Origin of the sequence: Veillonella sp. S13053-19, from assembly GCF_002959835.1 — a bacterium.
In the GTDB taxonomy this organism is placed as follows: domain Bacteria; phylum Bacillota; class Negativicutes; order Veillonellales; family Veillonellaceae; genus Veillonella; species Veillonella rogosae.
In genome coordinates, this window is record NZ_PPDA01000010.1 from 57,672 (window position 1) to 115,342 (window position 57,671).

58 protein-coding genes and 1 tRNA gene (2 of these 59 cut by a window edge) are annotated in these 57,671 nt (G+C 39.3%); 2 read left to right on the forward strand and 57 right to left on the reverse strand.

All coding sequences use genetic code 11. From position 1 onward, the window contains the following. The 21 genes from VEHSUH06_RS06770 to recG form a co-directional block, all read right to left on the reverse strand. On the reverse strand, window positions 1-1,173 hold the 5' portion of the coding sequence (locus tag VEHSUH06_RS06770; RefSeq protein ID WP_105098275.1) for a sensor histidine kinase. It extends 216 nt beyond the left edge of the window; the window shows 1,173 of its 1,389 coding nt (coding positions 1-1,173); it begins with the start codon at window positions 1,171-1,173; its stop codon lies off the left edge, out of view. Between the two features lie 2 nt (window positions 1,174-1,175). After that, a complete protein-coding gene (tsaD, locus tag VEHSUH06_RS06775; protein ID WP_009351338.1) occupies window positions 1,176-2,207 on the reverse strand; it encodes a tRNA (adenosine(37)-N6)-threonylcarbamoyltransferase complex transferase subunit TsaD in 1,032 nt (343 codons plus the stop codon). Further along, complete coding sequence (gene rimI / locus VEHSUH06_RS06780; protein ID WP_105098337.1) at window positions 2,204-2,653, reverse strand: ribosomal protein S18-alanine N-acetyltransferase; 450 nt, start codon at window positions 2,651-2,653, stop codon at window positions 2,204-2,206. Before rimI ends, tsaD begins: the two co-directional genes overlap by 4 nt. Next, window positions 2,653-3,411 carry a tRNA (adenosine(37)-N6)-threonylcarbamoyltransferase complex dimerization subunit type 1 TsaB gene (gene tsaB, locus VEHSUH06_RS06785; RefSeq protein ID WP_105098276.1) on the reverse strand — a complete coding sequence of 253 codons (759 nt, stop codon included), beginning with the start codon at window positions 3,409-3,411 and terminating at the stop codon, window positions 2,653-2,655. Before tsaB ends, rimI begins: the two co-directional genes overlap by 1 nt. Then, window positions 3,395-3,889, reverse strand: a complete 495-nt coding sequence (gene tsaE, locus VEHSUH06_RS06790) for a tRNA (adenosine(37)-N6)-threonylcarbamoyltransferase complex ATPase subunit type 1 TsaE (RefSeq protein ID WP_105098277.1) — start codon at window positions 3,887-3,889, stop codon at window positions 3,395-3,397. The genes tsaB and tsaE overlap by 17 nt, the downstream gene beginning before the upstream one ends. Continuing rightward, a complete protein-coding gene (gene thiL, locus VEHSUH06_RS06795; RefSeq protein WP_105098278.1) occupies window positions 3,879-4,859 on the reverse strand; it encodes a thiamine-phosphate kinase in 981 nt (326 codons plus the stop codon). The genes tsaE and thiL overlap by 11 nt, the downstream gene beginning before the upstream one ends. Before the next feature lie 114 nt (window positions 4,860-4,973). Beyond that, on the reverse strand, window positions 4,974-5,534 hold the full coding sequence (locus tag VEHSUH06_RS06800; protein ID WP_105098279.1) for a GerMN domain-containing protein: 561 nt from the start codon (window positions 5,532-5,534) through the stop codon (window positions 4,974-4,976). A 3-nt stretch (window positions 5,535-5,537) separates the two neighbouring features. Continuing rightward, window positions 5,538-6,635, reverse strand: a complete 1,098-nt coding sequence (locus tag VEHSUH06_RS06805; protein WP_105082044.1) for an N-acetylmuramoyl-L-alanine amidase — start codon at window positions 6,633-6,635, stop codon at window positions 5,538-5,540. A 245-nt stretch (window positions 6,636-6,880) separates the two neighbouring features. Continuing rightward, window positions 6,881-7,825: a ComEC/Rec2 family competence protein gene (locus tag VEHSUH06_RS06810; protein ID WP_105098280.1), complete on the reverse strand. Its 945-nt coding sequence runs from the start codon at window positions 7,823-7,825 to the stop codon at window positions 6,881-6,883. 2 nt (window positions 7,826-7,827) lie between these two features. Then, window positions 7,828-9,399, reverse strand: a complete 1,572-nt coding sequence (locus VEHSUH06_RS06815; RefSeq protein ID WP_105098281.1) for an NAD(P)H-hydrate dehydratase — start codon at window positions 9,397-9,399, stop codon at window positions 7,828-7,830. A 1-nt stretch (window position 9,400) separates the two neighbouring features. Then, window positions 9,401-9,772, reverse strand: a complete 372-nt coding sequence (acpS, locus tag VEHSUH06_RS06820) for a holo-ACP synthase (RefSeq protein ID WP_009351374.1) — start codon at window positions 9,770-9,772, stop codon at window positions 9,401-9,403. 68 nt (window positions 9,773-9,840) lie between these two features. After that, on the reverse strand, window positions 9,841-10,632 hold the full coding sequence (locus VEHSUH06_RS06825; protein WP_105098282.1) for a hypothetical protein: 792 nt from the start codon (window positions 10,630-10,632) through the stop codon (window positions 9,841-9,843). Window positions 10,633-10,726: 94 nt separating this feature from the next. Beyond that, a tRNA-Leu gene (locus tag VEHSUH06_RS06830) sits at window positions 10,727-10,810 on the reverse strand. 54 nt (window positions 10,811-10,864) lie between these two features. Then, window positions 10,865-11,626: a 5'/3'-nucleotidase SurE gene (gene surE, locus VEHSUH06_RS06835; protein WP_105098283.1), complete on the reverse strand. Its 762-nt coding sequence runs from the start codon at window positions 11,624-11,626 to the stop codon at window positions 10,865-10,867. Between the two features lie 17 nt (window positions 11,627-11,643). After that, a complete protein-coding gene (locus tag VEHSUH06_RS06840) occupies window positions 11,644-12,906 on the reverse strand; it encodes a glycosyltransferase family 2 protein (RefSeq protein ID WP_105098284.1) in 1,263 nt (420 codons plus the stop codon). Window positions 12,907-12,925: 19 nt separating this feature from the next. Further along, a complete protein-coding gene (pssA, locus tag VEHSUH06_RS06845; protein ID WP_105098285.1) occupies window positions 12,926-13,597 on the reverse strand; it encodes a CDP-diacylglycerol--serine O-phosphatidyltransferase in 672 nt (223 codons plus the stop codon). Continuing rightward, the gene (locus VEHSUH06_RS06850) at window positions 13,590-14,231 is read right to left on the reverse strand and encodes a phosphatidylserine decarboxylase family protein (RefSeq protein ID WP_105098286.1); all 642 of its coding nucleotides are present in this window, start codon (window positions 14,229-14,231) and stop codon (window positions 13,590-13,592) included. The genes pssA and VEHSUH06_RS06850 overlap by 8 nt, the downstream gene beginning before the upstream one ends. 13 nt (window positions 14,232-14,244) lie before the next feature. Continuing rightward, a complete protein-coding gene (locus tag VEHSUH06_RS06855) occupies window positions 14,245-14,967 on the reverse strand; it encodes a WecB/TagA/CpsF family glycosyltransferase (protein ID WP_105098287.1) in 723 nt (240 codons plus the stop codon). 15 nt (window positions 14,968-14,982) lie between these two features. After that, the gene (guaB, locus tag VEHSUH06_RS06860) at window positions 14,983-16,437 is read right to left on the reverse strand and encodes an IMP dehydrogenase (protein WP_105098288.1); all 1,455 of its coding nucleotides are present in this window, start codon (window positions 16,435-16,437) and stop codon (window positions 14,983-14,985) included. 76 nt (window positions 16,438-16,513) lie between these two features. Further along, on the reverse strand, window positions 16,514-16,699 hold the full coding sequence (locus VEHSUH06_RS06865) for a 4-oxalocrotonate tautomerase (RefSeq protein ID WP_004696087.1): 186 nt from the start codon (window positions 16,697-16,699) through the stop codon (window positions 16,514-16,516). A 132-nt stretch (window positions 16,700-16,831) separates the two neighbouring features. Next, complete coding sequence (recG, locus tag VEHSUH06_RS06870; protein WP_105098289.1) at window positions 16,832-18,874, reverse strand: ATP-dependent DNA helicase RecG; 2,043 nt, start codon at window positions 18,872-18,874, stop codon at window positions 16,832-16,834. 223 nt (window positions 18,875-19,097) lie between these two features. On the opposite strand from recG, the gene rpmB reads away from it, so the two are divergent. Continuing rightward, the gene (rpmB, locus tag VEHSUH06_RS06875; RefSeq protein WP_005386334.1) at window positions 19,098-19,286 is read left to right on the forward strand and encodes a 50S ribosomal protein L28; all 189 of its coding nucleotides are present in this window, start codon (window positions 19,098-19,100) and stop codon (window positions 19,284-19,286) included. A gap of 84 nt (window positions 19,287-19,370) precedes the next feature. Here rpmB and VEHSUH06_RS06880 read toward each other — a convergent pair whose 3' ends face one another. The 9 genes from VEHSUH06_RS06880 to tyrS form a co-directional block, all read right to left on the reverse strand. Continuing rightward, window positions 19,371-20,360, reverse strand: a complete 990-nt coding sequence (locus tag VEHSUH06_RS06880; protein WP_105098290.1) for a deoxyguanosinetriphosphate triphosphohydrolase — start codon at window positions 20,358-20,360, stop codon at window positions 19,371-19,373. Next, on the reverse strand, window positions 20,357-21,178 hold the full coding sequence (locus VEHSUH06_RS06885; protein ID WP_105098291.1) for a pyruvate, water dikinase regulatory protein: 822 nt from the start codon (window positions 21,176-21,178) through the stop codon (window positions 20,357-20,359). Before VEHSUH06_RS06885 ends, VEHSUH06_RS06880 begins: the two co-directional genes overlap by 4 nt. Before the next feature lie 10 nt (window positions 21,179-21,188). Beyond that, window positions 21,189-21,818, reverse strand: a complete 630-nt coding sequence (locus VEHSUH06_RS06890) for a helix-turn-helix transcriptional regulator (protein ID WP_009351664.1) — start codon at window positions 21,816-21,818, stop codon at window positions 21,189-21,191. A gap of 97 nt (window positions 21,819-21,915) precedes the next feature. Beyond that, a complete protein-coding gene (gene ppsA, locus VEHSUH06_RS06895) occupies window positions 21,916-24,297 on the reverse strand; it encodes a phosphoenolpyruvate synthase (RefSeq protein WP_105098292.1) in 2,382 nt (793 codons plus the stop codon). Between the two features lie 250 nt (window positions 24,298-24,547). Then, a complete protein-coding gene (gene tnpA, locus VEHSUH06_RS06900; RefSeq protein ID WP_105098338.1) occupies window positions 24,548-25,012 on the reverse strand; it encodes an IS200/IS605 family transposase in 465 nt (154 codons plus the stop codon). 200 nt (window positions 25,013-25,212) lie between these two features. Then, a complete protein-coding gene (locus VEHSUH06_RS06905; RefSeq protein WP_105098293.1) occupies window positions 25,213-25,659 on the reverse strand; it encodes a hypothetical protein in 447 nt (148 codons plus the stop codon). Between the two features lie 3 nt (window positions 25,660-25,662). Beyond that, complete coding sequence (locus tag VEHSUH06_RS06910) at window positions 25,663-25,905, reverse strand: Zn-dependent protease with chaperone function (protein WP_105098294.1); 243 nt, start codon at window positions 25,903-25,905, stop codon at window positions 25,663-25,665. After that, window positions 25,902-26,519, reverse strand: a complete 618-nt coding sequence (locus VEHSUH06_RS06915) for a CoA pyrophosphatase (RefSeq protein WP_105098295.1) — start codon at window positions 26,517-26,519, stop codon at window positions 25,902-25,904. Before VEHSUH06_RS06915 ends, VEHSUH06_RS06910 begins: the two co-directional genes overlap by 4 nt. 240 nt (window positions 26,520-26,759) lie before the next feature. Next, on the reverse strand, window positions 26,760-27,968 hold the full coding sequence (gene tyrS / locus VEHSUH06_RS06920) for a tyrosine--tRNA ligase (RefSeq protein WP_105098296.1): 1,209 nt from the start codon (window positions 27,966-27,968) through the stop codon (window positions 26,760-26,762). 159 nt (window positions 27,969-28,127) lie between these two features. Between tyrS and VEHSUH06_RS06925 the strand changes: the two genes are divergently transcribed. After that, window positions 28,128-30,218, forward strand: a complete 2,091-nt coding sequence (locus VEHSUH06_RS06925; protein WP_105098297.1) for a transglycosylase domain-containing protein — start codon at window positions 28,128-28,130, stop codon at window positions 30,216-30,218. A 160-nt stretch (window positions 30,219-30,378) separates the two neighbouring features. On the opposite strand, the gene VEHSUH06_RS06930 is transcribed toward VEHSUH06_RS06925, so the two are convergent. The 27 genes from VEHSUH06_RS06930 to gap form a co-directional block, all read right to left on the reverse strand. After that, window positions 30,379-32,757, reverse strand: coding sequence for an endonuclease MutS2 (locus VEHSUH06_RS06930; RefSeq protein ID WP_105098339.1), 2,379 nt, complete (start codon window positions 32,755-32,757; stop codon window positions 30,379-30,381). Window positions 32,758-32,770: 13 nt separating this feature from the next. After that, window positions 32,771-35,194 (reverse strand): DUF3656 domain-containing protein, encoded by a 2,424-nt coding sequence (locus VEHSUH06_RS06935; RefSeq protein ID WP_105098298.1) that lies wholly within the window; start codon window positions 35,192-35,194, stop codon window positions 32,771-32,773. A gap of 88 nt (window positions 35,195-35,282) precedes the next feature. Next, window positions 35,283-37,727 carry a phenylalanine--tRNA ligase subunit beta gene (gene pheT / locus VEHSUH06_RS06940; protein WP_105098299.1) on the reverse strand — a complete coding sequence of 815 codons (2,445 nt, stop codon included), beginning with the start codon at window positions 37,725-37,727 and terminating at the stop codon, window positions 35,283-35,285. A gap of 9 nt (window positions 37,728-37,736) precedes the next feature. After that, a complete protein-coding gene (gene pheS, locus VEHSUH06_RS06945; RefSeq protein WP_105098300.1) occupies window positions 37,737-38,759 on the reverse strand; it encodes a phenylalanine--tRNA ligase subunit alpha in 1,023 nt (340 codons plus the stop codon). 36 nt (window positions 38,760-38,795) lie between these two features. Continuing rightward, on the reverse strand, window positions 38,796-39,260 hold the full coding sequence (locus tag VEHSUH06_RS06950; protein ID WP_105098301.1) for a PaaI family thioesterase: 465 nt from the start codon (window positions 39,258-39,260) through the stop codon (window positions 38,796-38,798). A gap of 224 nt (window positions 39,261-39,484) precedes the next feature. Then, on the reverse strand, window positions 39,485-40,696 hold the full coding sequence (locus tag VEHSUH06_RS06955; protein WP_105098302.1) for an ABC transporter permease: 1,212 nt from the start codon (window positions 40,694-40,696) through the stop codon (window positions 39,485-39,487). After that, window positions 40,689-41,411, reverse strand: a complete 723-nt coding sequence (locus VEHSUH06_RS06960) for an ABC transporter ATP-binding protein (RefSeq protein WP_105098303.1) — start codon at window positions 41,409-41,411, stop codon at window positions 40,689-40,691. Before VEHSUH06_RS06960 ends, VEHSUH06_RS06955 begins: the two co-directional genes overlap by 8 nt. A gap of 12 nt (window positions 41,412-41,423) precedes the next feature. Next, window positions 41,424-42,506, reverse strand: coding sequence for an efflux RND transporter periplasmic adaptor subunit (locus tag VEHSUH06_RS06965; RefSeq protein ID WP_105098304.1), 1,083 nt, complete (start codon window positions 42,504-42,506; stop codon window positions 41,424-41,426). A 176-nt stretch (window positions 42,507-42,682) separates the two neighbouring features. Then, a complete protein-coding gene (locus VEHSUH06_RS06970) occupies window positions 42,683-43,597 on the reverse strand; it encodes an ATP-dependent 6-phosphofructokinase (protein ID WP_233187906.1) in 915 nt (304 codons plus the stop codon). Beyond that, window positions 43,569-44,456: a shikimate kinase gene (locus tag VEHSUH06_RS06975; protein ID WP_105098306.1), complete on the reverse strand. Its 888-nt coding sequence runs from the start codon at window positions 44,454-44,456 to the stop codon at window positions 43,569-43,571. The genes VEHSUH06_RS06970 and VEHSUH06_RS06975 overlap by 29 nt, the downstream gene beginning before the upstream one ends. A 125-nt stretch (window positions 44,457-44,581) precedes the next feature. Next, window positions 44,582-45,001, reverse strand: a complete 420-nt coding sequence (locus VEHSUH06_RS06980) for a hypothetical protein (RefSeq protein WP_105098307.1) — start codon at window positions 44,999-45,001, stop codon at window positions 44,582-44,584. Then, window positions 44,970-45,323: a hypothetical protein gene (locus VEHSUH06_RS10850; protein ID WP_233187901.1), complete on the reverse strand. Its 354-nt coding sequence runs from the start codon at window positions 45,321-45,323 to the stop codon at window positions 44,970-44,972. The genes VEHSUH06_RS06980 and VEHSUH06_RS10850 overlap by 32 nt, the downstream gene beginning before the upstream one ends. A 226-nt stretch (window positions 45,324-45,549) precedes the next feature. Then, window positions 45,550-46,404, reverse strand: a complete 855-nt coding sequence (locus VEHSUH06_RS06990; protein WP_009351622.1) for a hypothetical protein — start codon at window positions 46,402-46,404, stop codon at window positions 45,550-45,552. A 9-nt stretch (window positions 46,405-46,413) separates the two neighbouring features. Further along, complete coding sequence (locus VEHSUH06_RS06995) at window positions 46,414-46,821, reverse strand: hypothetical protein (protein ID WP_105098309.1); 408 nt, start codon at window positions 46,819-46,821, stop codon at window positions 46,414-46,416. Then, window positions 46,802-47,377: a hypothetical protein gene (locus tag VEHSUH06_RS07000; protein WP_105098310.1), complete on the reverse strand. Its 576-nt coding sequence runs from the start codon at window positions 47,375-47,377 to the stop codon at window positions 46,802-46,804. The genes VEHSUH06_RS06995 and VEHSUH06_RS07000 overlap by 20 nt, the downstream gene beginning before the upstream one ends. Next, entirely contained in the window at window positions 47,374-47,688 is a 315-nt protein-coding gene (locus VEHSUH06_RS07005) for a hypothetical protein (protein WP_233187902.1), read from the reverse strand. The genes VEHSUH06_RS07000 and VEHSUH06_RS07005 overlap by 4 nt, the downstream gene beginning before the upstream one ends. 49 nt (window positions 47,689-47,737) lie before the next feature. Next, entirely contained in the window at window positions 47,738-48,199 is a 462-nt protein-coding gene (locus tag VEHSUH06_RS07010; RefSeq protein ID WP_105098312.1) for a hypothetical protein, read from the reverse strand. Next, window positions 48,178-48,735 (reverse strand): A24 family peptidase, encoded by a 558-nt coding sequence (locus tag VEHSUH06_RS07015; protein WP_233187903.1) that lies wholly within the window; start codon window positions 48,733-48,735, stop codon window positions 48,178-48,180. The genes VEHSUH06_RS07010 and VEHSUH06_RS07015 overlap by 22 nt, the downstream gene beginning before the upstream one ends. Window positions 48,736-48,892: 157 nt before the next feature. Continuing rightward, window positions 48,893-49,339, reverse strand: coding sequence for a competence type IV pilus major pilin ComGC (locus tag VEHSUH06_RS07020; protein WP_009351675.1), 447 nt, complete (start codon window positions 49,337-49,339; stop codon window positions 48,893-48,895). A gap of 62 nt (window positions 49,340-49,401) precedes the next feature. Then, a complete protein-coding gene (locus VEHSUH06_RS07025; RefSeq protein ID WP_105098314.1) occupies window positions 49,402-50,577 on the reverse strand; it encodes a type II secretion system F family protein in 1,176 nt (391 codons plus the stop codon). A gap of 8 nt (window positions 50,578-50,585) precedes the next feature. Next, window positions 50,586-51,605, reverse strand: coding sequence for a type IV pilus twitching motility protein PilT (locus tag VEHSUH06_RS07030; RefSeq protein ID WP_105098315.1), 1,020 nt, complete (start codon window positions 51,603-51,605; stop codon window positions 50,586-50,588). Further along, window positions 51,589-52,599 carry a GspE/PulE family protein gene (locus tag VEHSUH06_RS07035; protein WP_105098316.1) on the reverse strand — a complete coding sequence of 337 codons (1,011 nt, stop codon included), beginning with the start codon at window positions 52,597-52,599 and terminating at the stop codon, window positions 51,589-51,591. The genes VEHSUH06_RS07030 and VEHSUH06_RS07035 overlap by 17 nt, the downstream gene beginning before the upstream one ends. 188 nt (window positions 52,600-52,787) lie before the next feature. Continuing rightward, complete coding sequence (gene eno / locus VEHSUH06_RS07040; protein WP_054748599.1) at window positions 52,788-54,071, reverse strand: phosphopyruvate hydratase; 1,284 nt, start codon at window positions 54,069-54,071, stop codon at window positions 52,788-52,790. A gap of 94 nt (window positions 54,072-54,165) precedes the next feature. Beyond that, window positions 54,166-55,692 carry a 2,3-bisphosphoglycerate-independent phosphoglycerate mutase gene (gene gpmI, locus VEHSUH06_RS07045; protein ID WP_105098317.1) on the reverse strand — a complete coding sequence of 509 codons (1,527 nt, stop codon included), beginning with the start codon at window positions 55,690-55,692 and terminating at the stop codon, window positions 54,166-54,168. A gap of 13 nt (window positions 55,693-55,705) precedes the next feature. Next, a complete protein-coding gene (tpiA, locus tag VEHSUH06_RS07050) occupies window positions 55,706-56,476 on the reverse strand; it encodes a triose-phosphate isomerase (RefSeq protein WP_105098318.1) in 771 nt (256 codons plus the stop codon). Between the two features lies 1 nt (window position 56,477). After that, window positions 56,478-57,656: a phosphoglycerate kinase gene (gene pgk, locus VEHSUH06_RS07055; RefSeq protein ID WP_105098319.1), complete on the reverse strand. Its 1,179-nt coding sequence runs from the start codon at window positions 57,654-57,656 to the stop codon at window positions 56,478-56,480. Between the two features lie 13 nt (window positions 57,657-57,669). Beyond that, on the reverse strand, window positions 57,670-57,671 hold a 2-nt sliver of the coding sequence (gap, locus tag VEHSUH06_RS07060; RefSeq protein WP_009351659.1) for a type I glyceraldehyde-3-phosphate dehydrogenase. The gene runs 1,009 nt beyond the window's last position; just 2 of its 1,011 coding nucleotides fall inside the window; the start codon falls outside the window, past its right edge — the gene reads right to left on this strand; its stop codon straddles the right edge of the window (only 2 of its three bases are visible, at window positions 57,670-57,671).

Sequence of the window (57,671 nt, forward strand, 5' to 3'; positions counted from 1 at the left end):
TTCTCCATGCTCCCCTTCTAGACCATGTTCTAAGCTATTAGTAATTAATTCATTAATGATAAGAGATACATAACTTGCCATATGAGAAGAAATCAAGATATCTTCCCCACTATAAGTAAAGGTAACCTCTTGATCTTGTCTGACCATACTCATACGTAATAATCTACATAGCTCATCATAAATGGATCGTATACCAATATAATCCTCATCATAATGAGACACTATATCGTGAACTAGTGCCATACTTTCAATGCGATTAATACCCTCTTGAAGAGCCTGTTTTACCTCTGGTAAGCTTGAACGTCTCGCCTCCATACGCAATAGACCCGCTACAGTTTGTAAGTTGTTTTTTACGCGGTGATGGACCTCTTTGATAATTGAGTTTTTCACCAACAATTCTTGTTGTTGCTTACTTTCACGAGTACAATCATGTAACACTAAAAAACATCTCGTTTCATTACGGCCCATAGCAATAGGAATCATATGCTGACGAATCACCATATCTTGATATATTTCTTCACTAGTATATATAGTTCTATCTGCCAAGACTTGTTGGATAGCCGATATTTTTAAAGTACTGCTATAAATAGATGAACCTACTAAACGTCGATCAAAGCCTAATAAATCTACCAATTGTAATGCAGCATCATTGCCGTATAGAATTTTATGAGAATCATCAAAGATAATTAAACCATCAAAATAAGAGATAGGTTCGTAAGATTGGATTTGTTCATCCGTAGCAGTCAGCATGAGACGTTGCATCGTATCAGATAAAGTATATTCTTGTTCATATTGCTCTACCTTGATAGATGGGGACAGTGTAAAGGAAATACCACCAATAATACGTCCTCCATTGTCTACTACAGGAAAAACATGCTGCCTAAACTCATGATCGCCCCCAATGAGTGGCTGCCCATTTTCCATCATCACATGCCAAGTATGATTACCTTTTACGTAACGTGTAACGATTCCAGCTTCACTGCGTTCTATACATAACATATCAGCACGCTGTTGTACATCACCATGTGATTTCTTCAGTAGGGGCGTAAAAATCTGTATCCTTTGACGGGTCAAAGACTCGCCAAAGGATATAAGTTTACTAATATGCTCAAGTAATGAGGTTTGTAATGGTCCTAATGGTGTTGTATTTAAAATATCTTGACCAATATCCACAATTAATCCTCTTTCCAAGATACATGACCAATTTCTACGCTTGGTTTTGCATTCAATGTTAAATCGCCAAATTTACCAGCTTGCGCCATATAATAAGCTCGACAACCAATCATGGCCGCATTGTCCGTAGACAAAATTTTATGAGGCTTGTAATAAGTAAATCCTTCTTCTTGGCACATAGCTTCTAATGCTTGTTGTAACCCCTTGTTAGCAGATACACCACCAGCAATAGTAATACGTGTTTCACCTAATGTGTGAGCTGCATCTTTTGTTTTTTCTACAAGCACATCAACGATAGCCTTTTGGAAGGACGCTGCCACATCGGCTTGATTGATGGGCTCATTCTTTTGTTGTTTGCTATTTAAATAGTTTAATACTGCTGATTTCAAGCCACTAAAACTGAATTCAAAATTACCAGGTTCGCTCAAAGCCTTTGGAAACTCGATAGCATCAGCATCACCTTCCGCAGCAAGAGCATCAATATGAGGACCACCTGGGTATGGGAAGCCCATGACACGAGCAATTTTATCAAAAGCTTCACCAGCTGCATCATCTCGTGTTTGGCCAAGAATATCAAATTCTTCGTACCCTTTTACATGAACTAGCATTGTATGACCACCAGATACGACGAGGCTCAAAAATGGAGGCTCTAATTCTGGATTAGCTAAGAAATTAGCAAAAATATGACCTTCCATATGGTGAACTGGCACCAAAGGGATGCCTGTAGCAAAGGATAAACCCTTTGCTGCTGCTACACCTACCAACAGTGCACCAACAAGGCCGGGACCATAGGTAACGCCAATGTGGTCGATATCTTGTAAGGTCACATTCGCATCTCGTAGCGCTTGATCTATAACAGGTATAACTTGTTCTATATGGTGACGCGATGCGATTTCAGGCACAACGCCACCAAATTTTCTATGAATCGGCACTTGGCTAGAAATAACATTAGATAAAACAGTTCGTCCATCCTTTAAGACAGAGGCTGATGTTTCATCACAGCTACTTTCCAAGGCTAATGTGTATATACTCATTCTATTTCCTCTGAAACGAGAGACATAATGTACGCATCTTCCGTAGGCTCTGAATAATAATCTTTACGAATTCCTTTTACAGAAAAACCTAAATTTCTATACATAGCCAATGCGGCTAAATTAGATATGCGCACCTCTAAAAAGATTTCGTGCATGCCTCGCGAAAAACATTCATTAATTAATTGCTTTGTAAGTTTTGATCCGTATCCTTTACCACGGGCAGAAGGCAAAACGGCAATATTCGTAATTTGACCTTCATCGTATACAAGCCAAGCACCTGCATATCCTACAATGTGGTTCTCCTCACAAATTACCATATATAGTTTATTTTCTGCACCTTCCAGCTCAGCGAGAACAGATTCTAACCTCCAAGGAACAGAAAAGGACTGCTGTTCGATCTCATAAATAGCGTGAGCATCCTCAATAGTGGCTAAACGTATCTCCATCATTCTGCACCTGCTGCCTCTGTCACTACTACGGTAGGATTTTGGCTCAACATGGCAGGATTATCCTTATGGCGTTCTTCCCATAATACTTCCGCTTCTGAGCGGCGAATATAATACGGTACCATATCCATAGGATCAGATACTTCATTTGTATCTATTAACTTACGACCAGCTAGCAGTAACGAACTAGCCTTCGGAATACGTTGTGATATATCTAGAATCGTTAAATTAGTATCCTTTTCCTCTAACAGTTTTTCAATACGTTTAATGCCATCCCCAAGGAATAATACTTTATCATCATTTGCTCTAAAGCGGTCTAACAAATCACTTGCAGCTATAACAAATGGCTCTTCCTTGCACACTAGTTCGTGACCTACGTATTGATAAATACCCGCATAGACATGTTTCTTCTGTGCATCAATAACGGTACAAATTGTACGATCTGTATAGGATACATTCCGGGCTAAGCTATCCATAGTCATGACACCATATAAAGGAATTTGTAGGGCGTAAGCCATTGCCTTTGCTGTCCCCATGCCAATGCGTAAGCCCGTAAAGGAACCAGGCCCAATACTAACTACGATTCCTTTTAATTCATTTCTATCAACTTGAGAGGCACGTAACAACATATCGATATGAGGTACTAATTGCTCGGAATGAGTCAATCCAGCTTGTATGGTCAATTCCCCTATAAGGTTATGTTCGTCCATCAAGGCCACACTCGATACGAGTGAGCTCGTCTCAATTCCCAACCACATATGGGCCTCCTATTTCTACTAAATCTTCCGCTGTAAGGTAATCACTACCTAAAATAATAGATCGGCTTGTATCACCAATGGGCTTTAAATAAATCCACATTGTTTCATCAGGCAATTCATCAGGGAATTTATCCGCCCATTCCACAATGGATACACAATCTTCTGTATATTCGTAAAACCCAATATTTTCCAGTTCACTAATATCATCCAAGCGATACACATCAAAATGATATAAATGCGTTCGATTCACATCATAGGTATTCATAATGGCAAAGGTAGGACTCGTAATCTCCTCTGTTACGCCAAAGCCTTTAGCTATGCCCTGGGATAAATGAGTTTTACCCGTCCCTAAATCACCAATTAAGGCAATACATAAAGGATCTCCATTCTGTTGTACCCATTTACCGAGTATCTGTCCAAATTGTTGTGTATCTTCTACTGTATGTGTCTCTAATTGGACCTGTGCCTTATGATTCATGAAAATGATTATATCCTTTCGCTTCTATGGTCTTAATCGTTCTATCATGTGTTACCATCTCAACCTTTGGAGGTCCAGTTACAACCTCTCCAATCAATGTAATACCTGCTAGATTTTCTAATTTTGGAACTAATGACTTAGGGGCCGTAAATACTAGTTGAAAGTCTTCTCCACCATATAGAGCATAATCTACTGGCTTAGTTTGTAAATGCTTTGCTAATGCGTAGGTTTCTTCATGCAGTGGAATAGCTGATTCCTCTACAAGGATAGAAATATTGCTAGCAGATGCAATTTCATTTAATTCACTACCAAGACCATCGCTAATATCATTCATACTATGAACACCTAACTGTCTCAATTGTTCCCCTAATTCAATTTGAGGATCTGGACGTTGATGACCTATCTTGGTCATATCATAGCCTTCTAGATTGTATGAAAGTGCACCTAACCCAGTAGCAGCATAGCCTACATAATTAGTAATGCCGACAACATCGCCTACTTGAGCACCACTGCGCATAACCGCAGTTCCTTTAGGTACCTCACCAATAATCGTTACGGTCCACACCATAGGTCCTTCCGTGCGCACTGTGTCACCACCTAATATATTTAGCTTATATCGTTGGCATTGAGCTTTAATACCTCTATATATTTCATCTAAAATTTCTGTATCTATCTGTTGTGGAGCTGCAACAGATAAGACGATTTGTTTTGGGGTCCCACCCATAGCCGCTATATCGCTTAAATTTGCCGTCATAAGCCGATGTCCTACATCATAAGGCATCATATAGTGAAAGCTAAAATGAACCCCTTCTACCATCGTATCCGTACTAATGAGTTGATCCATATCTGGTGCGGCACTATATACTGCACAATCGTCACCAATACCATACACTACGGTACTAGAGTCATATATTGTATTATCTTGAATTTGGCGAATGAAATTAAATTCCCCTACATCTTTTAATTGCATCTGATCACCTAGTTTCTGATTATTATACTCATTGTATTGTAACATATATAAAAGACAACAAAAATAGCAGATAGTTGATATATCAACTATCTGCTATCAATGTTCCTAAGGGAATTATTTTTTAATTAAGTTCGTCATCCGTTTAACTGGATCTTTAGTATCAAAGGAGCCTACTGTAGAAACCTTTTTACCATCGCTGACGAAGAGAACACCATTAATGTTATCAAAGGATGTCAATGTATTGACAATGGCAGCCATTTGTAATTTAACAGTTAAGTCCCCACCATTACCTTTTACGAAGGCATTGTTTACTTCAACAGAAGCAATACCGTCCTTTACAGTAACAGATGTAATCTCAATATCCTTAGTGAATATTGGATATTTTTGAGCTCTGTCAGCTTTTAACATCGCTAGAAGAGCTGCTTTCGGCGTTACTTTATTCGCCTCCATCTCAACGGTCTGTTGTTTTACCCCAGAACCATCCTCTGTTGGTACAAAGAATACCATCTTAACCTTTTCTTGAGATACTTTTGTAGTTTCTGCATCCTTATTGACTTTCGCCTCTTGCACAGGCTCGCTTTTACCTGTTGTAGGAGCTTGTTCAGGTGTACAACCTGCTGCAAATGCTAGCATGCCTACACAGAGGATCGAAAGAACTTGTTTACGTAATTTCATCGATTAACCTCCAAAGTAATTAGCAATACCATTTGCAATGCGATTAGCAAAGTCTTCTTGTGTTTGAGCAGACTGTAATGCTCGCTCCTCGTTAGGATTGGAGATAAAGCCAAGCTCTACGAGAATTGCAGGCATATTAGAATGTCTCAACACGTATAAGTTCCCCTCTTGAATGCCACGGTCACCATTGAAACCAGGTGTATTAGCAATTTGAGTTTGAACCTTTTGTGCCAATCTAGCATCATTACCTGATTTACTGTAGTAGTATGTTGCAATACCACCCACGCTTGGGTTAGTGAAAGCATTGATATGAACACTTACAAGAACATCAGAATTGTTTCGGTTCGCAATATTAACGCGAGCACCTAATTCTTCAACACCACTTGCATTAGGGCCATATACGTCTACGTCTGTAGTACGTGTCATAACTACTTTAGCACCACGGCTTTCCAAAGCGGATTTCAAATACTTAGAAATTGGTAATGTTACATTTTTCTCTTGTAAGCCATGTGGTCCTATGGCACCGGAGTCGCTACCACCATGACCAGGATCGATAGTGATTGTTTTACCAGATAAACCACCGCTACTTGAGTATTTACCGGATCCAGCCGGTACATTTTTCGCAGGATGTGCAGAAGGAGATGGGCGTTTACCATAGTAAGCAGGTTTAGGTGTTACACCTTTTTTCTGAACATCTACAACGATGCGATATGGTTTCTTATTAACCGTATCTTTTTTCAGGGAAAATACCTTTACATCACTCGTATCGATAGATGAAGGTGTCTTGATTGTAACCTTAACATCTCTGCCGTCTTCTGAGAGTTTAGCAGAACTAGCTATGCTTGAGTCCATTGTAATGTTCTCTTTAGCAGTCTTTAGCTTCGTGTTTTTCAAGGTAACAGTCGTCGTTTTCCCATCTTTGCTAATCGATGCGGACGCTTTCACCGGCGCTGACAAATCCATAACCATACGAACATATGGTACAGGTGCATCTGTTCTAGTCACCCATCGTGCATCTTCAAGATTAGCGGCCTTCGCTTGAGTCAATAATAAAGGTATCGCCATCAAGACTGCAAGGCACATAAAAAATAGTTTACGCAATACATTCACTCCAATCTAACTGACATACATAGTGTCCAAACCATAGAGATGAGTCGATGATATCTTTGTCTATCAAAATCTCATCGTTCCAATCTATCCATAAACTAATGTTAGATTATAGATAGATTATTTCATACAAACATGAAGATAAGTATGCCGATTATACATATTACTATATAAAGTCTTTATATCAAAGACACAATAAACAGTTGCTTAAAATTATTTTTTATGCTATACAATCGACACTATCGTTCAGTTGTAATCTGCCATTCATTCCCATCCGTACTAATGTGAATACGTCCCATCGTATCCGTACGGTAAATGGCAATATTGTTTTCCTGTAAACGACGTAATGTTACATCGTGAGGATGACCATACTTATTATACATGCCATTTGAAATTAATGCACTTTCTGGTCTAATAGATTTCAAAAAATCTTCAGAGCTACTTGTACGAGAACCGTGATGACCTACCTTAAGAACGCGAGCAAACAGTTTAGAGTTCTGCTCTTTTACCAGTTTTTTCTCTTCTTGTAATTCTGCATCTCCCGTAAAGAGCATTGAGAATTTACCAAAGATTAACTTACCTACAATAGAGTTATTGTTGAGATCTGGTTCGCCTTTTTTATCAGTTAAGACCTCTGTCCAAGGAGCATAAACAACAAATACGGCACCATGACCAAAATCAACTACATCACCACTTCTCAAAGTAGAACGTTTAATTTTATTTTTTTCAATCCACTTTTCATAGGTTTTGAACATATTGTTATCAACAGAAATACCATCATCATATACATTTTCAATAGGCATTGCTTTGGCAATGGCATAGAAACCACCCATGTGATCTGCATGAGGATGCGTAATTATAATATTTTTTAACTTTGTAACACCCATGGCTTTAAGTTGAGCTACAATATTCTCTCGATGTTCAATATCGCCAGTATCGATCATGCTATATTCATCGCCCACCTTAAGCAATATAGCATCTCCTTGGCCAATATCTAGCATATATACATCTAGCTTACCTTCAGGTGTAGTTGTCTTAGTATCAATAGAGTAAGCCCCTTTAGCACTAGAGGTCGCTTGATTAGCAGCATTAGCTACATCTTTATTTGTACAACCTACAATGGCAAAGATAGGAATACATAATACTAGCAAAAAAGCTATAAAGCGTTGCATTTTATTTGTCATTCTTATTCTCCCAACAGTTCACTAATTACACATCCTAGTGAAGTGCTTACATCACTAGGTGTATACCCCCAAGCCTTAGTGTCGTTCAAAATATCAGCACTACGACTATGCACATATACGCCGAGAACTGCACTATCTTGTAAAGAATAACCTTGGCTAATGAATCCAGCGATTACACCGGTTAGTACATCCCCCATACCGCCAGTACCCATACCAGCGTTACCAATCGTATTAACATATACAGTTCCATCTGGCAATGCTACAACAGAAGGAATCCCTTTTAACACTAAAACAACTTGGTGTTCCTTAGCAAATTCCCTTGCTAACGTAATGTAATGACGCTCAATCCATTTGATAGGCAAGTCAATGAGCCTACTAAACTCACCTAAGTGAGGTGTCATAACACAGTAAGGTAGCTCTCGTTCCACCGCGTATATAGACTCAATCTCACCATCGCGCAAGGCATCTTTATCAACAGAACCTACATGACCCAATGCATAAAGAGCATCTGCATCAAGAACCAATGGACCTTCGTAGCTATCTAAAATAGAATCTACAAAATCAGGAATATCACTAGTGCGTCCTAGGCCTGGTCCCATAGCAACCACTTGGCGCCCTTCTAACATAGCTTTATGAGCCTCTGTAGAGGTAACCATTACTTCCGGTATAATGCGACCTTGTACGACTGGTTTAATCACTTCTGGTACACCTAAAGTAACCTTACCAGCACCACTATGAACTGCAGCCTCTGCAGCTAAAATAGGAGCCCCTATCATATCATTAGACCCACCAATAATCAAGGCATTACCATTAACACCTTTGTGTGCCATAGGAATCCGATAGTTAATAAGCTTTTCCGCCAAATCAGAATCAATTGTTACAGTTATATCACAATCTCCTAGCACTTGCTGCCAAGGTGCTCCTAACGGAGCAACAACAGCTATACCCCCTACAGCCTTGCCAGGATATAGTAATAATCCTTGTTTAATGGCACCAAAGGTAACTGTGTAATCATAGGCCAATGTACCTTCAGCTATTTGACCTGTTGTAGCATCTAAGCCAGCAGGTACATCAATGGCCCACAAATCAAAATTATATTGACTGCGCATAGTATCAATATCATGGAGTACATCCACAGTTAAATCTCTCAACTTTCCAGTTAAGCCTGTTCCCATAATACCTTCCACAGCAACAGCTACATTAGACCAATCATTAAATTCATCATACATATCGATGATACAACCCATGGCCTCACAACGTTCTAATTGCAATGCAAAAAGATCACTACATTTGCTAGTATCTCCTACTAGTACAATTTGTACAGGTACGCCTTGTTCCATTAAATGGCGAGCCGCTACAAGACCATCTGCCCCATTATTCCCTGTACCGCAGATAAATAGAACAAAACTATTGATAGAACGGGCGTTATCTAAGGAAAACAAATCATATTGTCCCCATAAAGCATCAACAATGCCTCGTCCTGCATTTTCCATAAGAATTTCTAAAGAGACACCTAATTGCTTAGGAACCTCTCGATCTATAAATCGAGCATCTTCAGTTGTTAAAATATTCATCTTATGCTCCTTCAAGTATAACCGTACTCATTGCGTATTCCTTGCAATGACTAATTGATACGTGAATATTAGTATAACCTAAGGTTTCATAGATATTTTTGAAAGTATCTTGTAAACGGATCAAAGGCGCCCCTAATTCATCGTGATATATTTCTATATCTTGCCAAGATCCGTGCCGCATCCCCGTTCCTAGCGCTTTAATAAACGCCTCTTTTGCGGCATAAATTCCTGCGAAGGATTCATAACGCCCTTTATTACGACTTTCACAATAATCTATCTCATGAGGCGTATACACACGTTCCACAAATGAACTAGACCGCTCTATAGCTTGGCGGATACGTTCAATTTCTATAATATCGTTCCCTAATTTCATAATAGCTCCTAAAATACCCTAACACTATTATTATACACTCTTAAAAGGGATTAAAACATAAATAATATCTAGGCATTTACAGAGAATGGTAAACTAGGCAAGCCGTAAATTTCAACTTTCCCCTTACGATTTACAGCCATATACATTTGACCATTCCGATAATCCATATCCTCAACCTCCATACCAGATGTATAAGGACTAATATTTTTCACAACCCCTTCTTCATCGACAAAAACAAAGGTTGTTAAGGTTGTAAAAATAGCATTACCATTGCCAGCATAAGCACCATTATTGTTTAAATCTGTATGCTCTGCGTCAATCTTATAAGTCTTAATCTTATTAAAATTAGAGTCATAATAATTAATTGTACGATGAGAATTTGTTAACGGCACAATAGATACGTATTCATTACGGTCTTTATCAAAGGCAAAGTTAAATACCTTTTCTTTTAATCTAATAGGTGCTTCTACAATCATACTATCCGCCTCTATAGGCGTAACAATATAACCATCTACAACGGCATTTGTCGTATAGTAGCGATTATTGTTAGGATTATAAGTTAAGGTATTCATGTGGCCTAACAGCTTTTTATGACTATATTCATATTTTGCAACTATCTTAAAGGTTGTAGGATTAATTTCGTAAATAATTTGCTTTGTATTTTCAGAGTTAATACAAGCTAAAACAAAAACATCTTTTTTAGAGTTATAACAAAATCCTTGGCATTGATTTACGCCCGCATCTAATGGGATTTCTGCTAAACGAGATAAAGGCAATGGCATTTGAACAGCACTTACATGTTGTGTTAGCTTTGGAATATCAAAGACATTAGCAATATAGTCAATTACACCTTGATCCATAATGTCACCTCAAAAAAGGAAAATGTATATTAAGTATATAAATTCAATAAATATAAAAAATAGGCGGTAAGACAAAAGTCTTACCGCCTAAAGTTGGTGCCGGAGGTGGGACTTGAACCCACACGGTGTTACCCGCTTGATTTTGAGTCAAGTGCGTCTGCCATTCCGCCACTCCGGCGTCTCGGAACATTTGTTATTATACAGACATCCCTACACAATGTCAACCTGTTTTTTATATTTTCCCTAAAATATTTTTAACAGCTTCCATATCGGAATCACATTGCTGTTTCCACGTAAGTGCTACCCCTGTAATATATCCCTTACGAGCATATTCTACATCAGTAGGCACACTTTCAGCACCATAATCTAATTCACCTGCTAGCCAATAGTAGTCCTGCCCTCTCGAGTTGATACGAGCATCGATAATATTACTATAAGTTTGCAAGCCTTGGCTCACCATTTTAAAATGATCCCAGTCACAAATGCCTCGCAACGGGAAGTTCACATTAAGTAAACCACTAAACTGGCCCTTAACATAAATTTTATCGATCAATTCATGAATAAAGGGATGTATTTCATCGCCTCGTTCAGTAGAATAGCGTTCAACAGACAAAGCTAATCCAGGAATACCGTAAAAACAACTTTCCATAGCAGCTGATACAGTACCAGAATACAATACATCAGAGCCTAAGTTAAAACCATGATTAATACCAGAGATTACAAGGTCAGGCATATCATCGGTCAATAAATAACTAAGGCCAAACTTCATACAATCAGACGGTGTTCCCGTTAGAGCATAAAGGCGAGGATTTTCATCCTCGCCATTGTACGCATCTAGTTTTAATGGAACCTCAGTCGTCAATGCATGGGATTTAGCACTTTGTTCATTCGCAGGTGCTACAACGGTAATTCGATAATATTGACTTAAGTACGATGCAAGATGGCGTAAACCATCTGCCAAAATACCATCATCATTACACATTAAAATATGCATAGTCACTCCTACAGATTCTATTTTTGATTCTTATTCATATTACCCATACGCGTTAATTTTACGTCACCTAAGCCAACGGCTCTCGTATGAACTGTGTGAGACCATACTTTGTTATGACGACGGAACCAACCTAAAATATTTACTGGAATCCAAGAATATACAAATAATGGATATAGTAAATAGTAGAACCAAATCTTTGGTGGTACCTTAATTTTCAATAATACGATTAATGGGAATAAATATTGGCCAACACCGATAATAGTCCAAACAGACATTGGCAGGATTTGATACAAAATATTTGTATAAATCGGTGTATACGCATTGATGTAAGACAACACCAAGTATACAGTAGTCAACAATAAGAAATACGGTTGACTTACTTGGAAAATACCATCCAAAATCATAATATTCCCTGTTTTAATGCCTGTAGCAAACAATTTAGGAATATATCGACCTGCACAGTCAAATTGACCTTGAGCCCAACGCAAACGCTGTTTACAGGAGGCCTTCATGGTCGTTACCTTTTCATCGTATACGATGGCATCATGGCCCCAACACGTACGGATACCATGAGTTAATAACTTCATAGAGAATTCCATATCCTCAGTCAAGCTATTACAATCCCAACCGTACTCGCGAATGATGGATGTACGGATACACATACCTGTGCCACCCAAAGCTGTAGACAAACCAATGCGATATTTTGCTAAGTGCCACATATGGTTTACCATCCAGAACGCGATGGAGAACGTCCCTGCTACCCAAGAATCCGTTGGGTTTTTAGAGTTGAGGTAACCTTGAATTACTGACTCGCCTTTTTCAAGGTGATCATTCATTTCTAACATAAATTGGGGATGTACTAAATTATCGGCATCAAAGATAAGAAAGGCATCGTATTTCCTTTCCATTTTCTCTACTCGATCAAACATCCACCCCATAGCATAACCTTTACCTACTTCTTGTTTGTTTTCGCGCACATGCACATTAGCACCAGCAGCACTTGCTACTTCAGCTGTCTTATCTGTACAGTTATCTGCTACCACAAAGATATCGTACAGCTCATCAGGATAATCTAAGCCACGTAAGTTTTTTATTAACTCACCAACTACAGCTTCCTCATTATGAGCACATACAACGATGGCAAAGGAGTTTTTAGGGGTATAGTTCTTATGTACTCGCGACCGCCACATACCAACAACGGCGAGTATAAAATAATAAACCGTATAGATTACGATTATTACCTGCATAGGGATCAGTACTAGATCCAGTAGGTAATTCATACTATTTTCCTCCACACACCTATTTACGTACTATATTTAAAGCCCCGTTGATGAGCCCAAACATTACATAGCCTGCAAAAATCATAACAGCCCAAGTATGCCAATCATACACGAGACATGCTATCACGAAAATTGCTGTAAGCACATAAGAAAGCTTATTAATATAAATTTCGCTCTTACCTTTAAAGTCAGGATATTTTACTTCACTAACCATAAGGATGCCTACACCAATCATGCAAACTACCAACACAAATTGAGGCACAGGTACGCCACACAATACGTACGTTGCCGCCAAACAGCCTGCCGCTGGAATTGGTAATCCTTCAAAGTAACCATGTACTTCATCGGTTTTAATGTTAAAACGAGCAAGGCGGAATGCACCAAGGACAGCAAAAACTAATAGTGGTACATAAGCTACCCAGCCTAAACCATAAAGTTCTTTCATATAAAGCATGTAAGCCGGCGCTACACCAAAGCCCACTACATCAGACAAAGAGTCTAGTTCACGCCCCATAGGACCTGCTACACCTAGCGCTCTTGCAACACGACCATCTAATCCATCCGCTACGAGAGATAATAATACGCAAATAGCAGCATAGAAAGTATTGCCTGTAGCAGATAAGGTGATACCTAGCACACCAAAGGCTAAATTAGCACTAGTAAATAAATTTGGAATTATAGATTTATTCATGACGTAACCTCCCGATAACAGTGTCACCACCAGTAATATGTTGACCTTTTTCCACGAATAACTCTACATTCTTATCCATATAGAGCTCAGTACAGGAGCCGAACTTAATCATTCCGTACAATTGACCGCGTTCAAGCACGCTATCTAGGTCTGTCCAAGATACGATACGTCTTGCCAAAAGGCCTGCGATTTGTGTTACTAAAACGGAGGTACGATCATTCTCAATGCAAATCGTATGACGTTCATTTTCAAAGCCTACATCATCTTTGAAGGCAGGCAAGAAACTGCCCATCGTATAGTGACGGTACGTAATTTTACCATCTATAGGCGCACGATTAGCATGTACGTCAAAAACAGATAGGAAGATAGTCACCTTTTTACATTCTTTATGTAAGTAAATATCTTCATATACATCAGAAATATCCATGATTTTCCCATCTGCAGGGGACAAAATCAATTCTGGATCTTGAGGGATTACACGTTTAGGATTTCTAAAGAAATTGACGAAAAATAATGCCAAAATAAATGAAATAATCGCAATTACATAATGTCCTAAAAATCCTAATACCACTGTGATAACGAGCATAGCCCCTATCAGTGGAAACCCTTCCTTAATAATTGGTCCTGTAGGCACGATTCAACACTCCCTATTTATTTCTAATAACGGTCCACATAAACTTTGGAATAGCCAACATGCGGCCAATCCGTTGAGGTTCTAAATATAATCGATACAACCATTCAAGTCGATTCCGTTGCATCCATTCTGGAGCCCGAGGAATATTACCTGCCAAGACATCAAAGGAACCACCAATACCGATAGCTACTACGCCATCAAGGTGACTTAACTTTTCTGCGATCCATTGCTCTTGCTTTGGTACACCTAAGGCAACAAATACTAATTTCGCCTTAGATTCACCAATAGTATTAATGATTTCTTGTTCCTCTGCGCTATCGAAGAATCCATCATGAATTCCTGCTATATTTAACTCACCCACTTGAGCCGCTAAATTATCAACTGCACGCTGAGCAACACCAGGTGCTGCCCCTAAGCAGTATACAGGAATTTGATGGGTAGCCGCAACTTTGAACAACTCCTTAGTTACGTCTACACCTGTTACACGTTCAGGCACATGTTCACCTTGACGTTCTGCAGCCCACAAAATGCCAGCCCCGTCAGGCACGACGAGACTAGCATCATTCAATATGGTGTGCAATGTAGGATTTTCATTAGCCAACATAACCATTTCTGCATTAGCCGTGGCTACTAAGTGTAGCCCCGGCTGTTCAGTCATTTGTAAAATTCGTTGGACTGCCTCATCCATTGTTACACAATCGATAGGCACAGATAAAACAGAAATACGTTTATTCAATGTAATACTCCATTATCAACCACTATAATTTGGTGCCTCAACGGTAATGCTTACATCATGCGGATGACTTTCTTTCAAACCAGCCGCTGTAATTTGAATGAATTGAGTATTTTCAATCATTTCTTGGATGTTATGACATCCGCAATACCCCATACTTGCACGCAAACCACCAACCATTTGGAAAATTGTATCGGCCAACATACCTTTATACGGTACGCGACCTTCTATACCTTCAGGAACTAATTTCTTAGCTTCTGTTTGGAAATATCGATCTTTACTACCAAGTTTCATAGCCCCTAAGCTACCCATGCCACGGTATACTTTATAGGAACGACCTTGATAAATTACTTGTTCCCCCGGGCTTTCATCAGTACCAGCTAAAATATTGCCCATCATAACTACATTAGCACCAGCTGCAATAGCTTTAGCAATATCGCCAGAATATTTTATGCCCCCATCAGCGATGATAGGAATTCCATAGCGACGACCTACTTGAGCAGCCTCATAGACCGCTGTAATTTGAGGCACCCCAATACCAGCAATAACGCGAGTTGTACAAATAGAGCCAGGTCCAATACCAACCTTAACAGCATCAGCACCCGCTTCAATAAGGGCCTCAGTACCTGCTGCAGTAGCCACATTACCAGCAATTACTGGAATATGAGGATAAGCTTGTTTTATGTCCTTCAATGTACGTAGTACACCTGCAGAATGACCATGAGCAGTATCGACGATAATTACGTCTGCTTTAGCAGATACAAGGGCATCAAGACGATCATACATATCTTGAGATACACCTACTGCGGCACCGACTAATAATCGACCACTAGCATCTTTAGCTGCATTTGGATATTTTGTCGCTTTTTCAATATCTTTTATAGTAATTAAACCTTTTAAGTTACCACCGCCATCTACGAGAGGTAATTTTTCAATACGATGTTCACTTAAAATAGCTTTCGCCTCTTCTAGAGACGTACCTTCCGGTGCAGTGACAAGGGTGTCCTTTGTCATGCAGTCTCCAATTTGGCGAGTTAAATCAGTTTCAAAACGCATATCGCGATTTGTTATGATCCCTACTAGTTTACCATGTTCTGTGATAGGTACACCAGAAATTTTATATTTTTCCATAATTTCTGCTACATCAGATAGTAAATTTTGAGGGCTTAAGAAAATAGGATCAACGATAACACCATGTTCAGAGCGCTTTACCTTGTCAACTTCATGGGCCTGTTCTTCAATAGACATATTCTTATGGATAACGCCAAGGCCACCTTCACGAGCCATAGCAATAGCCATACGAGATTCAGTAACCGTATCCATCCCAGAACTAATCATAGGAATATTTAACGTTATGTCGCGAGTTAGTTGAGTTTTTAACTCCACTTGATTGGGCAGCACATCAGAAGCCGCTGGTACTAGTAATACATCATCAAAAGTGAGTCCACGCATACCAAATTTATCGTCTCTCATTATTTATTTCCTTTCCGTATAATAAAACAAAACTACGACCCGCCTAGTCCCTATGGACTAGGCGGTCAGTCGTAGCTTAGCGTTCAGACCGCAAAATGCCGCCTTCCATATAATCATCTTTTTTCATATCTACGAAGATAACTTTTACTGCATCAGCAGGAACATTTACGATATCAACCGCAGCTTTAGTGATAGCTTCACCTAATTGTTTCTTTTGTTCTTTTGTGCGCCCTTCAACGAGCTCTACGTGGATAATTGGCATATTGACCTCCATAGATGAAAAAATGAAATAAATTGTTTGTTCTATTATACGGTATGAGGAACATATACACAAGGGAAAAAGCCAGATAAAATCTAATATTATCGATACTTATGTACTTATAATTCCTACCTCTTAATTATACAATATTCTTAGGAATTTTTCACCAAATCTTTTTTCTAATTCTTCTTTCATTACAGATTCTAATGTTTCCATTCCGAATTGACTTGCAAAGTCTAGTACATCCTTGCGAGCCTCCACTAGAATTTCAATATCTTTGATAATGTTAGCCACCCGCAAATCAGGTAAGCCCGATTGAGCTAATCCGAATAATTGACCTGATCCGCGCAACAATAGATCTTGCTCTGCTAGTTCAAAACCATCTTGCGTTTGTTCCATTAGCTTCAAACGCTCTTGGCTTACATCATTTTTTGAATCACTTACTAAAATACAATAGGACTGATGAGAACCACGACCTACACGGCCACGCAACTGATGCAATTGAGATAGACCAAATCGTTCAGCCCCTTCAATACACATGATAGTCGCATTAGGTACATTGACACCAACCTCGATAACCGTGGTGGAAACGAGTAATGAAATGTCTCCCTTGTGGAATGCATTCATTACTTCGTCTTTGTCACTAGGTTTCATGCGCCCATGAACGAGTCCCACTTCATAGGCTTTGTAAAAGTATTCTTTTAGTTCTAAATACAGTTCTTCAGCCGCTTGTAAGTCTAATTTTTCAGACTCTTCGACGAGTGGACACACTACGTAGACTTGGCGCCCTTCCGCCATCTCCTTACCAAAGAATGCCCGTAATCGATCTTTATAAGAACTATCTACAACATACGTTTTTACAGGCTTACGGCCTGGCGGCATCTCTTTAATTAAAGAAACTGCTAAATCTCCATATACAGATAATGTCATAGTCCGTGGAATCGGTGTGGCTGTCATAATAAGTACGTGCGGATATGTACCCTTCTGTTGCAGTCTAGCCCGTTGTTCTACACCAAAACGATGTTGTTCATCTATAATAACAAGTCCTAGGTTGTGGAAGTTAACACCTTCTTGAATAAGAGCATGGGTGCCAATAATCATATGAATCGATCCATCAGCTAACCCTTCATAGATGCGTTCTTTTTCTTTTTTGGTAGTAGATCCCGTTAATAGCTCTATGGTAATCCCCAAATTACCACACACTTCTGTTATACCTTCGTAATGTTGTGCAGCCAAAATCTCCGTTGGAGCCATTAACGCCCCTTGGTACCCATTTTCAATGGCTTTCAACAAACTCAACGTAGCTACAACGGTTTTACCGGACCCTACATCACCTTGTAACAAACGTTGCATAGGACGTTCATCTTCCATATCGATACGAATGTCCTCTAATGCACGCTGTTGATCACCGGTCAAAGAGAATGGTAGATTTTCAATACATTGCGCCATTAACTCTCCATTAGGCCCCATTTTCGGACCTCTATGGCACTGCTCTTTATTACGCAACAAGGCTAAGCCCGATTGCATCACAAATAGCTCTTCATAGGCGAGTTGATGACGAGCCTCTTCGTAACGCTCAGAAGAGTCGGGAAAATGCATCATCTTAAATGCATCATATCGACTCATATAATGGTGAGCCTCGAGAACCTCTTTAGGTAAAATCTCAGGTAACTCATGATTAGCGGCAAACCAATTTCGTACCGATGAACGCACAACAAATTGAGATACTCCATCAGCCAAAGCATAAATAGGAACGATACCTCGATCTGGCTCCCCACCATCTCCCAAGTTTTCTATTTGTGGCGTATTCATTTGCATAGAGCCATATTGAAATTCCGCTTTACCATATGCATATAGACGCTGACCTTTTTTGTAAAAGTTCTTCTTATAGCCTTGGTTAAATAGGACAATCTTTAAAGGACCAGTACCATCTGCAATGACTACTTCTAAAATAGACAATCGAGGGCGAGGACGTTTCTCTTGAACTGCTATAACATTACCTACCACGCCACCAGTCATGCCAGATTTTAAATCACCAATTCTATAAATCGTACGGCGGTCTTCATAGGTTCTTGGGAAATACGTTAACAAGGATGTTATATTGGTAATTCCCAACTTATGTAATTGTTTCTCTCGACCAGGACCAATCCCCTTTATGGTCGTCAACCGTTCATCCATAGAAACTCCTTTAAATATACGATAAACACATGAGATATATCCAATTTCTGTATATCCTTGTGTAAAAGCCCTCTCATATCATAGAATATGATATATAGTATACCTTATATTGTAGTATATTTCATAAAAAGAGCAATATGTACGATAAAAATACTTGCTTTAAGCTACTCTTTATGATAATATACTTTTGTTATGTTATAGATTAAGCTTGGAGGTGGAAACTATGGCAAACCTTTGCGAAGTATGTGGCAAATCCACATCTAGCGGTATGAACGTGAGTCATTCTCACATTCGCACAAGAAAAACTTGGAAACCGAACATTCAAAGAGTACGGGCGGTTGTAGACGGTGCTACTAAAAAAGTAAACGTATGCACTCGCTGCCTTCGTTCTAATAAAATTACACGCGCGTAAAATAAAAAGTACATGTACTCTTTGGGGTTCTAGAGCCCCAAAAAAGCAGTTAGTTCAATTTGAACTAACTGCTTTTTTTGTTATTTATAAGGTAATATTTGGAATGTAGTATTGTTTAAAGAGCTTAATAGCATATTGGTCTGTTAAGCCAGCCACATAGTCTACTACATCAAGTGTAGAATAAAATTCCTTACCACTTTCACACCCTTCCATATCATCTGGGTGCTCCATAAAATGAGTAAATAAATTTTTCACCACATGAGATGCTTTATTTCGATCAGGAATTAATGCTGGCGCCAAGTAAACGTTTTTAAACATAAATTGGCGGAATAGATTCATAGTCATTTCCACATCACTGGACATAGAAATTACTGGTTTATCTAAGGACTCCCGTACCATATCTTCAACCATGGCAGTAATCATACTAGATGGAGTCATACCAAAATGCTCGCGCACTTCAAAGGGCAACTCCTCAGCGGTCAACATACCTGCCCGTTGTGCATCGTCAAAATCGTGGCACAAATAAGCAATGCGGTCTACGATACGAATGATTTGACCTTCCAAAGTGTCAGGGATATGAGCCCCTGTATGGCCTAAAATGCCATCGCGTACAGCAGTCGTTAAATTAAGACCTTGGTGGTCGCAATGCTTTTCTAAGACCTCAACCATACGCAAGCTTTGCTCATTATGATTGAAGTGCCCCACCATGTCGCGCAATGCATATTCACCGACGTGACCAAATGGAGTGTGGCCCACATCGTGGCCCATAGCAATAGCCTCTACAAGATCTTCGTTTAAACGCAATGCACGAGCCACAGTACGCCCAATTTGACCTACCTCAAGGGTATGAGTCATACGCGTCCGATAATGGTCGCCTGGTGCAATATATACTTGTGTCTTATGCTTTAACCGTCTAAAACATTTACTGTGAATAATGCGGTCCCGATCACGTTGGAACGCTGTTCTAAGTGGATCGGGAGCTTCCTCTTCATCACGAATTGCATCGCGGCTTTTAGCTGCATAAGGGGACAGGAGTAAAGCCTCCCGTTCCTCTATTTGTTCCCGTATATTCATTTACCCTCCGATGCGCGGTTTTTATCGATTAACTGCATCACAAGAGAAGCGGTTTCTTCAATGGATTTATTAGAAACATCTAATACTTGGCAGTGCAAACGGCGCATAATAGCTTTCGCATATTCTAGTTCGGCCTGAATACGCTCAATAGATGCGTAGTTTGCTTCATCTTCAAGACCGATAGCGCGTAAACGTTCACTACGAATATTATTTAATTTAAATGGGTCAATAATAAGGCCCACGATTTTCTTCGCTGGAATCTTAAATAGTTCCTCTGGTAATGGTACCTCAGGTACTAATGGCAAGTTCGCCGCTTTAATCTTTTTGTACGCCAAGAACATAGATAATGGAGTCTTACTAGTTCTGGATACACCAATAATAACTACATCAGCCTTTTCAAAACCAGATGGATTTTTACCATCGTCATATTTTACGGCAAATTCAATGGCTTCAACCTTTTTAAAATATTCTTGGTCAAGCTTATGAACCATACCTGCTGTCATACGAGGCTTAGTCGTTGCTACAGTACCAACTGCATCGAGAACAGGCCCCATAATATCTACAGCAGGGATTTTGTATTCAGCTACCTTCTCGTGAAGATATTTACGCAAAGACTCAGACACGATAGTATGACAAATAACATGATGTCCACGTTTTGCATCGTCTACGATTTCATCGATTTGGCTTTCACTATCGATATAGGGAATGCGCACAATTTCAATTTGTTCCTTATCATATTGACTGGCTGTAGCTCGCGCTACAGCCTCAGCGGTTTCCCCTAGGGAATCCGATATTGCATAAATAATTTTTTCTGCCATTCTATCAACCTCAATGTATGCTACATTCTAAAAATACTTTTGCTACCGTCGTTTTTGACACGCGGCCCACAACCTTTAATCGTTTCTTGTTCCCTACGTCCTCGCGAACGACAACAGGCAAACAATCTACTTCATAATCTATCATCTTCTGTGCCGCCTCTACTAAGGTATCGGTAGGCTCCACAGTTATAACCTTACTAACAGGGGTCATGATCATAGATATAGGCATGGCGTGCGAATCTGTTTGACCCATAGAGGCGCGTAGTAAATCTTTTCGAGATACCACACCTACTAGGTACGAATCATCACACACTAAAATCGTACCTACATCCTCTGTAAATATAGTAACAATCGTGTCATATAAACTAGTTTCCCCACTAACCACGACTGCTTGAGATAATACATCACTTACCAGAAATGACTTTAATCGCTCAGCCGTTTGTGTTTCCTTTGAAAGCCCTACATAGTAATAACCTACATTGGGACGCGCATCTAGCACACCTAACATAGTTAATACAGATAAATCTGAACGCAATGCAGATCGTGTAACCTCTAAATGCTCAGCAATAGCACTGCCTGTTACAGGTCCTTCTTCACGAACGATTTGAGCAATTTGTTCTTGTCGTTTCGACAGTTTCACACGGTAACCCCCTTTCATCTCTGTTTGTATTATATCCTAAGTTACCATTCAGAAAAAGAGGAGACCTACGGGCCTCCTCTTTACCATAACTATATTATTACCAATTTAGTTCGTCAGATTCTTGACGACCACGACCAGTCATAGCATCGAGCATAATTCTTTGTTCGATTTGAGCCACCATTTTCTTAGTGTTCACAACCGCATCTGGGTTAACAGAAATGGAGTCGATACCGCTCTTCACGAGGAATTCGCAAAGTTCAGGGTATACGCTTGGTGCTTGGCCACAGATGGATACAGTTTTGCCATCTTTATGCGCCACTTCAATGAGATGACGAATTGCTCTGCGAACTGCTAGATTACGTTCATCATAGATATGTTGAACTGTTTCGTTATCACGGTCACAACCGAGAACGAGCATAGTCAAGTCGTTAGAACCGATGGAATAACCATCTACGTATTTATTGAATTGATCAGCTAAGATGATGTTGGATGGAATCTCAGCCATGAGCCATACTTTGAAGTCTTTACTACGAGCAAGACCTTCTTGAGCCATTAAATTAGTTACTAATTCAGCTTCCTCTACAGTACGGCAGAATGGAATCATAACTTGCAAGTTTTTAAAACCAAATTCATTACGTACTTTTTTAATTGCTTCTAATTCTAATTTGAAAGCAGGTGTATATTTTGGATCATAGTAACGAGAAGCACCACGCCAGCCAAGCAATGCACTGGATTCATGAGGTTCGTATTTGTCGCCACCTTTAAGATCGCGATACTCACTAGATTTGAAGTCGCTCAAACGAACTACTACTTGGCGAGGAGCTAATGCTTGACACACTTTACGCATACCTTCAGCCAATGTATTAACTGCAAAATCACTGCGGCCTGTTTCGATAAGGTGTAATGGATGTTCGTGAATAAAAGTAGTCCAAATGAACTCTTCACGCATTAGACCAATTCCATCACATGGCAACACACCATGTTTTTCAGCCAAATCAGGATCGCCTAAGTTCATGTAAATTTTAGTGCCTGTTACAGGTACAGATTCAGCTACAACGCCTGTAGCAGCTTGTGCTTCTGGCTTTTTAACGATATCTTCTAATACGCCATCGTATACGATACCATTTGTAGCATCAACAGTAATCATTTGACCATCTTTAATAGATGTTGTTGCTTCATGGCTACGGCTCTTAGTACCTACGATACAAGGAATACCAAGCTCACGGCTAACGATGGACGCATGACAAGTCATACCACCAGCATCAGTAACAATAGCTTTTGCCTTTTTCATAGCTGGTACCCAGTCAGGAGCAGTCATAGCAGTGACAAGGATTTCGCCTTCTTTGAATTCATCAATATCCTCAGGATTGATGATAACGTGAGCTTTACCTGCTGCATTACCAGGAGAGGCTGGCAAACCTTTTACTACAACTTCACGATCGCCTGTATCTAAAGAGTTTGTTTTTTCAGTTGTTTCTGGTTTTTCTTTACGAGACCATACTGTTTCTGGACGAGCTTGCAAGATCCAAATCTTATCATCTCGCTCATCTACGCCCCATTCCATATCCATGTAGCAACCATAATGTTTTTCGATTGCTATTGCATATTTAGCAAGCTCTAGTACTTGAGCATCTGTAATAACTTGTTTTTTAGCTTCATCTGGTGGAACAATTTCTTCAACGCAGTCGCCATCAGCTTTACGAACTAAACGAATATGTTTGTCATTGATCATGCGATCAGTAATTTCCATTTTCGCTTTATCTACATGGAAATTATCTGGTGTAACTGTACCTTGTACAACGTACTCACCAAGGCCCCAAGAACCTTCGATAAGGATGTTGTTATCGTTGCCTGTTACGAGGTCAACAGTAAACATTACACCAGCTGCTTTAGAGAATACCATCATTTGAACAGCAGCACTCAAAGCTACTGTCATATGATCAAAACCTTGTTTTACACGGTAGTATGTTGCACGGTCTGTGAAAGTAGATGCATAACATTCTTTTACTTTTTCGATGATAACGTCAGCACCACGTACATTTAAATATGTATCTTGTTGGCCTGCGAAGCTTGCATCTGGCAAATCTTCTGCTGTTGCACTAGAACGAACCGCTACGAACGGATTTTCTTCGTTTACTTTTTTACCAAGTTCTTCATAAGCATTACGGATAGCATCTGCCAACTCTTTAGGCATTTCTTCTTCGCAAATCATGCGGCGAATTTTAGCACATACTTCACGCAATAATGCAGAATTTTCTACATCATCTAACGCATCAAGTTCAGCGCGGATTTTATCTTCTAAACCTGTTGCTTTCATAAACTCACGATAACCATGAGCTGTTGTAGCAAAGCCATAAGGTACAGGTACATTAGTGGAGGACGTCAATTCCCCTAAAGAAGAAGACTTGCCACCTACTAAATTAACATCTTCACGTTTTAATTCATCAAACCAAAGTACGTATGCTGTTTCGCGATTCATGTGAGAACCTCCTAGTCAATTAGTGCAACACATTAAACCTTTTACACATAAATAGTATACCTTAATTTGTAATCTGTCAATTTTTATAAGCATTAAAATACTAATTAAACTGAATAGAAATCATAACCACCCATAGAACGGGTGGTTTGTTCTGACCCTATAAGGGTCTTTCTCTAGTAGTGGCCCTCTAAAGAGGGCAATGAACGATCTGACAACCACTCTATTACCACTGGCTGCCACTTCTTTTTGCCTATTTTACTGGCTCACCACTAAATGGGTCGGTATATTCTTTAAAGTTTAATGTATCTTGCGCTATATCCTCTTGTAGTTGATTGCGAATATACTCTTTTATCGCTCCTTCATATCGTCCTACCGTATCCACATAATATCCTCTACACCAGAAATGTCTATTTCCATACTTATATTTTAACTTTGCGTGTTTATCGAATATCATGAGGCTACTTTTACTTTTTAAATAGCCCATAAAACTTGATACGCTTAAATGTGGTGGTATCGTTACTAGCATATGAATATGATCCGGACAGCATTCCGCTTCTATAATCTCTACATTTTTTCTCTTACATAAATCTCTTAAAATTTTACCTACATCAGCTTTTATCCGATCATAAATTATTTGTCTTCTATACTTTGGAGCAAAAACAATATGATATTTACATCTCCATTTACTATGTGATAAGCTTTTTACGTCATTCATTGACATTGAACCTCCTATGTTAAAATGTTGTGGTTGCCAGACCAACTTCATTTTATCACTAGGAGGTTCTTTCCTTTTCTCTAAGAATTTTTTATTGACCCCCAGTTTAACTGGGGGTTTAGTCATGCCTATTCGGCGTACAACTAAAAAAGATGATTGCCTAATATTAGACAATCATCTTTTTAGAACGTAGTTATTACTTAATTGTTATTTCTGCCTGGCTGTAATAAAAATAGGTACATTCCAAGCATCAAGAATTCAAAAATAGTATCATTGATAAAAAGACTTAAAAGTATTAATGCTATGAAAATTGGATATACCCAAAATGGAAATCCTATATCATAAGCTCGTCTCATGCCAGTCATAAAAAAGAATGTAAATCCATAAATACCAAAGGAATAACCTAAGATTAAATAATTAATCCCTTCAACAATATCTTTTGATTGTATTACGTCACTACCAAAACTAATTAATAAAATACAACACATAAACGAAAAAGCATTGCCAAAAAAATAGAATAAGCGTCCTAATGGTACCTCTGGATCTAAATATTTAATATGCTTAGTCTTTCCATATATCATTAATAATATCGAAATGACAATACATATAGGGGGCATCGTATACCCAAGCCACTGTATTATTACCATCTGTTACACTCCAAATAATGTTTTCATTATAAATAATACTATTATAATCAATATATTTAAAATAAGTTGGAACTCAGGTGAAATATCATAATAGATTAATAATGAAAAACCTCCACTAACAATAATTAAACTTATAACAGCCATTAAAGTTATAGATTTTTCTATATAACTATTTTCTTTATATCTCTTATATAATACATAAGCTACATAAATAATCCATAGCCATGGAACAAATTCAGGTTTCATTTAACTTCCTTGTATATATCCAAAAAGTTTTTCAACACTCGTCCTGTAAGTCCCCATATGGTGTATTGCTCATAGGGATAGAAATAGACGGAGTAGTTTTGTCTAATTTTCCAATCGATGTTATAGCCTTCTAATAGATGGAATGGAAAGTCCTTTAATGGTCTTGTGGCTATATCTAGATGACCTACAGTAGGTTCCATATCTAGCAAATATTGCAAAGGCACGGTAAACACTTCTCCCACTTCATCAGGATTAGGTTTTAAATCACTTGTATGTAATCGCACTGCAACGGCATATAGTTTTACCCCGATAGCAGATACCAAACAGTCTAAATTGCCAAGTAGTTCTATTTGGTCTAAATCTATACCTAATTCTTCAGAGCATTCACGCATAGCAGCATGAGCACCGCTTTTATCATTAGGCTCACAATGACCACCAGGAAAGCTAATTTCTCCGGGCTGACGGCGTAGCTTATTGCTGCGCACTGTAAAGACTACGTGATCTTCCCCATCTACTTCTAATAATGGAACCGCTACTGCCGCAGTAATAACATCGATATCAGTGAGAACAGTATGTTTTCTTTGTTTTAAAAATATGGTTAATTTCTTATCCATAAATATGTCCTCTTACATGTTATCAGTAAATGTATACGATATATATTAATATAAGATGTTCTAAATATATAATTTATATACTTTCATTATACATTAACTTGTACATCAATTTTGGGGTTAGTATTAGTAAATACAATAGAGATACAATAGACCTACAATAGAGATACAATAAAGAAAAATCTTAACAACAAAATAGACAAAAAACTGTGATGAGGTTCTGCACCCCATCACAGTTTTATATTAGTTAAATTTAATTTTTACGAATTTACGTTTACCTACTTGAATGATCATGCCATCTTCAAGAGTGAGATTTTCTTCGCTGTATTTTTCACCGTTTACTTTGAAAGCACCCGCTTTAATAGAACGACGTGCTTCACCATTAGAAGCAGTTAAACCAGCATCTGTGCAGAATTGTGGTACAAAAATTGGGTCAGTTGGCGCATCCATAGCGTATTCAGGAATATCTGTAGGCAACGCCCGTTGTTGGAACACGCGTTTAAATTCTTCTTCCGCTTCGAGAGCAGCTTCTTCGCCATGGTATAAGCGTACGATAGTACGAGCCAATAACATTTTAGCATCACGTGGATGTAACTCCCCAGCTTCAAGACGTTTTGCCATATCATCTTGCTCTTCGATAGACATATCTGTAACGAGCATGAAGTAACGCATCATCAATTCATCTGGAATAGACATTGCTTTACCGTACATTTCTTTTGGCTCTTCATCGATACCGATATAGTTCCCCAAAGATTTACTCATTTTTTGAACGCCATCAAGGCCTTCCAATAATGGCATTGTAATAACTACTTGTGGTTCTTGACCTTCTACCTCTTGTAAGTGACGGCCCATTAACAAGTTGAAAGTTTGGTCTGTACCGCCAAATTCTACATCAGCCTGTAATGCTACGGAATCATGGCCTTGCATCAAAGGATACATGAACTCGTGAACGCCAATAGGACGACCTTCTTTAAAACGTTTGTTGAAGTCATCACGTTCCATCATACGAGCAACAGTATAGGACCCAGCTAAGCGAAGAACGTCAGCAAAGTTCATCTCTTCTAACCATTCGCTGTTGTCGCGGACGATTGTTTTTTCAGGATCTAATACCTTGAAGATTTGAGTTTTATAGGTTTGTGCATTTTCAAGCACTTGTTCTTTTGTAAGTGGTGGGCGTGTTACGCTTTTACCTGATGGGTCGCCAATACGAGCAGTAAAACCACCGATAACGATAACTACTTGATGACCAAATTCTTGGAATAAGCGTAGTTTACGAAGTGGTACTGTATGACCCAAATGAATATCTGGAGCTGTAGGATCCAAACCTAGTTTTACAACTAATGGTTTATTTTCCTTAATGGATTTCTCTATTTTTTTTACAAGATCTTGTTCGTTAATTAAATCTGCTACGCCGTGTTTAATTTGGCGCACTTGTTCTTGAGCACTAATCATGATAATCCTCCTAGAAATACTATTGTTTTAGTATACCATTATCTAAAAACTTTCACAATTATATATATAGTATTGGTTTTAAGCCATTTATGATATAATATTTATAACTGCGTAATAGAATTTACGTTATATTTACTAAAAGAAAAAAGAGGTGACTCTATGAGTAGTAACTCAAATACGAGATCCAATCGCCGGTCAAACGGCAATGGCTCTACACCGAAGAAAACGAGTCCAAAGCGTCTATTTTGGATTTGTGCTCTTCTCTTTGTACTCATCGTAGCCGGTGGTGGCTGTGGTTTCATAAGTGCCACATTATCAAATCTACCAGACGTATCTAATGTACGCCCTTCCGCATCGTCACAGATTTACGATGTGCACGGCAATCTCATTACAACGGTTCATTCCTCAGAAAACCGTTTGCCAATCCCATTGAAGGATGTGCCAAAGGATTTACAGAATGCCTTTGTAGCTACAGAGGACTCTCGTTTCTACACACATCATGGTATCGATCCAATCGGTATCTTGCGTGCCGTATGGGTAAACATCGTACATAGTGGCGTATCTGAAGGTGGTTCCACAATCACTCAACAGTTAGCTCGTAATGCGTTCCTATCACAAGATAGAACATTTAAACGTAAAATTTCTGAAGCCTTATTAGCACTCAAAATTGAACAGCATTACACAAAAGATGAAATCCTTGAAATGTACATGAACCAAATTTACTTTGGTCAAGGTGCTTACGGTGTACAATCTGCATCTCACGTATACTTCGGTAAAGATGCCAGTCAATTAACACTGGCTCAAGCAGCTCTAATCGCTGGTTTACCTCAAAGTCCTAACTACTACTCCCCATTCAATGATTTGGAAGCTAGTAAAAAGCGTCAAGCAGTCGTGTTAGGCCAAATGGTAAAATACGGTTACATTACACAAGAGCAAGCTGATGAAGCGCGCCAAGCAGATTTAGGCTTAGTTGCTAAACAGGAACAAACTCACGAAAAGTCTAATGCGTCATACTTCATCAACTACGTAATTGCTCAAGTTTCTGAAAAATATGGCGATGATGCCATCTATAAAGATGGTTTGAAAATCTATACAACCCTCGATATGGATGCACAAAATGCGGCAGTAGCAGCCATGCAAAACTTGCCTAATTACTATACTGATAAAAACGGTTTACACCAACCACAAGGTGCTATCGTAGCAATGAACCCTCACAATGGTTACATCGTAGCCATGGTAGGTGGTCGCGGTGATGATGCATTTAACCGTGCTACACAAGCAGAACGTCAACCAGGTTCCGCTATGAAGCCATTTGTATATTTAGCAGCTATTCAATCTGGTAAAACTCCTGGTTCTATCGTAGATGATAGCCCTGTTACATTTGGTAACTGGAGCCCTAAAAACTATGAAAATGACTTCGTAGGTAATATTACATATCGCTATGCATTACAACATTCTCGTAACGTAGCTGCCGTAAAAATTGCAGATGAAGTAGGCATGTCTAAGATTATTAAACTTGCTAAAGAAATGGGTATCTCTACTCTAACTGATCAAGATTACAACTTGTCTACAGCACTTGGTGGTTTAACACATGGTGTTACCCCTCTTGAAATGGTACAAGCTTACGGCGTTCTCGCTAATGGCGGTATCAAAGTTCAACCTACGGCAATCCTTAAAATTGTAGATCGCAACGGTCAAGTTGTGGAGGAACACTCCATCCAAGAAAAACGCGTTGTAGACGAAAAAGATGCAGCAATCATTACAAATATGCTAGAATCCGTTATAAATGGCGGTACTGGTGGTAATGCCGCAATCGGTCGTCCTGCAGCAGGTAAAACTGGTACAACAGATGATTCCAAGGATGCTTGGTTCGTTGGTTACACGCCTGATTTAGTAGCTGCCGTTTGGATTGGTGATGACTATGGCTCGGAAACATTACGAGGCATCACCGGTGGTGACACACCTGCTATTATGTGGGGTCAATTTATGGCAAATGCTCTAGCCAATACTCCTGCTTCTGACTTCTCCGTTCCTGCTAGTGCTCAATCAGCTGTCTCTGAAGGTTATTATAACCCTGCAAAAGCACAGCCTAAAAAAGATGATAAAAAAGACGAGAAAGCAGATAAAAAAGACGATAAAGACAAATCAAAAGATGAAGCTGTAAAAGATGACAGTGGCTCAAAAGATGATGCGACTGAACAAAAATCTAATTCATCTAAAAGCAAAAAGTCTAGTAAAAAAGATCGTTAATCTAATACTCTAAAGGAGCGGAACATCTGTTCCGCTCCTTTCTTTTACAAAAAAGGTAGTAAGTTCTATGAACTTACTACCTTTTCATTATTGCCCTATAACTATATAATCATCCGCAACATACAGATGCACAATGATTCATTAGAACATGTATATATTTTTATTTAAGAACTACGTTTGTAGCCCCTGCACCGCCTTCATCATAACCAGCTGTTTCAAAGTGTGCTACATGAGGTAAGGTGCGTAAATATTGATGTACACCTTCTCGTAATGCGCCAGTCCCCTTACCGTGAATAATGCGCACTTGATTAACACCACCAAGTAAAGCTTGGTCAATAAATCTACCAACAGAAACTGTCGCTTCATCTACCGTTTGTCCAAGAATATTGATTTCAGTACGTACCTCTTTTTGGCGTTGTACGGCAGAGCCACCCATACGTTTTCTAGTCTTAGGCATAGCTGCCTTTTGTTCCCGTGCAAGCTTATTTCCTTCTTCACGTGTAGTAGATTGTAATTCGCTAACCTTTACAGTAGCTGTTAGTCCATTAATATCTACATTCACACGATTGCCATTGATAGCTAATACGGTACCTAATGAGCGTAAAGATGTAACATATACTGCTTGGCCTACCTTAATAGCATCTGCAGTCAAAGATTTACGATCATCATCTACTGGAGATTCTGGTATATGTACATTAGAGATACCCTTACGTGCTGCATTAATAGCAGATTGACGCTTATCCTTATTTGTTTCAGAGAATTGCGACTTCAGTTGCTTGATAATCGCTTCCCCTTCAACACGTAAACTGCGCTTCATAGCTTCAGCATCAGCTTGAGCTTTAGCTAAGATTTGTTTACGTTTTTCGTTAAACTGTTTCTTTTCCTTCTCTAATTGACCACGCATGCGACGTGTTTCATCGAGCTCTTTCTTTAAGGCTCTTTCGCGTTCAGATGCCTTACGAAGTTGCTCATTCAAATCCGAAAGAACTTCTTCCATTTCATGGTTACCAAATTGAGATTTATATTCTGCCGCACGGGTTACGATATCTTTTGGCAAGCCTAGACGGGCCGCAATGCTCAATGCATGGCTACTACCTGCTACACCGATATGAAGTCGATATGTTGGTTTTAAGGTGCGATCATCAAACTCTACATGGCCATTTTCAATACCTTCCGTATGATACGCATAATTTTTAAGCTCATTATAATGAGTACTTACCATCATAAGAGCGCCCTTTTTACGGAAGAATTCAAGGATCGATACGGCTAAAGCACTACCTTCCTCTGGATCAGTACCAGAACCAAGCTCATCTAGTAATACCAAATCATTAGGACCACAATGTTTAATGATGGAAATTACTTGCGTCATATGAGCAGAGAACGTACTAAGGCTAGCCTCAATACTTTGTTCATCCCCAATGTCGGCAAAGATATTATGGAATACTGGTAGCATTGAGCCGTGATCAGCAGGGATAAATAGACCACATTGGTTCATTAAACTCAATAACCCTAATGTTTTAAGGGAAACTGTTTTACCACCTGTATTAGAACCAGTAATTAATAGAATACGATATGGTGTGCCTAATAAAATGTTGGTAGGCACTACCACATTCGGTGGAATTAATGGATGACGAGCTCTCATGAGATTAACTGTTCTGTCAGTACTCAAGATGGCTGGTACCCCCTTATAGGAAATAGCCAGGCTCGCCTTACCATATACAAATTCGATATGGGATACCTTTTCACAAGCATCCATCAAATCATTACTATGTTGTTTTACAAGGGCAGACAATTCACGGTAAATACGCAATACCTCTTGCTCTTCACCAATCAAAGCCTCTTGTAATTCATTATTTAGATTCACCAAGCGCATCGGTTCAATATAGAGTGTTTGACCCGTTGCAGAACGGTCGTGAATAAGACCATCAAAATATTGGCGATATTCCTGTTTTACAGGGATTACATAGCGATTGTTACGCTGTGTAATAATCGTTTCTTGGAAATACTTCTGATTATCCTTGTCGTGTAAGATAGCTTGAATATCATTTTTAATCTTTTCCCGAGTTTTGATAATCGTATTTCTAAGGCTCGCCAACTTAGGAGATGCTGTATCTAGCAATTCCCCTTTATCATCAAAGACACGTTTAAAACGGTTTTCAATGCGATCTGTATTTGGCATATCCTGTACCCATAAGGATAGCAATGGATATTCCATATATTTCGTTCTAAAGAACTTTGTCATGCGCTTATAGGCACCAATGGTTAAGTAAATATCCCAAAGTGCTTCACGAGTAAGAACAAAGTCTTTGCGACTCTTTTTACAGGACTCACGAATATCTCGCGTCCCACCTAACGGTTGTTCTACCTCAGTTTGCAACGACCGCATTGCCTCTGCCGTTTCATCAAGGTTCTCTTGAATCTGTTTCGCATCAATCATTGGCTCAATATTCATAGCCAATTCTTTAGCTATGGTAGAGCTACAATGCTGTTGTAATTGTTCTTTTATATGGTGAAAGTCTAATACATCTTCGTTAAACAATGTACTACCTCTTTTATAAAATACCTCTAAAATAGTGGCCCCTTGTAATCGGCGTATCATCTTTGCCTACACTCTTAGGAGGAGCCTCTTGTGTTCCATTTTGAATGGCTACATAATCTGCTACAATACTACGCAATCTCTTTGGATCCATATGGCGTCCATCGATGCGTAAAATATGTAATCCTTTTCGATGTAACTCTGGTACGTAGGAACGCATATCCATTTCATGACTGTTCATAATATGCATGCGGCAATATGGATCTGTGCGAAGTGGGAATACTTCCCCTTTACGGTCCTTTAATGCGTAATCTTCTGTTACGCACGGCATTGGACAGTTTTCTTTTTTACCAGTCCCTACAAAGCTAGCGATGGCACAGTATTCAGAAATCATCATTTCCGTATAACCATGAACCATAACCTCTAATGGCAAATTAGTAGATTTTTGTAAGCTTACGAGTTGCGTCAATGTTAACTCTAAGGATGGTGCTACGCTACTCATATGTAAATCTTCCCATACTTGTAAGGCGGAGCCATTAAATATGTTAAGACCTGTATCGGCTTCAATAGCACCTGTATGCCCTAAGTCACGAAGCCATAATAACGCTTGAGGGACATGAATAGAAATGCTATCTGGTTTCGCCTCAACTATGGCCTTAAGGGTATTCATATACGCCTTTACTTCATCATCTTTCACAACCCGAGGCGTAGCAAATACACAAAGTACATCATGGTCTTTGCAAAGCTTAGCCACCTGCTCGTAGATGCTAAGTTCATAAGGCTTACGTTGTAAACGGTCACCACCGAAGATAATCTTCTTAGCGCCCCCTTCAATAGCTGCTTTCACAGCCTCTATCTCATCAACGCGAGCACTCACCATAGGCGCAGAATATTGAAGCTTATCCTTAGCAACCATAGATGACATATCTTGAGGCTCTGCAGCCAGCTCAGCCCAAGCTGTTTCATGGTCTGTAATCAATAATTTTTCTAGCGCTTCTACAGCATCTCGGCGCAATGCATTTAACACACTAGCTGGCCACATATAAGGCCCATCAGGAATAGACATAGAGCCAAGCGTAAACAATGTATTGCCTAATCTACCTACTTGGTCTGTAACCTTCTCTAATGTAGTCGGTTTATTATTCGCATAAACAGGTTCAAACTCATTAGATACTGTCACAGTACGACCATCATTTAATACAAAGGTAAGTTCTGTGCAAGGCTTTTCTCGGTCCGTATTAATAGATAAGTATCCATGTACCTCTAACTTAGCACTGAAATCTTGTAGACCTCTCTGCTTTTGAGCTTTAGGTGGTGATGCAAGGAATACTTGTCCTGATGCAAAGCCTTCATCTGGCTTACCTACAAAATGTTTATCATCAAGGGCAGACCAGTTCTGATCAATCTGATAGTAAGTAATGCTACCAGAGGCTTGCATAACCTTTAAAAGTGATCCTTTTTCAATAACTTCCGTTAAGTATAAATGAACTTGTCCTTTTTTAACCTCTGCCTTACCAATTGGTTTACCCTGATTATTTGGGGCCACCACGGTCATCATGGATTTCCCTACATGGTCTGTTAAGTAATCTGTAGAGAAGCCACGATTAAACCCAGACGCCAATGCATCGGCATCAGCAGCATCCATATGAGCTGTATCTAAAATATGACGATAGGTCCCAATGACTTGGCGCACATAGGAAACCTTTTTCATACGCCCTTCTACCTTAAAGGACGTAACACCAGCAGCTACGAGCTCATTCATATGCTCACTATAGTTAAGATCCTTTGGACTTAATAAATAGGCTTCGTGTTTAGGTAGCAAACTAGTACCAGAAGAATTCAATAGTTCATAAGGCAAACGGCAAGGTTGTGCGCAGGCACCACGGTTACCACTACGACCACCGATAAAGGAACTCATCAAGCATTGACCAGAATAGCACACACATAAGGCACCATGTACAAAGACTTCGATTTCAGCTGTACAGTTTTTACAAATATGTTCAATTTCAGGAAGGCTCAATTCACGAGCCAATACAACACGGGTAAAACCGAGGCTTTCATAAAAACGAACAGCATCTAATGTAGCCGCCGTCATCTGCGTACTGCCATGTAAGTGAAGTTTAGGAGCCACTCGTTGTGCCAATTTAGCAACTGCTAAATCTTGAACGATAATAGCATCCACACCGATGCGCTCTAAGTCCTTCAAATACGCCTCGAGATCCTTTAATTCGGAATCACCTATGAGGATATTTACGGTTACATATACGGACACATCTAAAATATGAGCCAAATGAATAGCCTCAGCCAGTTCTTCAATGCCAAAGTTTGCTGCATGAGCACGGGCATTAAAGCCTTTACCGCCAAGATAAATAGCATCAGCTCCAGATTCTAAGGCGGCTATAAAGTTTTCCATCGTACCGGCAGGAGCCAATAATTCCATGGATAATCCTTTCTACCTAACTAAAGGTATAACTATAGTACTAAAAGGGTTTACCATATGGTAAACCCTTTCAATATACTGCTTGAGATTAACGTAATCTGCAGTTAATTTCTGCTAATGCATCGATAATAGCTTGAATGTTACCATCAATATCTTCATCATTCAACGTGCCTTCCATAGAGCGGAATTGCAAGTTGTATGCAAGACTGCGGTAACCAGCTTCGATATGTTCACCTTCGTAAACGTCGAAGATAGATGCACTTTCTAAATATTCACCACCATGCTCTTTAATGATAGATAAAATTTCACCACTAGATACGGACACAGGTGCTACAATAGCAAGGTCACGGCTAGTACCTGGGAATTTACTGAAAGATGTATAGCGGAATGGTGGAATCGTTAAGGATAATACTGCTTCCAAATCGATTTCAAACATGTATACTTTTCCTGGTAAATCAAAGTTTTTGCTCACTTGTGGATGTAATTCACCATATTGAGCAATCATTTTACCATCTACTACGTATTGAGCACTTACGCCTGGGTGGAAGTATGGTTCAGCACCACGGTTGATTTCGTAGCCTGTAACGCCAAGTTCACCCAACAACGCATCTACGATGCCTTTTACATCATAGAAGTCAGTTGTGCGCTCTGCTTGATTCCAACTAGCTTGGTTCACCTTGCCCATCAAGATACCACAAGCCATAGGGCGTTCATGAGGCACTTCTGTTAAAGGCAATGCTTTTGGTTCATATACATTTGCTGTTTCAAACAACCAAAGATCCTTATTTTGTTGCGCAATGTTGCGTTTTGCTGCGTCAATAACAGCAGGCACCAAAGTAGTACGCATGTAAGGGAACTCTTCAGAAATTGGATTCAAGATCGGAATAGCAGTATAACGGCTATCCCCTTCAGGAAGCATCAGATTTGTAAGGCCATCTTTATGCATGAAGCTAAAGGTAATGATTTGAGTCATACCAAGTTTAGCCAATGCATGTGTTACCTGTTTAGTAAGAGCTTTTTTAGGAGTCATACCACCAGAGGATAATACGGCTACAGGAATTGTTGGAGCGATATTATCGTAGTTATAAATACGAGCTACCTCTTCAGCAATATCAGGCATTACTGTTACGTCACCGCGCCATGTTGGAACGAGGGCAGATAATCTATCCCCTTCTTCTGTTACAACGAATTCAAGGGCAGTCAAAATACGAACCATTTCGTCTTTTTCAATATTAGTACCCAAGTAATCATTGATTTGTTCCGCTGTAAAAGTTACAGTATGTTGTTCTACAGGGTTTTTATATACATCGATAACGCCTACATCAACTTTACAACTAGGACAGATTTGTTGTAATAATTGAGCAGCTCTATCGATAGCATAGGCAGTATATTTATGGTTTACACCACGTTCAAAACGACCAGACGCTTCAGAGCGCATACCAAGAGCTTTTGCAGTACGGCGAATGGATGGACCATTAAATACAGCAGCTTCAAACATAACTGTAGTCGTTTCATTCGTTACTTCGCTGTCAAAACCGCCCATAATACCAGCTACGCCTACAGGACGTTCTGCATCGGCAATAATAAGCATGGAGTCATTTAATTCCCGTTCAGAACCATCGAGTGTTACAAGTACTTCGCCATTTTTAGCGCGTCTTGCCACTAATGTATGACCTTTTACATGGTCATAGTCGTATGCATGCATAGGTTGTCCTAGCTCTAACATAACGTAGTTTGTAACGTCTACTACATTATTGATAGGACGAATGCCACTGTTGCGCAAACGGTTTTGCATCCACAATGGAGATGGTTCTACCTTAACATCAGTTACTACGCGAGCAGTGAAACGAGTACAAAGATCATCTGCCTCAATTTCAACAGATGCTTTGCCTTCGATAGACTCACCATTTTCGTTTACCATGATAACTGGGAATAGAGCTTTTTGATTTGTCATCATTCCGAATTCACGGGATAAGCCAACCATAGAGAAGCAATCTGCACGGTTTGCAGTGAGTTCGAATTCATATACAGTATCGTTCATGCCCAATACGTCTTTTACATCAAGACCAATTGGAGTATTTTCAGGGAAAATGTAAATACCTTGCGCTTCCTCTGGTAACACTAAATCACTAGAGATACCGAATTCTGCTACGGAACAGAACATGCCTTCAGAAGCTACACCGCGCAATTTACCTTTTTTAATTTCTGTGCCATCTGCTAAGCGAGATTTATGGTACGCTACAGGCACAATTTGACCTACTGCAACATTAGTAGCAGCCGTTACGATTTGCTTAGTAACAGGCTCACCTTCTTCAGTAAGACATTCTACTTGGCATACTTGTAATTTATCTGCATCTGGATGTTTCGTAATTTCTACGATTTTACCAGTATAAATTTTCTTAATGCCATTATCCATAGGAATGACATCTTCTACAGGAATACCAGCTTGTGTTAATTCATCGGCCAATTCTTGAGCAGGACGATTCATATCCACAGGCACGTATTCATTCATCCACTGTAAGCTTGCTTTCATGAGTTCCTCCTAAAATTGTTCCAAGAATCGTACATCATCTTCAAAGAATAGACGTAAATCGTTAATACCGTATAACAGCATTGCAATACGTTCTACGCCCATACCAAAGGCAAAGCCTTTAACCTTTTCAGGATCGTACCCATTAATGCACAATACGTCAGGATGAACCATGCCGCAGCCTAAGATTTCAAGCCAACCTGTATGAGAGCATACACGACAACCATCACCACCACACATTACACAAGAAATATCTACCTCTGCAGATGGTTCTGTGAATGGGAAGAAGCTCGTGCGGAAACGCACCTTAGTTTCATCACCATACATGTGACGCAAGAAGGACTCTAATGTACCTTTCAAATCAGCAAATGTAATGTGCTCGTCGATGATGAGACCTTCCACTTGATGGAATACTGGGGAATGTGTCGCATCATAGTCCCAACGATAAACCTTACCAGGCGCAATCATACGAATTGGGCTGTTAGGCTCATGACGTTGCATAGTACGAGCTTGTACTGGAGATGTATGTGTACGTAACAAGAAGTTTTCTGTAATATAGAAGGAATCTTGCATATCGCGTGCTGGATGATCTTTAGGCAAGTTTAAGCACTCAAAGTTATAGTAATCTTGCTCTACTTCTGGACCTTCTTCAACGGTATAACCCATTTTCATAAAGAAGTCTTCAATCATTTCATTAACCTTTGTTAATGGATGAATATGGCCAGTTTTTGGTGCACGACCAGGCAATGTAATATCGATGCGTTCTTGTTCTAAACGAGCGTTTAACTCTGCCGTTTCCATACGAACTTTAACCGTATCAATTTCGGCTTCTAATGCTTCACGAACAGCATTAACGAGGGCGCCAGCCTTCGGGCGTTCTTCTGGAGATAATTTACCAAGACCTTTTAGTAATGCCGTTACCTCACCTTTTTTACCTAAATATTTAACGCGTATATCTTGCAGTGATTGTATATCTGTCAACCCTTTAATCGCATCAAGAGCTTCAGCCTTAATCCGTTGTAATTCTTCTTTCATTAAAGCATCCTCCTATATTTAAAAGTCTAAACTATATTATACCAAATCAGGGTTGTCTTCTTCAATAAAACGCCATGGTAATTCAGGTAATGACTTCTCTTCTAGTACAAAAAAAGTACCACGTGCCAAGTGAACAAGTTCACCTAACTCATTATAGATACGTGCTGTTGCAACCATAGTCGTTTTACCATTATGCTCTACATTGGCTACACCACGCAATACAGTACCACCCTTAACAGCTTTCACATAGTTACCATTAAGATCAATAGTGCTAACAGATTTACCCAATGTGAAACAAGCGGTCCCCATTACACTATCTGCTAAACCAATACAAACGGCACCATGTAAATCCCCTCGGAAATTACAATACTCTGTATCATTTGTTTGTAAGGTCATTTCTGCATGACCTGGTTCAACTACTGTAATTTCAGAATCTTTTACCCAAGAAAATGGATTCTGATTTCGTAATTCGTTGAAATATTCTAACAATGTTGTAGCCATAAGGTTCTCCATTCAATATACTTACCCGTAGATTAGGTAATCTACATACCCCGTTTATTACAAATTGCTTGCATGAAATTTTCATATGTATATAGCACAAATTACATACAAGCATATAAAAATGGTGCGTTACATCATACATATTGTATCATGCAACGCACCATATGCGAATAACTCTATCTATTTATTAGTATGTTCTTAAAATACAAACTTACAATTCAAGACTATTCATAATGTAATGCATCAATTGGATTAAGTTTTGCCGCCTTGCGAGCTGGATAAATACCAAAGATCAAACCAATTGCCATAGAGAAGGCAAAAGACATTACAATAGTTGGTATAGATATAACTGTACTCATGCCCGAAGCCATACCAATTAACTTAGAGGCCCCTATACCGAGTGCAATACCTATGATGCCCCCCATCAGACTGATAACAACAGCCTCGATAAGAAACTGTGTAACGATAACACTATAAGTTGCACCTAAAGCCTTACGCACCCCAATTTCTCTTGTCCGTTCTGTTACTGATACGAGCATAATATTCATAATACCGATGCCACCAACTACGAGAGAAATAGCCGCTACTGCACCTAGGAACAATGTCAATGTCCCCGTTGTTTCTTCCATAGTTTCCATAATGGAGTTCATATTTTGAATGTTAAAGTCATCAAGATTTGTATCTTTGATACCATGTCGTACACGTAATAAGTTTTCAATATCGGACTGCAAGCGATCGATACCATTTTCGTCTTTGCCTACCACATATATCATTCGTAAATAATCAATGCCGTCTACCCGTTCCATAGCTGTTGTGTAAGGAATAATCACCATGTCATCTTGGTCATTACCCATAGCGCCACTACCTTTACTATTGAGTACCCCAATAATGCGGAATGGAATATTCTTAACACGTATCTCTTTACCTACAGGATCTTCATCACCAAATAGATTTTTAACAACTGTTTTACCAACTACAGCTACGCGCTCACGATTCTGTACATTTTTTTCAGATAAGAATCGACCAGACTTCATGGTCCAGTTATTAACATCTAAATAATTAGCATTAACACCAGATACTGAAGTAGTCCAGTTTTTATTTTGATAAATAACTACATATCCGCCATTTGTCATTGGACTTGCAGCTTTAACGCCATCTAGTTTTGCAATCGCTTCGTAGTCAGCTACCTTTAAGGATTTCATAGATCCTGGCGATGGTCGTACCCCTGGAGTACGCGGCGCACCTGGCATAACCATCAATAAATTTGAACCTAAGCTAGAAATGGAGTTTTGAATATCTTGCTTTACACCATTACCAATAGATACTAAAGCAATGACGGCAGCTACACCGATAATAATACCTAGCATGGTTAAAATGGAACGCATTTTATTAGCAATGAGGGATGCCCATGCCATCAAGAAACTCTCTTTATACATGAGTCACCTCCTGTACAGGTGTCATATTATGATTCTGGGAGTCCTCTACAATTAACCCATCTCGTAATACTACGTTGCGACTTGCATACGTAGCAATTTCAGGCTCATGAGTAACGAGGATAATTGTACGGCCCTCGTCATAAAGCCCTCTGAAGATGTTCATAACGTCGATAGTAGACTTAGAATCAAGATTACCTGTCGGTTCATCGGCCATAATGATGGCTGGATTGTTTGCCAATGCACGAGCTATGGCTACACGTTGCCGCTGACCACCAGATAACTCGGATGGCAAGTGATCCATGCGGTCACCAAGACCAACAGACGCTAATAAGGCCGCAGCACGTTCATTACGTGTTTTTTTATCCATCCCTGCGTAAATCATAGGGAGCGCTACATTTTCTACAGCCGTTAATTTTGTTAATAAGTTAAAACTTTGGAATACAAAGCCTATTTGTTTATTTCGTACAAAGGCCAATTCATCATCAGATAAAGTAGCTACCTCATCTCCATTTAGACGATAGGAACCTGTCGTTGGCCGATCTAAACAACCAAGAATGTTCATAAAGGTAGATTTACCTGAGCCAGAAGGACCCATGATAGATACGAATTCGCCTTTATTGACCTGTAAGTCGATACCATACAACACAGGCACCGATAATTTACCATTTACATAGGTCTTCGTAATCCCTTGTATATCGATTACTGTTTGATTCATATTCACCTACTATTAGAATGGTCCACGGCTATTATTCTTAGGAGCAGTAACATCACCACTTACGATGATTTCATCACCTTCAGATAAACCTTTTAGAATTTGTACATTAGTATCCCCAGTTACGCCTGTAGAAACAGCTGTACGAACTGGTTGACCATCTTTCATAACATATACGTATTCACCTTGTTTATCTGTACGTACTGCAGTAAGAGGAACTACTAAGGTATTTTTAATATCTTCACCAAAGATAGTAGCACGAGCCGTCATAGATGGTAAGAAATTACCTGCAATATTTTCAGGAATTTGAACCTTAACTGTATAGTACACTACGCTATTACTTGTAGCGCCCATGTTACCTTTTGTACCTTTTGCAACTTCAGATACATAACCTGTGAAAGTTTCACCAGGCTTGGAGTCTACAGTAAATTCTACTTTAGCCCCTTGTTTAATACTACCAATATCTGTTTCGTCTACAGTAAGGTAGATTTCTAGATTATTTAGGTCTGCAATTGTAGCAATAATCATTTGAGTAGAAATACCAGTACTAATCGTTTGTCCAGCTTTTAGTGGCGTACCTACAACAGTACCCGACATAGGTGCAGTAATCGTAGCATCACTTAGATCGGCAGATACACGATTGAACGTAGATAAAGCGCGTTCATAAGATGTTACGGCATCATCATAGGTTTGTTGAGCAATAGCATTTTGAGCAGCCAAAGCTTTGTAGCGATTCATATCGAGCTCAGCCTTAGATAACGCTGCGCGAGCATCATCAACAGAAGCCTGTAGTTGTCGCGTATCAATATAAGCGATAACTTGTCCCTCTGTAACGTGATCATTTTCTTTTACCAAAACTCTTTCAAGTTTACCTGCTACATTTGTAGATACGTCTACATAGTTTACAGGGTTAATAGTACCGGTCGCACTAATACTCGTTTTTACATCACCTTTTTCTACTTTACCAGTAGTATATAAATTTTGTGTTTGGCTAGCATTTTGGCTATTCATGTAGTAATACGTACCACCACCAAGAACACAAAGAGCAACGGCACCCGCAACTATGCGTTTACGATGCTTTTGGAAAAATTCTTTCATTATGATCTCCTTAAATAAAGATGAAGATATATGTAAAAGAGACAGTATTCTATATCAACACATATAGTATTGTTAAATTATACAGCACCAATTACTTTTATGCAATATAATTTCATTAACGATAAATTATAACATATATAGAAAATGGCCCCTAACAGGCCACTTTATTATATAAATTAACTACTCAATATTGATAATAGGGTGTAGTCTTTTTCATTAATAGGGAAATCTAAGAGCTCTGCCTCTTGATAAGAAATGGGACGGATATGACCATCTATATAGCCCAGTAATCGATTATCCACGCCATTCATCAATAGATTAAGACATGCTTCACTCATACGGGCTGCTAAAATTGCATCAAATGCAGATGGCCCGCCACCGCGTTGTAAATATCCCAATACGGTCAAGCTCGGATCAAACTCCGTATGTTCCTTAATAAAGGCTTTTACGTCACCACTATTATAAGCACCTTCCGCTACGAGAATCACACTATATTCTTTACCACGAATTTGTGTTTCCTTTAAATGTCGACATACATCATGTAAAGGCATAGGATTTTCAGGAACCAATACGATTTCTGCACCACATGCAAGACCTGCTTTAAGTGCAATATGACCAGCTTTACGCCCCATTACCTCTACAATGGCTACCCGCTCATGCGAGTTAGATGTATCGCGAATACGACCAACCGCATCAACTACAGTATTTAAAGCCGTATCAAAACCTAATGTATATTGAGTGCCCCCCATATCATTATCAATGGTACAAGGAATAGTCATGGTGGACATACCGAGTTTTGTCAAACTTGTAGCGCCACGCATGGAACCATCGCCACCAATAACGATGAGATGATCTATATCATGAGCTTTTAAAATATCATAGGCCTTTTTCTGAACCTCTTCATTTTGAAACTCAGGAAAGCGAGCCGTTTTTAGCATCGTCCCACCTTGGGTAATAATGCCACCTACATCACGGTTAGATAAAGGAAATATTTTTTCCTCAATGATTCCTAAATAGCCTCGTTCAATGCCAAATACTTCAAAACCTTCATGTATGGCTTTTCTAGTTAGGGCTCTTATGGCGGCGTTCATTCCAGGTGCGTCTCCGCCGCTTGTTAGTATTGCGATTCTTCTCATATCCATTACCCCCTTGTGGTGTACGTTGATTGGATATAGTCTCAGTCTTTCGATTCTTGTTTCCTACATTAGACGCCTTTTGATTGCGACGTTTATCATAACGGACTTTTTTAGATGATACCTTATTAGAATCTCCCTTATTGAACATTCCTATACTAGAGCTAGCTTTAGGGGATATTAATTTGGTATCCTCTATTCTTCTACGTTGATGATTATTAAATTGTGTATCTCTAGATGCTACTGTGGCATCTACTTCGTCTGTTTCATTGGGTTGACGTCTTGCTTTAAATTGCACATCTGAGGCCTCTAATTCGTCCTCAATACGCTGCATAAAATCATAGGTCCGACCATTTGTTGTGTCCAGTACAAAATCGCACTGCTTATACACTGGCTTCCAAGACAGTATCATAGCGTGTACAAAGGCATTAACATTAGTATAATCCATGGTAGGCCGCTTCCCAATACGGCGATTGACACGACTCACTATACGGAATTGTGCTGCTCGAATACCAATGATATAGGAATATTTTTTCAATACCTTTAATGTGCGATGTTCAATAGGGAAATTGCCACCTACAGAAATAACGGCTTCATGATACAAACATACCTTTTTTAGTACATCCATTTCAGCACGACGAAATGCTTTTTCCCCTATCTTTTTGAATATTTCAGCAATGGGCAACCCAAAACGACTTTCTAATACGCGATCGGTATCTACAAATTGCCATCCCTTGCGTTCTGCAAGATTTCGGCCGAAGTGACTTTTACCACTTCCCATAGATCCGATGAGCATAATATTGCGTTTAATTATCATTTATTATGTGCCCCTTATTATTTCATATCCTTCATTGTACTATAAAATGGCTCAAAAACAAAGACAGACTATAGACATAATATCTATAATCTGTCCCTATAAAGAACGCAATATTTCTACTGCGTCTATATCCTTGATTTCACAGCACAATGTACGTAAACTACATTGCCTTTGCGCTCTATATCTTCTATTTCTATATGTCGTGAAGGCTCTTTTTCATCAACAGTATTAATCCAGTTTATGAGTCGCTCCGTACTACCTAATAATGTTAATTCTAATATGCCTTCATGCTCATCAGTACTGACAATCATTAATGGTTCTCCTTGTAAGGAATCAAAGATACTTGTATGGCTGGTTTGAGAATTCTTGTTCTCCCTGAAAGTCTCTAATAGTTTAGCTTCCTTAGATACTATATAATCTGACTCCGCATTCATTTGTATAACAAAAGTCTCTTGCTGTTCTTGTAGGTAACTAGCTTTTTGACTCAAATATACATGTCCATATACGGAAAGACTAGTTACTATCCCCCACAGGACTACGGTCATTAGTATCTTGTTGATTGGTTGAGTGGTGCTCTCTCTTAGATCCGTCCATATGGAATGTATAAATCCCTTTATCTGCTTTAACTGTTCCATGACACTCCATTCCCGATAGTCTCTGCTGCAAAATAGCTATAAATTTACGACATGCATCATCGCTAACACCGATACCATCAATACTTACATGACCATTTTTTATACTTAGACGCTGTAAACTAATATGTTGGTCCATAGCTGTATCAAGAATATATAGAACTATACTATTTTGATAGATATTAACTTTATTACTATCAGATGTATTCTTGAGAATTTTATGTTTAATAGCCATTAACTCGCTATATTTTCCCTCAACCACTCGATACTGATCATTTGCTCGTAAATTTAGATATTCTACCTTTTGCTGATCATATATACCGTAACTAGTCCAGCACATATATATAGATACTAAGCCTACTATAAAATATATAAGACTTATACCATACAGATAGTACCGATATGTATGCCATAGACTATACCATCGTAAAGAACGAGGCATTAAATTTATACATTTATCTTTACCATCCCAAGCCAATCCACTTAAGCCCCCTTGCGGCCATACCAATTGCCATATCCCAATCTAATTGGCCCTTTTTGCAACGATTGCGACCACGACCTAAGAACAATAACGGAATATATTCGTTTTCACCATACATAGAAATTATTTCTTCCATATCATTTCGCTCTTCATCAGATAAGGTATCTAAACCGTACATGCGTATACCTTGAATTTCATCGATACCAAATGTTTGCAATCTAGCTTCTAATTTTTCCATTGCTTCCGATACATCACTACCGGTAATAGGAACAATACATTCCTCAATACATATATCATTCCACCATAGCCATAGATGCATAGCCCCTTCTTCAACAACACCAGTTACCGTCCCACTACGCCGCATCAAGCAGTAACAAATAGGAATGGGCCAAAAATCGATAACATCTACTGGTGCATACGTATCTCGTATGCCTTGTTTTAACAGCTCAAGAGAATGACGATCTACGGCTACCATAAACATATGATAACTATGTCTTGGATATTCTCGCCGACACGCATCCATTTGGAAGCTATCTCCATCAAAGTTAAAGTAATCCTCTACATTCCACTTAATAAATTCCTTCATATCAAAATCGTGAGGATCATAAGGTGCTACACGCATTTGTGTATCTATATTAGCTACAATGCTATAGGCCCCTTCGTCTAAATCATAGGTTTCTATAAATCTAGTAACGTCTTCATCAATAGGTCCACTCCGTTTCATCTCTAATGCATCAGTAATGACCATTGTTTTATTTTCAATATGAGCTGTAACACATACAATACGCTCATCTGTAATACAAACACCAGAATGAATTTTCTTTTTCCGTTTCATAGCCTCACCTCAATAAGGTTTTACCTTTACCACATGCATATGTTTATCTTGATCTACTGTGACATACATATGAACGCGGCTCACTATTTCCCGATTTTTCAATTTCCCATAACTCATAACATGACGAGGATTATCCATCGAACGATCCGGTTCAATGGTAATTTCTACATCCCCCTCATCTGACACTATTAGTTTTTGTTGAAAGTCCCAAGTATTACCTGCCTTACAATACCCTACAAACCAATGAGCCCCTCTTTGAGCTGCATAATGAGCCTCTTCTAAATGGAGTTCATCGATGGCATTGCTTTCACAAATTTGACTAATACGAAGCCCCATAAAGGCTAAGAGCAATAATAAGGACATAGTAAGTATAGCTACATATGTAATAAAGCCTGCATTATGGGCTCCTCCGTTCATGGCTTGTCTCCTCATTATCTTTATACCAATCATAAACAGCACTCTGCCCTATAGCGACCTCATACAGAGCTAACCCACCATATCCGCTAGTATAGAGCTTATTATTAGTAAAGCGATTATTAATGTACCATCGCAGATGAACTGTTTTATTATTATCTAGACTAAATGGGTGTTCCTGCGTATACCCTACATTACGCTTGTCTCTTGTTCCTATGATGCGACTACCACTTACGGGTTGTAGGCTACCATCCGTGAGTTTTCTGTAAAGAGCATGTCTTTGTACGGTCAAGGTCGTACGCTTTGTATCATGAATATATAAGCTTATATTCTTATCCTCTACGGTAACCTCTACAGGATTCCATATCATTTGAGCTACCACCATACGCCGTGTATAACGACCATCCTCCATCATCGCTACGCTATCTAGTAATTTGGCGTCCCACATAACCCCATAGAATACAATGCCTAAGAGCAAGGTAAGGACAATAACAGAAATCGTCATACTAATAAGGGTCGAGTACAATATAAAGCCTTCATGATTAACTTTGCTATTCATCGTATTTCCTCCAAATCAATGGATAGTGAATAGACAACCTTTTCATTATCTATGGTCTCTACCGTTAAGCGTTGTAGTGAAATGCCCTGCACTACTACGGGCTCCACATATGTTTTATAAGTAATAGCCTCACTAGGGCTCATGATAAATTGTGACTTATGTACGCCTGTTTGAAGTGTTCCCGTTTCATAATATGCTGCTTTACCTTCCTCTACATACGTTATAGTATCTTGCAATATATGGTCCCAATAATAAGCCTTATATATCGTTATCGTCGCCATCCAGAACACAGATAATACAATAGGTAACATAAATATAATAATAGCTGCCGAGAATAAAGCATCGCCATACATAAACCCTTCAGTGTACTTCTTCCCATCTGATACGCCCCGTTTGTACCGATACCCATATGCGATTTTTCTCACCACTTTCACGATCTGTCAGAACAATTTCTGTTCCGTCACTAGGTAAACCAAGAGCTGAAAAAGAAATAATAGTCATAGATCTTATATTCTCAATATTAGGAGGCAATGATATGTTTACCGTATGATGATTGGCGTCTTCTTCAATAGTGTAACTATCCTTATTTAATATGAAGAGCATTCTACCTTTCCCATTTGACTTATGTCCAAGCATGGACCAAAGCTGAACCTTTTTTAGCATATACACAACCTCTTGAGTAGCTCCATTTAGAGTATACCGACTAGGTGTTGTCACAATGGGTAAGGCAATAGATATGAGAAGTAATACTAAACTTATGGTAATCATCCACTCAGCTAGTAAGGAGCCTAACTGGCCATTTATAGGTTGTGCCTTAACCATTGGTATATTACCTCCATATATAGACCACCATGCAAGGCGCACCAACCTCCAAAGCATAGAAAGGGACCAAATGGAATGTATCGATTACGATAACCTGTTAGTAAGAGATAGAGAGAACCAACACAAAATGATACGTAAAAGAAACATACAATCTCCCATGGCGTAAGCCATGTGGCAATGGCAGAAAACCATTTCACATCACCAAGTCCAAAGCCTTTATGACTCATTAGACGAAGTCCATATGTAATAGCCCCTACACTCATAACACTTAATATGGTTATTAACATAGATTTATCATTTATATAGCTATATATAATTCCACCTAGTACAAGGGCCATAGCCCCTTCATCGGGCAATATATAGTAATGCATATCGATGGTAGCACCTGCTATGATGATGAGTGAAAACGCAGCATACAAAGCAACGTGAATAAAGGATATTGCCTTCAATGATAATAGAATAGGTAATACTACAGATGCTATATATACGATGAGTCCTATTACATAACTAGTCCCTTTCATACCTTGTCCTTCCATATATCAAGCACCTTTAATCGATGCCAATACCAGGCACTCAATATGTATGTGCCTAATAAACACTATATGTCGATTAAATTAAACACTATATGTCGATTAAATTAAACACTATGTACCTAATAAACAATATGCCCATTAAATAATACATACCTATCGATTAAGGTACACTAGGTGCTGTTACAACTACAGCTTTTGCAGTACCACCGCTAACAGCTTCATAGGTAATGGTATATTCTTTACCTTTTGCTGTCTTAACATGTTCAGTGAGATAGCCTTCTTTGTAAAGATTTTCTACTGTTGGTGGAGTATCTACATTCTTATCAATCATGTAGAGCTGGGTGGCATTTTTAATAATTTGAATATCTGCCGTTTCTTTTGCAGATCGCGCTCTATCTGCGGCAGATAAGAACTGCGGCATCGCAATGGCTGCTAAAATAGCGATAACTGCAACGACAACCATTAATTCCACAAGGGTAAAACCACCTTTTCTCGACTTGTTAAGTCCTTCTCGAACACGACATATATGTAATCGCTCTACTATCCATTGTCCACACATTTCTAATCGATGATTTATGCCATGAACCATATGTATAACGGAACTCATAATATCCTCCTTTTACATTATTTAATACAATTCGATTCTATTTAATACTGGTAAAATGATGTCTATTGTCCTCCTAGTTTGGCGATAGACGTAAATAAGGGATACATAACAGAAACGACTAATACGGCTACACCAATGCCCATGACAGTTAATAGAACAGGTTCTAATAATCGCTCTAATCGAGCAATATATTTTGAAAGTATAGACTCATAGTAGTGACCACAATGGTTTAACATCTTTACTAACTCACCGCTTTCTTCCCCAATAGAAACCATTTGCCATATAAAATCATTCCCTATATGACCATTGCGTAAACTTTCTTCAAAAGAATGACCAGTTAATAGTTTTGCCTCCACCTGTTCACTACATTCACTGCCATATAGATTTCCCCATAAGGGACGAGTAATGTTCATGGTATGAATAATCGAAATCCCCGAGTCTAGCAACAGAGCCCACACCTTCAACATGCTCGTATAGTACACACAAGTACTCCATTGGTATCGGTGAGCCAACTGCCAAAGCCAACGATGTACTTTACATTTCATACTATGCTGCTTATAAGCAAATACTATTGAACCTATTACAACACTATGTATACCTATTACCATCAAAGGATGTTCCTTTAACCCTTGTCCTAATGCAAAGAGGGCTCGTGTCATCAATGGTAGTGTAATATGCATAGTTGTAAAAACCTTTTCAAAGGATGGAATGATAAACAGGATGGTAACGAGAAAGAATACGTTCATCATAAGAAGAAGAAATATAGGATAAGAAATAGCACTCATAACCTTTTGTCGGAGTTGTCGTTCCCAATCGTAGTGACGTGAAATGTATTGTAAGCTTTCACCTAAGGTGCCTGCTGCCTCTCCACTTTCTAGTAGTGCTAAGGCTATAGCAGGACAACCTTCACTACGTAATGCTTGCGATAAGGTTTGGCCTCTCTCAATCGATTCATACAAGGCCCTATATAGCAAACTTCGCTTTCCCTGACAGAGTAACTGTAAAGCCCTTCGTAAAGGCACACCAGACTCTATCAGTAATCCTAGTTGATAGGTTATATCGACCACCATAGCATGATTCCATTTATGTTTCTTCTTTTCTACTTGTAAAGATATTTTATAAATCTTGTATCCATCGCGTTTTAGCCGTGTTGCAATCTCCTGTTCTGAATCGCCCCACATCACCCCTTTTTCTGTTTCATTATTCTCATTTTTTACGACATATTCATAAGCCTCCATGTATTCACCTACGATAATTGTTGATCTAATAGAGTATGTAGTTGTTGTTGAGAACCATATTGTGCCTTCACATCTCGCACAGCCATTTCTAGTGTTTTCATAGGTAACTGTGTTTCTTGAATGGAAATAATTTGAGGTTCCTTACGAGTGCGAATTAAATTTGCTACTGCATGGGTATTTAGTAAAATATCACGAATAGTAATGAACTTCTTATTCCACCTAAGTAGTCGCTGACATATAACGGCACGTAACACTTGAGATATTTGACTACGTACCTCTTCTTGTTGCTCTCCTGGGAAAAGAGATATCATACGATGAACAGCCATTACGGCTCTCTGTGTATGCATAGTAGCCATCACAAGATGCCCCGTCTCTGCCGCATGGAGTGCAGCCTCCAAGGTTTCTCGATCACGCAGCTCCCCTACCATAATGACATCTGGGTCCTCCCGCAAGGCATCTCGAATGCCGTCAGACATAGACTTAATATCGGCACCTAATTGCCTTTGATGAATCAAAGATCTTTTAGGCTTAAATTCAAACTCGATAGGGTCTTCTAAGGTTATGATATGACGCTCCATTGTCTGATTAATATAATCGATACAACAAGCTAAGGTGAAGCTTTTACCACTGCCCGTAGGACCACAGACGAGCAATAAACCATCATGGGCCTCACATAATTTTTGTAGTAGTTGCCCTTCACTGTTATCATCTAACGAAAGTTGTTGATGACAAAGTAAGCGCAAGGTACCACATATGGTTTGATTAGCCCGATATAGATGAACACGAATGCGCACACCACAACAAGAGCATGCTTCATCAATGGATTGCCATTCGTAGGATGTTATACCACATCGCCGTAAAATATCTTCGATTAAGTCTGTCGTACACACAAAGCTAGTAGCCTTTAATCCATCACCATGTCGCAAATATATAGGCTGTCCACATTGTAGATGAATATCTGTTGATGATAACTGTATTGCTTGTTCTACAATAGTTTCTAAACTTTCACTATTACAGCATGAGTCCACAACGATGCACCTCCTCAATAGATGTAACATGCTGAGATACGGCTTCACGGGCAGAATCCTCTAAAGATAGTAATACATGTGTTTCTAATTGGTCCCAACAGGCCGAATTAGCTGGAATCTCTAAAAATTCAAAGAGTGCTGTTCGCCCATGGTACGCTGTACCATCAAATTTTCTAACTAGCCGTTGTGCAATAGCCCCCATTAAGGTAGCTCGAATTAAATATGGTTCTACCCCCATATCCATGAGCCGCGTTACTACGCCCATAGCAGTATTTGTGTGAATGGTAGACAATACGCGATGTCCCGTTAAAGCAGCTTTAACGGCGAGCTCTGCAGTCTCCTTATCTCTAATCTCACCAATCATAATCGTATCGGGATCTTGGCGTAATACAGATCTAAGGCCCTTTGCAAATGTAAAGCCAATCTTCTCATTGATACCAATTTGGATGGCCCCTTTAATTTCAGCCTCCACGGGGTCCTCTAGACATATGAGCTTTGTTTCCTTTAAATTTAACATGCGAAGCATGGCATATAGAGTAGCAGTCTTGCCACTACCCGTAGGCCCACAGATGAGCAATAAGCCATAAGGACGTTTTAGTAATTGCACGATATGTTCAAAAATATCTGTACGCATGCCTAAAGCTTTAAGGTCTTTATGACTGCCCTCATTGCCCATAAGGCGACAGACTAAAGTCTCGCCGTATAAGCTGGGCAAAGTAGATACACGCATTGTTATGGCTTTATCTTTATGACTCCAAGCCCAACGACCGTCTTGAGGCAATCTTTTTTCGCTAATATCTAATGAACTACAAACCTTGATGCGATTAATAATAAGCTCCGCATCTTCATTAGATACTGTCATGTAATTTTGTAACAGTCCATCTTGTCGTAGTCGAACATGCACACCACTTTTAACAGGATCAAAGTGAATATCGCTTACATGATGTTCTAAGGCATACAAAATAATATCGTCTAATGTCACGTCTACATACATGGTCACCTCCAATACCTTGCGGTATGTTTTTACCTCACACTAGCGTATGGCGTTATAGGTTTCGACATCATCCCCAAAATTCCTTTTTTATTTTTAAAAATCCACGAAGCGAAAACTTTTCTATTTTTGAGTATACAAAAAAGGCGCCCCGAAGGGCGCCCTTATTGGACTATTAGAAATAATGTATCTTATTTTAAGTTGTAGAATACGTCATTACCTTTATATTGAGCTGTTTCGTATAACATTTCTTCAATGCGAAGCAATTGGTTGTATTTTGCTACACGTTCAGAGCGAGCTGGTGCACCAGTCTTAATTTGACCAGCATTTACAGCTACAGCAATGTCAGCGATGAATGTATCTTCTGTTTCGCCAGAGCGATGTGATACTACGCAAGTGTAACCAGCGCGTTTAGCAAGTTCCATAGCATCGAAAGCTTCAGTGAGGGTACCAATTTGGTTAACTTTTACAAGAATAGAGTTACCTACACCAAGCTCAATACCACGAGCTAAACGTTTTGTGTTAGTTACGAATAAATCGTCACCAACAAGTTGTACGCGGTCACCAAGACGATCTGTTAATACTTTCCAGCCTTCCCAATCTTCTTCAGCAAGACCATCTTCGATGGATACGATTGGGTATTTGCCTACTAAGTATTCGTAGAAGTCTACCATTTCAGCAGCTGTTTTAACTTTACCTTCGCCAGCTAAATTGTATTTGCCGTCTTCATAGAATTCAGAAGATGCAGAATCAAGAGCCAATTTGAAGTCTTTACCAGGTTCATAACCAGCTGCTTTAATAGCTTCGCAGATTACTTCCAATGCTTCTTCGTTAGATGCCAAGTTAGGAGCAAAACCACCTTCGTCACCTACTGCAGTGCTAAGACCTTTGCCATGAAGTACGGATTTCAATGTATGGTATACCTCTGCACAGCTGCGAAGAGCTTCTGCAAAGGATTCAGCGCCTACAGGCATGATCATGAACTCTTGAATATCTACGTTGTTATCCGCATGTGCTCCACCGTTCAAGATATTCATCATAGGAACTGGCAATTCTTTTGCGTTAAAGCCACCAAGGTATGCAAATAATGGCAAATCTAAGGATTCAGCTGCTGCACGAGCTACTGCCATAGATACACCAAGGATTGCATTAGCACCAAGGTTAGATTTATTATCTGTGCCATCTAATTTCAACATCAAGTTATCGATTGCCACTTGTTCTGTAGCATCATAACCGATAAGTGCAGGGCCGATTTTAGCATTTACATTGTCGATAGCTTTCAAAACACCTTTACCAAGGTAACGGGATTTATCGCCATCGCGCAATTCTACGGCTTCAAACATACCAGTAGAAGCACCAGATGGAACAGCTGCTGTAGCAATAGTACCATCTTCTAAACATACTTCAACTTCCACAGTTGGGTTACCGCGGGAATCTAAAATTTCTCTTGCAATGACTTGTTCAATTACTGCCATTTTATCACCTCATAAATCTAAGGTGGAGTTATTAAAAATCTTCCACCGTTATGTATCGATTAGGTCTAACTATAGTGAAAGTTAGACCTCAAAATTATGCTTTATGTACTAAACTATGGCCTGTCATAGATTTTGGTTGTTCTATGCCAGCCAGGTCTAATAATGTAGGAGCAATATCACATAATTTACCAGCTTCTAAAGTAGCTGTTTTAAGTGTATCGCTCATTAAAATTAAAGGAACTAAGTTTGTAGTATGCGCCGTATGAACCTTACCAGTTTCATGATTAACCATAAGCTCAGCATTACCATGGTCCGCCGTAATTAACAAGTGACCATTCTTACTGCGTATAGCCTCAACAATACGACCTAAGCAAGTATCTACGGCCTGAACTGCTTTAACAGCTGCTTCAAAGCTACCTGTATGACCGACCATATCTGGATTTGCAAAGTTTAAGATGATCATGTCATATTTTTCATCTTGAATAGCTTGTACAACTTTATCAGTTACCTCATAAGCGCTCATCTCAGGTTGTAAATCATAGGTAGCCACTTGAGGAGATTTCACAAGAACGCGGTCTTCACCTTCAAATGGTTCCTCTTTACCACCGCTGAAGAAATACGTTACATGAGCATATTTCTCTGTTTCAGCAATGCGCAGTTGACGATAACCACCAGTGCTTAGCACTTCGCCTAATGTTTCAGATAAGATATCTTTTTCGTATACGATATGAACTGGCAAACCATCTTCGTACTTGGTCATAGTCGCCATATACAAGGACAGTTGCTCTCGTTTAAAACCATCAAAGTCAGGTAACACTAAGGCTTTTGTTAGCTCACGCCCACGGTCTGGACGGAAATTACAGAAGATAACGGCATCTCCATCTTTGATAGTCCCTTCAGCATCAATGACTGTAGGAAGAACAAACTCATCAGCTGCATCTTTGTCGTAAGACTGTTGCACTGCTTCACAAGCAGAATCTGCCGTTTCACCTTGACCATGTACAATAGCATTATATGCTAACTCAACACGGTCCCATCGATTATCGCGATCCATTGCATAGTAACGACCGATCACGGTAACAATCTTGCCACAGTTTAGCTCTGCCATATACGCTTCTAAGTCTTTTAAATAGCCTTGTGCACATTGAGGAGCTACGTCACGACCATCGAGCAAGGCATGTACATAAACGTGCTCAATACCATGATCATGAGCCCCTTTGATAACTGCCTTAATGTGCTCTAAGGAGCAATGTACATTGCCATCAGATACTAGACCGATAAGATGTAAGCTTTGTTTTTTAGCAACTTCGTATAGTTCCTTCATAACAGGGCGATTATAAAACTCGCCAGATTCAACGTCTTTAGTAATACGAGTTAAATCTTGATACACAATACGCCCAGAGCCAAGATTTAAATGGCCGACTTCAGAGTTCCCCATTTGACCTTCTGGAAGGCCTACCGCAAGCCCTGATGCTTCCAATTTTGTATGTGGATACGTATCCCATAATTGATTAAAACAGAGCGGCTTCGCCTGTACTACAGCATTGGTTGTATCTGATTGATCCCCCATGCCAAAGCCATCTAAGATGACTAGCATTACGGGAGCCTCTAATTTAGCCATTTCTAACCTCATATTAAGCGCTTACTTGATTCGCCGCTTTAATAATATCAATAAATTCATCAACTACTAGGGATGCACCGCCTACAAGAGCACCGTCTATATTTGGTTCTCCTAGAATTTCTAGTGCATTTTCAGATTTAACGCTACCGCCATACTGGATACGCACGGCATCAGCGGCGTCATCATCATATACAGAACGAATGTAATCGCGAATAGCTTTACACACCTCTTCAGCTTGATCAGCTGTTGCAGTCTTGCCAGTACCAATAGCCCAAATTGGTTCGTACGCAATAATGAGTTGACTCACTTGTTCTTTAGGAATATCAGCCAAGGCCCCTTTTAGTTGAGACGTAATCCAATCAAGAGTATGACCAGCTTCACGTTGTTCTAAACTTTCACCAACACAGACAATAGGGTTTAAATTATGATGGAATGCACTCTTAATTTTGGCATTTACCGTCTCATCTGTTTCGCCATAATATTCGCGGCGCTCAGAATGACCGATAATGACATAATCAACGCCTACCTCTGTAAGCATAAGTGGTGAAATTTCACCAGTGAACGCACCAGCATCATGATAATCCATAGTTTGTGCGCCTACCTCAATCGCTGTGTTACGCGTCAGCGCTACAGCACGCTCAATAGCTGTGAAAGGCGGGCAAACAACTACATCACAGGATAATTCCATATCTTGTAACACGCTGTTAAACGCTTCGATCAGAATTGATCCAGACGCAATGGTGCCATTCATTTTCCAATTTCCTGCAATAATAGGTTTTCTCATATTATGCCTCAGACAATGCAGCAATACCTGGTAGGATTTTGCCTTCTAGGAATTCTAAAGATGCACCACCACCTGTGGAGATATGGCTAATTTTATCTGCCAATCCACTTTTTTCAATGGCTGCTACAGAGTCGCCACCGCCAACGATAGTCATCGCATCAGATTCAGCTACAGCTTTCGCTACTGCATTCGTACCAGCTGCAAAGTTTTCCATTTCAAATACGCCCATAGGACCATTCCAAATAATAGTCTTCATTGGCGCCAATGTTTCTACATAGAGTTCACGTGTTTTAGGCCCAATATCTAATACCATCCAGCCATCTTCAATTTGATCAACGTCAACGATTTTAGTATTTGCATCGTTGCTGAAAGCATCTGCTACTACAGCATCGATAGGTGTTAACAATTTAGCACCTGCTACGCGAGCTTCCATAACAAGATCTGTGGCGATAGCTTCTTGACCTTCTTCAAATAAGGAGCTACCAATATTGCAGCCTTGTGCTTTAATGAACGCATTAGCCATGCCCCCACCGATGATCATTACATCAACCTTAGGCAAAAGGTTAGAAATAACAGAAATTTTATCTGTTACTTTTGCACCACCAATGATTGCCGCCATAGGTGTTTTAGGATGTACAACAGCTGCACTTAATGCATTAATTTCTTTTTTGAGCAAGAAGCCTGCAGCCATTGGGATATAATCAGCAATACCAACTACAGATGCTGCATTACGGTGAGATACACCGAACGCATCGTTGATGGCTACATCCGCAAGAGATGCCAATTGTTTAGCAAACTCAGGATCATTTTTAGTTTCTTCATTGTGGTAACGCAAGTTTTCAAGCATTAATACATCGCCAGATTGCAATGCTTTCACAGCTTCTTCAACTTTAGGACCAATGCAGTCATCTACGAATGCTACAGGTTTGTTGATAAGCTCAGATAAATGTTTCGCACATGGTGCCAAAGACATTTCAGGCTTACGTTCTCCTTTTGGACGACCAAAGTGAGAAGCAAGGATAACCTTTGCCCCTTGTTCTACTAAATAGTTAATAGTAGGTAATGCACTACGAATACGAGTGTCATCAGTGATGACACCGTCTTTCATAGGTACATTAAAATCAACACGAACAAATACTGTTTTATTAGCTACTTGTAAACCTTCGATTGTTTGTTTCATCAAAGCCTCCCGATT

Coding starts and splice junctions, on each gene's coding strand:
- VEHSUH06_RS10850 (WP_233187901.1), bottom strand. CDS start 45,323: ATGGCTATTAAACATAAAATTCTCAAGAATACATCTGATAGTAATAAA.
- VEHSUH06_RS06825 (WP_105098282.1), bottom strand. CDS start 10,632: ATGGATCAAGGTGTAATTGACTATATTGCTAATGTCTTTGATATTCCA.
- VEHSUH06_RS06925 (WP_105098297.1), top strand. CDS start 28,128: ATGAGTAGTAACTCAAATACGAGATCCAATCGCCGGTCAAACGGCAAT.
- VEHSUH06_RS06965 (WP_105098304.1), bottom strand. CDS start 42,506: ATGAAAGAATTTTTCCAAAAGCATCGTAAACGCATAGTTGCGGGTGCC.
- VEHSUH06_RS06880 (WP_105098290.1), bottom strand. CDS start 20,360: ATGAATATACGGGAACAAATAGAGGAACGGGAGGCTTTACTCCTGTCC.
- rpmB (WP_005386334.1), top strand. CDS start 19,098: ATGGCAAACCTTTGCGAAGTATGTGGCAAATCCACATCTAGCGGTATG.
- VEHSUH06_RS06955 (WP_105098302.1), bottom strand. CDS start 40,696: ATGTATAAAGAGAGTTTCTTGATGGCATGGGCATCCCTCATTGCTAAT.
- VEHSUH06_RS06995 (WP_105098309.1), bottom strand. CDS start 46,821: ATGAACGGAGGAGCCCATAATGCAGGCTTTATTACATATGTAGCTATA.
- pheS (WP_105098300.1), bottom strand. CDS start 38,759: ATGAAAGAAGAATTACAACGGATTAAGGCTGAAGCTCTTGATGCGATT.
- VEHSUH06_RS07025 (WP_105098314.1), bottom strand. CDS start 50,577: ATGGAGGCTTATGAATATGTCGTAAAAAATGAGAATAATGAAACAGAA.
- VEHSUH06_RS06975 (WP_105098306.1), bottom strand. CDS start 44,456: ATGATAATTAAACGCAATATTATGCTCATCGGATCTATGGGAAGTGGT.
- VEHSUH06_RS06865 (WP_004696087.1), bottom strand. CDS start 16,699: ATGCCAATTATCCACGTAGAGCTCGTTGAAGGGCGCACAAAAGAACAA.
- VEHSUH06_RS07020 (WP_009351675.1), bottom strand. CDS start 49,339: ATGAGTTCCGTTATACATATGGTTCATGGCATAAATCATCGATTAGAA.
- pssA (WP_105098285.1), bottom strand. CDS start 13,597: ATGAATAAATCTATAATTCCAAATTTATTTACTAGTGCTAATTTAGCC.
- VEHSUH06_RS06935 (WP_105098298.1), bottom strand. CDS start 35,194: ATGGAATTATTGGCTCCTGCCGGTACGATGGAAAACTTTATAGCCGCC.
- VEHSUH06_RS06885 (WP_105098291.1), bottom strand. CDS start 21,178: ATGGCAGAAAAAATTATTTATGCAATATCGGATTCCCTAGGGGAAACC.
- VEHSUH06_RS06970 (WP_233187906.1), bottom strand. CDS start 43,597: ATGAACGCCGCCATAAGAGCCCTAACTAGAAAAGCCATACATGAAGGT.
- VEHSUH06_RS06810 (WP_105098280.1), bottom strand. CDS start 7,825: ATGACAAATAAAATGCAACGCTTTATAGCTTTTTTGCTAGTATTATGT.
- VEHSUH06_RS06905 (WP_105098293.1), bottom strand. CDS start 25,659: ATGGTAATAATACAGTGGCTTGGGTATACGATGCCCCCTATATGTATT.
- guaB (WP_105098288.1), bottom strand. CDS start 16,437: ATGAGAGACGATAAATTTGGTATGCGTGGACTCACTTTTGATGATGTA.
- VEHSUH06_RS06960 (WP_105098303.1), bottom strand. CDS start 41,411: ATGAATCAAACAGTAATCGATATACAAGGGATTACGAAGACCTATGTA.
- pheT (WP_105098299.1), bottom strand. CDS start 37,727: ATGAAAGCAAGCTTACAGTGGATGAATGAATACGTGCCTGTGGATATG.
- ppsA (WP_105098292.1), bottom strand. CDS start 24,297: ATGAATCGCGAAACAGCATACGTACTTTGGTTTGATGAATTAAAACGT.
- tnpA (WP_105098338.1), bottom strand. CDS start 25,012: ATGAATGACGTAAAAAGCTTATCACATAGTAAATGGAGATGTAAATAT.
- tsaB (WP_105098276.1), bottom strand. CDS start 3,411: ATGTGGTTGGGAATTGAGACGAGCTCACTCGTATCGAGTGTGGCCTTG.
- VEHSUH06_RS06910 (WP_105098294.1), bottom strand. CDS start 25,905: ATGAAACCTGAATTTGTTCCATGGCTATGGATTATTTATGTAGCTTAT.
- surE (WP_105098283.1), bottom strand. CDS start 11,626: ATGCATATTTTAATGTGTAATGATGATGGTATTTTGGCAGATGGTTTA.
- rimI (WP_105098337.1), bottom strand. CDS start 2,653: ATGGAGATACGTTTAGCCACTATTGAGGATGCTCACGCTATTTATGAG.
- VEHSUH06_RS06815 (WP_105098281.1), bottom strand. CDS start 9,399: ATGAATATTTTAACAACTGAAGATGCTCGATTTATAGATCGAGAGGTT.
- VEHSUH06_RS06800 (WP_105098279.1), bottom strand. CDS start 5,534: ATGAAATTACGTAAACAAGTTCTTTCGATCCTCTGTGTAGGCATGCTA.
- VEHSUH06_RS06950 (WP_105098301.1), bottom strand. CDS start 39,260: ATGGCTACAACATTGTTAGAATATTTCAACGAATTACGAAATCAGAAT.
- tsaE (WP_105098277.1), bottom strand. CDS start 3,889: ATGAATCATAAGGCACAGGTCCAATTAGAGACACATACAGTAGAAGAT.
- VEHSUH06_RS06840 (WP_105098284.1), bottom strand. CDS start 12,906: ATGAATTACCTACTGGATCTAGTACTGATCCCTATGCAGGTAATAATC.
- recG (WP_105098289.1), bottom strand. CDS start 18,874: ATGGATGAACGGTTGACGACCATAAAGGGGATTGGTCCTGGTCGAGAG.
- VEHSUH06_RS07010 (WP_105098312.1), bottom strand. CDS start 48,199: ATGGTTAAGGCACAACCTATAAATGGCCAGTTAGGCTCCTTACTAGCT.
- eno (WP_054748599.1), bottom strand. CDS start 54,071: ATGGCAGTAATTGAACAAGTCATTGCAAGAGAAATTTTAGATTCCCGC.
- VEHSUH06_RS07035 (WP_105098316.1), bottom strand. CDS start 52,599: ATGTATGTAGACGTGACATTAGACGATATTATTTTGTATGCCTTAGAA.
- VEHSUH06_RS06980 (WP_105098307.1), bottom strand. CDS start 45,001: ATGACCGTAGTCCTGTGGGGGATAGTAACTAGTCTTTCCGTATATGGA.
- pgk (WP_105098319.1), bottom strand. CDS start 57,656: ATGAAACAAACAATCGAAGGTTTACAAGTAGCTAATAAAACAGTATTT.
- VEHSUH06_RS07000 (WP_105098310.1), bottom strand. CDS start 47,377: ATGAATAGCAAAGTTAATCATGAAGGCTTTATATTGTACTCGACCCTT.
- acpS (WP_009351374.1), bottom strand. CDS start 9,772: ATGAAATTAGGGAACGATATTATAGAAATTGAACGTATCCGCCAAGCT.
- gpmI (WP_105098317.1), bottom strand. CDS start 55,692: ATGGCTAAATTAGAGGCTCCCGTAATGCTAGTCATCTTAGATGGCTTT.
- thiL (WP_105098278.1), bottom strand. CDS start 4,859: ATGCAATTAAAAGATGTAGGGGAATTTAATTTCATTCGCCAAATTCAA.
- VEHSUH06_RS06915 (WP_105098295.1), bottom strand. CDS start 26,519: ATGGATAAGAAATTAACCATATTTTTAAAACAAAGAAAACATACTGTT.
- tyrS (WP_105098296.1), bottom strand. CDS start 27,968: ATGATTAGTGCTCAAGAACAAGTGCGCCAAATTAAACACGGCGTAGCA.
- VEHSUH06_RS06990 (WP_009351622.1), bottom strand. CDS start 46,404: ATGAAACGGAAAAAGAAAATTCATTCTGGTGTTTGTATTACAGATGAG.
- tpiA (WP_105098318.1), bottom strand. CDS start 56,476: ATGAGAAAACCTATTATTGCAGGAAATTGGAAAATGAATGGCACCATT.
- tsaD (WP_009351338.1), bottom strand. CDS start 2,207: ATGAGTATATACACATTAGCCTTGGAAAGTAGCTGTGATGAAACATCA.
- VEHSUH06_RS07005 (WP_233187902.1), bottom strand. CDS start 47,688: ATGTTACCTATTGTATTATCTGTGTTCTGGATGGCGACGATAACGATA.
- VEHSUH06_RS07015 (WP_233187903.1), bottom strand. CDS start 48,735: ATGGAAGGACAAGGTATGAAAGGGACTAGTTATGTAATAGGACTCATC.